Source organism: Candidatus Alcyoniella australis, assembly GCA_030765605.1.
In the GTDB taxonomy this organism is placed as follows: domain Bacteria; phylum Lernaellota; class Lernaellaia; order JAVCCG01; family Alcyoniellaceae; genus Alcyoniella; species Alcyoniella australis.
Genome location: JAVCCG010000141.1, coordinates 1 through 49795, shown reverse-complemented (window position 1 = coordinate 49795; position 49795 = coordinate 1). Strand labels below are relative to the sequence as shown.

The following is a 49795-nucleotide window of genomic DNA, read 5'->3' as shown; positions in this document are numbered from 1 at the left end:
TCTTCAGGCGCACAATGGTCAACGTTATACAGCCTGGCTGGACGGATCGGTTTTATGCAAGCCTGGTCCTGGGCCATGAGGCTCGCCTGGCTGAAATTCCGTAGGGCTCGCAGAGCCGATCCGCTGTTCGATTTCTAACCCCGGAGGATTCGTCCCGCGTGCTTTACCATGTCTCGAAGCAGCTTCCCCATTAAGCGCATCACTTAGGATACGAGTTGGGCATTCCCTCAACAAAACCATTCATGAAATTACGCCACAAGGGCAGTTGGTCGTCGAGACAGTTCATCTCCGCAGTGTTCCGCGCGCTGTCAAGGACCTGCTCTAAATTCCCCTGGTTGTAGATAATATAACCAGCCCAATGCGCCAGACCCTCGGCATCCTCCAGATCTACAATCCACCCGTTAACACAGTGCTCCACCAGCTCAACAGCTTGACCGACTCGAGTGCTGACAAGCGGTACGCCGCTGGCCATGGCTTCCAATACTGCCTTGGGCCCTCCTTCCTCCCGGGAGGCAACGATATAGATATCCAACGCGTGATAGATATCCGCCATCTCCTCGTATCGTTCCACAAATATATGCTTGTACTCTATTCCCAATCTTTTCAGCCCGTTCATGACAAAACCTCGCGAGGGACCGGTCAGCAACACACAAATATGTGGATTATTTTCTCGTAAAAGTTCGATCGCCTTCAAAAACACATCCGGTCCCTTAACCATCTTGGGCTCGTTGCCTTCACCCCAACCACAGCCATCTTTCTGAAACGATCCAATGACAATCGAACCATCGGGAATGCCCAGTCGGGCACGAATCGATTGTCTCTGCTCAGCGTTCGGCCGCCTAAACAGTCCGCTATCCACACCTATCGGGATCAGAAACACCTTGGCAGGATCAATGCCGGAACTAAGTATCAGCTCCTTCATCCTGTTATTTGTGACTTGAATCCGGTCCAGGCGTTGATGCATCCGGCACAGCCCATCAAAGGATTTGTCAAAGGCGGGCTCGCCGCAGCCTGGCATTCCATGGTAGTAAACTGTCGCCAAACGGTGGGAACTTCTTTCCCAATAATCACTGAAAAACAGTTCATAACGGTTGAAATGGAAGACCGCTTGTTTTTTTGCGTAGGGTAAATATCGTGTATCAGCGACCTGGCAGCCCAGTTTATTGCAGATACTGTTCAACGCCCTGGCCTCTTCGGATAAAACCCATAAGGCCCTGTCCTTCAACAAGAACAATCGGGAATACTGTGGCCAACGCCTGACGCTCGGCAGAGAAAATATCGCCTGCAATCTTCTCATTTAATCGCTCGCATTACATACCGTATCATTTTGGGTATATTGTATCCTATCCACCATCGATATCTAGCAAATCTTGAAGTAGAAGAAATGGTTGAATCGCCATCATTCACCATACGGATAAAGATCTTTTCGTATCTTTGTGCCGCATCTTCTGCACTATACTTATACTCAAGCACACGATCGCTTAACATCTTGTATGTATCTCTCGCTTCGATCAACCGCTTTTCAAAATCAACTAAATCGAACCCGATCCCATAATCTACGCAATATTCAGGCAGCGATCCGCTTTTCAAATACAATACGGGCAAGCCACAGGCCATGGCTTCAATGTAATGGTTGCCACCTGCTTCATGTCGCGCCGCCGATAAATAGAGATGCCGACTTTTCAGCTCCTCGGCCAACTCAGGCCCGTGCATCGGGGCCAGTCTCTTGGAGTTTTTAAATTCGAGGCCTAACGGCACGTTGCCGATCACGGTAAATTCAAATAGATTGCTGTACGGTTCAGTACCGAGCAACTGGTCTAAACGTTCGTAAATATCGAAGCCTTTTAAATAATTCGATGACCAGTGATGTGTGACGACCTTCATTTTCTGTCCAGGTTCCCAGGTGGCTTTTTCGGTGGTATTAAAGATCGATTGGTCGGCCGCGTTATGAATCACGCTATTTGGCTTGTCCTGCGACCAGCCGTGCCCGACAAATACCTGCTTTAAGAATTCGCTAACGAACACCGTATGATCGGTCAAGCGGTTGATTTTCATAATCGTGCTGTTGTTTCCCAAGTCAGATCCGCGCTGTTCGTCGCAGGTATTCACCCTATGCACCACAATTGTATTGGGAAATACCAACAGATAACGTTCTATTTCCTGAGATCTAAAAGCATTTATTCTAGCATTGTCGTTGGCGATTGCTATTAAGACTACATCCAGTCCGGGTATAAGCTTGCGGAAAAGTTCATGCCCCTGTGCGACCAGATATTTTTCCAGGGCCTTCAGGAATTGATTTCCACCGCCGTATGGCCCATCGATCCGCTTGGCGTTTATTGCGATGCGAAGCTTCACTCTTTAGCTCCAGTTTCTGATATTAGTTTCTCTGCCAATTGCTTCTCCGCATTTATTCCGAATCCAGTTGTGAACTTGGTGTAAAATGGATGCTCGGCAAGTCCGTGCCGTGCGTCGCGTCTCAGAGCCATGTGCTTTGTTCGGGCTACAATTCCCTTGATCCGTTGTTGAAGAAAAGTGGTCCGCGGACGCCCCTCTTTAATTCTCTGATGTAAGTAGGCGCGAATGAAATCCAAAAGAACGCTCCAAAAGTACCACTGTTTTTCAATTAAAATATCCGACCACCCCGACTGTTCCAGGGCTTTGAGCCAAAAAGTATCCGTATATCGGCCATAATCGTCCGGGTCGCCATGAATCGGCACTAGAAACGGCACACAGATAAGCATAAGTCCTCCAGGCTTGAGCAACCTCCAAGCCTCCCTTAGTACCGACATCGGCTCCGGCACATGCTCCAGCAGCTCCGAGCAGATCACCGCATCGAATGTATTATCCATAAACGGAACGTAGCTCGCATCCGTCTGTACATCGGGGAGCTTGTCAATGGACAGATTCGCATATACAACCCTCAAGCCGTATTTCTCAATATCGAACGCACCGCGCTTTCGTATTTTATTTCCTCCGAGGTCGAGCACCGACCCAGCAATTGGAATCAGCGATACATTACGCGACAAATATTCATCCACATAATAGCGTCGCAGGCTGTAGTCCAGTCGATTAAACATCTTTTTAGGGACAACATTCTTCGATGGCATTGTATTGTTCATTTAGGTTTTCCAGGCGATTTAGCCAAATAATCCTCGGCAAACTCGATCCACTGCTGTGGGTTCATGCCGTTCAATTTTTTGCCCTCTGATTTCACGATGCCTCTTCCCAGGTGCAGGAAAATAATGTTGTCGTCATCATCAAATGAACGATCCACGTTCAAAGATCGGAACGGCGAATCTCCGGGGATATTACTTGCCAGCTCCGGCTGCCATAACGTGTTGCGGCAGGCATAAACCTGATAGCCGGCTTCTCTAAGCGCAACAGTCACCCTGTCGCCGACATCCAATCGCGGAAGGTCCGGGAAAAAGCCGACCTTCAATTGTGTTAGCAACTGAAAATCGACAAGACATCCCAATACATGCAGTACGCCTTGCTCAACGCGGGCAGTATCCATTCTTACTCCCGCGGCCCGCACTGTATCGTTAATCTTGCCTTGTAAAAAGCCGAGCCAGCCGAAAGTCGCGGGCATTGTATCCATGTGCAACGTCATTATGTACCTGGATTCATTGTCGATCAATTTCGCGGCGATTTCCAGGGCCGCTGCATTGGCATAACTGCCGCTATGCTGCTTTGAACTCAGCTCGCGCCACGGCATCAATCGCCGATGCAACTTCAATTGACTTCTCGGCTCGGTCCGATTCAAGACCACATTTATATTGGGCCAATCGAGCAGCCACTGCGCGTTCTGAAACGGTGAGTTGTTGTCCACAACCCAAAGCTCATAAGGCACAATGGTAAAACGCTGTATACTTTCGATGCAGATCTTTAGTATCTTCCGCGACAACTCGTTGGGCTGATAACCTACCACAACGAGCCTTGGCGCTTCGGCAACGGCATGAGATTTGCGGCAAAGCTGTATAGCGTATAAACGGCGATCAATCTCCAGTTTGATAATCTCACATTTTTTTATCTTCTCAATACTCATCTTCGTTCTACTTTTTCAATCGTTCTTCCGTCCGACGATCATCAAGCTGTCGCACCAATCAATTCGATAATTTTTTGACACTATTTTAACAATGAAGCGCTCAATAGGATTGCGCGTCAGATGCCTCTTAGTATATCGATAAGGTTGCGGTTTTGAGAAGCCAACCATACTTAGCAGGCCATACAAATCGCCCAACGGCCATGCGGTAACATGCGTAGCATCCCCCCACTGCCTTACGGGGTGTTGTGCATTTGGTACCGTCCCGATAAAGTGTCCCCCTATTTTCAATTTTTTATAGACAGCTTGCATCATCGGTATCGCTTCGCTTATCGTTAAGTGCTCCAGAAGCTGATTGGCAACGATGATATCGAAAAACAGAGTTTCCGGGATGTCGCTAAAATTATCAAAATTGAATTCTCCCACCGGATCATCATCCATTGAGAAATATTGATGGTTAGTCAAACCCAACGAGGTTTTAAGCACCTTTTGATGACCCGCGCCCACGTCCAACAGAACACTGTCCGGCCCTAAATATTCACGTAATTTATCTCCAGGAGAAACTATCGGTAGGTTGAATACTCCATGAAATCTCTTAAAACACTCCGTGCGCCATTGCGTCAACTCACTGTATGAGTATTCTTTTATCGTCATCATGCACAGCTCTCCTTACTCATTTACCTTTTGAATTATTGGAACCACCGCAATCTGAAATTGCATCCCAATTTTCAACCGGAACTATATCTGACCATTCATTTTCCATTCTAATAATCCCGACTCCATCGTAAACTTTTTCCTCCTTCCCGACAGGGGCGATCGTAAAAGGAAACCCTTCAACTGCAAATACATATTTATCATGAGAATTTTTAGCGTTAATATCGATATAATAAGACCCGGGCAAAAGTGGGCCGTGCGTACGAACGGATATCAAATAAGTTTTGTTCGAATCGACGCGTATCGGCTGTTTGCCGTTGTGTGTGCTAACAAGGGTTGCGATGCGCGTTCCATCCTGTGCACGGAAAACCAAACCTATACGATAACTCCTCGAATCATTCTGAATCCTGAAAAATATTCTGATCTCTATTTCCTCGTCCATCAATACCAGATTTGTAATCACGCCTTGGCTGTTCCGTATCTCAACTCTATCGATATCGAACTCCTGTGTCATACGGGTCTTTCGATACTGAGAAATATCCATAGCATCTTGATCCGGTCCGACAACCTGTTCGAGGTATGAGTGTATTACCAAGTCGACCTCGCCCGTCTTGGATATACTTCCATTTTCTATAATCATCCCTCGTTGGCAAAGTCGCCTGACCGTTTGTAGATTGTGGCTGACAAATACAACCGTGCTACCTGTTGCAGCAATATTCCCCATCTTTCCCAGACATTTTCTCTGAAACGCCTCATCGCCCACGGCCAGCACTTCGTCGACCAGCAGGATCTCGGGCTGCAAATGCGCGGCCACGGCGAACCCGAGGCGGATCTTCATCCCGCTGGAGTAGCGTTTGACCGGCGTGTCGATAAAGCGGTCGATCTCGGAGAACTCGACGATCTCGTCGTATTTGGCCGCGATCTCGTCGCGGGACATGCCCAGGATCGAGCCGTTGAGATAGATGTTCTCGCGTCCGGTGAGCTCCATGTGAAAGCCCGTGCCGACCTCGAGCAGCGAGCCCACGCGGCCGTGGATCTCGGCCCGGCCCTCGGTGGGAGTGGTGATCCGCGAGAGAATTTTTAAAAGCGTGCTCTTGCCCGCGCCGTTGCGGCCGATAATCCCCAGCACCTCGCCGCGTTTGACCTCGAACGAGATGTCCTTAAGCGCCCAGAGAATCTGGTCGTCGGGCGGTTTTTCCTGCGCCTGCCGATGCAGCACTCGGCTGCGCACAAAATCGCCGATGTTCTCGCTGAGCAGATCGTAGGCTTTGCGCATCGTGCCCAAACGGTAGCGCTTGCCCAGCCCCTCGACCCTGATTGCGATGTCGTCATTCATTGTCACACCACGTCCGCGAAGCTGCTTTCCATGCGACGGAAATAGTACGATCCGCTCACCAGCAGGAACGCGACGATCAGCAGCGACGCAGCGGCCCCTCCCAGCGGCGGGAACGGATAGTCGGTAACCGCCCAGCGGAATCCGTCGATGATAAAGGTCATCGGGTTGAGCCAAAACAGGAAGCGCCACTTCTCGCCCAGCACGCTCAGCGGATAGACGATCGGCGTGAGAAAGAACCAGATCTGGATCACGAACGGCACGATTTGGCCGATGTCGCGGTAGCGCACGTTGATCGCCGAAAGCCATAGCCCGCAGCCGACCGCGGTCAGCATCGCCAGCAGGCAGAACGGCAGCATCCAGAGGAATCCCCAGTTCGGGTAATAGCCGTAGAGCGCCAGCAGTCCAAGCATAAAGATCACGCTGACCACCAGGTCGACCAGCGCGGCCAGCGAACCGCTGATCGGCAATATCGCCCGCGGCGTGTAGATCTTGGTCAGCAGCGGTGAGTTGGCCACCAGGCTCAGGGTCGAGGTGCCCAATGCCCGCGAGAAATAGGTCCAGATCACCAGTCCGATGAAGGCGAAGATCGAGTACGGGATCTGCTCGCCCTCCATCTTGATCATCCTGCCGAAAATCAACGTGAACACGACCATCGTCACGAACGGCTGGAGAATCGCCCAGGCGATACCGAGAAACGACTGCTTGTAGCGCACCTTGATGTCGCGCCAGGCCAGGAAGTACAGCAGCTCGCGGTATTGCCACAGCTCGCGCAGATCGATCGCTTCCCAACCTTTGGGTGGCTCGATTACGGTTATCGAACGATTGCTCATTGCTCTCAATTCTCGCTCCCGTCGAAGACCCTGCGGCACATCAGCTCGAACGAAATCGCCATCCCCAATCGGTAGACCCTGATTCGCTGTTGTTGATAGGGCTGGTTTTGCATCACCTCGGGCAAGCCATCGAGCATTTCGATCAGATAGTCGGCGTTGAGGATTCCTCGATGCCGTAGCCGCTCGCTGCCGAAAATCCGCCTCATCCAGTCCGTGCAGTCGGCAAAAGCCCACTGCGGGTAGTTGCGTCCCGGCTCGGTCGGCAATCGCAGGGCCGGGATCGTGTCGCCAAGCAGGCGATCGGCGGAAAGTCGGAGGCGATTGCGCAGTCGGTCCCAGGCGTTGCCCTCGCCCAGCGATGATCCGCTCCCCTGCCAGGGCACCTTGGCCAGGTTTGGGAATTTTTGTGAAATCATGCCGATCTGCAAACGCCTACCAGCCCTGATCTCGAACGGCAACGAGCATACATAGTCGATCAGATTGTAATCCATAAATGGACAACGCAGCTCGTAGAAATCTCTCTCAGCCGCCATCAGGTAGCTGAAGAACTTGCGGAAGCGGCTGTTGAGCGTAAGGCCGTCCACCATCAGCTCACTGGGCAATGCAATGAAGCGATCGAGCTCGCGCCCGAATGATCGTCCGTAGAGACCGTCAAGTTGAGCGTACGCCTCGGGCGTGAAAAGGCGTTGATAGTCGGCCTGCGAAAATCCTTTGCACAGCCGCAGGCGGAACAGCGCATCGAGCTTCTCGCGCTTTTGTTGTGGATCGTTTTCCGCGTAAAGCCCCTGATCGCTGGTGTCCAATCCGAGGAACGCGCCGCCGCCATGACCGCTGAGGTGGACGTCGATCAATTCTGATGCCGCTGGGTATACGCTAATTCCGTGCGAATGGAACGGCTGGACGATTCCCTCTGTCGCAGCGATGAATCCTTGGGCATGCTCGACGATCCAGCGTCCGTTCTCCAACGGAAACCGGTGGTGCCTGCCGCCGGTCAGCGCAGCCAGTTCCGCGCCCCATACCATGTCGCGGCAGCCGGGAATGCCGTAGGTGAATGAGTCGAACTCTCGCCCGCTACGCTGCAGGCAACCGGCGATCAGTCGGCTGTCCAGACCGCTGGTGATGTACAGGCCGTGTCGTAGTCCATCGGAGCAACATCCGTCCACCGCCGTTTGCAACAGCTCGTCGGCTCTGTCCACCGCCGCATCGAAGCTCTCATCCCTGCGGATCTCGATCTGCTCGATGCTCCAGTATCGACCGACCTGTATCGCATTGTCCGATACCCTCACCGTTGAACCGGCCGGCACCAGCTGCACGCCACGAAGAAAGCTGCGGTCGGCAAGCAGCATCTCGTAGGCGAAATAATCGGCTACCGACTGCCAATCCAACTCTTTTCCAAACTGCGGATCGATGGCGACCAGCGCGGCCATGGTCGAGGCAAAACAGACCGATTGATCGTTGCTCGCGTAATACAGCGGCCTGATACCGAATCGATCGGACTGCAACAGCAGCGCTGATCGGTCCGGGTCGTAGATCGCCGTCGAGAATTCGCCCTGAACGAGCTTGACCCAATCTTCGCCGTGCTCGCGGTAGAGTGTAGCGACCAACGTCGCCGGATTTTTATCAGGATGTATCGCCGCGCATCTCCTGAGTTCGCCGTCCACCGCGACCAGCAGCCCCTCATCGCCATGCAGCAGGCTTGCGCCGGGAACTGCTCTGTTGCGGAATATTGCTGCAACGCCAAAAGAGTCGACTGCCTGGGAATCGATGCTCTGATCGTCCGTGCGTCGTATCCTGCGCGAGCCCGAGTTCAGCCGCTGCTCAATCTGGGCCGCGTTCAGCGAGCTGTCGAACAGTCCGGCTATGCCCGGCATAGGGCTTCCCAACGCGGCAATGCCCGATCAAGTATGCGCGCTGCCCTTTGCTGCCAGCCGTATTGCGTACTCGATCGGCAGCCGCAATCGGCCAGGCGCTGAGCCAACCCAGAGTCGTTGCGCAGCAGTTCGATCGCGTCGACCAGGGAGTCTACGGAGTCCGATTCCACAAGCAGCGCGTTTTGCCGATCATGCAGTACCTTGGTCAATACCGGTAGGTCGGTGGCGATTATCGGCCTGCCCGCGGCGAGGTACTCGAACAGTTTGATCGGCGAACAACGCTCGGCATGATGCGTGCCCGCGCTGTATTGCATCAGCAGGGCATCTGCGGCGAACTGGTAGATCGGTATTCGGCCGTTGTCGACGAAACCACTAAAACGAACATTCGTCACGCCTTGCCGCTGTGATAAATTTCGATAGTGACGCACGTCTTCGTCCCAGCCCCCGACGATCAGGAACCGGACATGCGCAAGACGTTTTGCCACCTCGATGATCAGTTCGATACCGCGGTCCCTGTAGAGGTGACCGGTGTAGACGCAGAGGAAGTCATCGGCATCCAGGCCGAGCTCGGATCGTGCCTCGGACTTCGAGAGCGGCTTTCGATACAGCTCGAGGTCCGCAGCGTCGGGCTCGACGATCAGACGGTCTTCGGCAATGCCCGCCTCGATGAATCCCTGTTTGAGCACATCGACCACTACAACAATCGCCAACAGCTGCGGCTGACAAAACAGCTCACGGTATTTGTGCAGGTGGGCGATCTGCTCCCAATGGATGTGGGTCTCCAAAATCGTGGGCAGGCCGAGACGAACGGCGACGATTGCGGTCTCGGGCTTGCGTGTAAACACCAGGTCCGCGCCGGCGGATCGGGCATAACGCGCCGCCAGATTGTAAAACCATTTCGGCGGCCGATATTCACGGTTAAATGTATAGGTTCGCTGGAAGGGCAACAACGGCAGATAGCGCACGTCAAGCGGACCGGAAAGGCCGTACATCTGCTGCAGGTCAGGCGGCTCTTGAAATATTCTCGCCGGCATCCCGCACAGAGCTACGCAGCTGAGGTTTGGCAGCAGCTTTGAGTACGCGGCTGACATCTTGGCGACCTGGATCGTGTTGGCGGCGATCGACGGGAAGTTGCCCGCGGTGAGATACATCGGACGTTGCGGCAAACGGCTCATGGCAACATCCCGCTTGCGGACAGGGCCTCCAGCGTGGCCTCGGCGGTCGCGCGATGGCCTTCTGCGTTGAAGTGGCCATCGTACAAATCAGAACCGTTTTCGATCAGCCGACGGAATATCGGTGTCAGGTCGAGGTAATCGATCTGGTGTTGCTCAAGGATCCGGATGAAGCGCGCGTTGGGTAATTCGCGATCAAAGAGCGCCTGGTCGAGGTGAAACGATTCGACCGCCTCGCGCCATGCGTCGTGGTTCACCTGTAGTTCTTGGGGTACGAGGATAAAAAACAAGCCGCAGTCCATTGCTTGCGCAGTCCGTTGGATCTGTCCGATGAGCGAGTCGGTTCGCTCCCAGGCCAGCTCGATCGGCTGCGGGACATCGCGGTTCATCAGTTGCAAAATGTGGGGCGAAACGTTGATCGAGTCCAAGGCCGTGGGTTTGGGTTGATGTCCGCGGCCGGGATGTTTGACCTCGATCGGTATGCCGTTAATCTTCCACCAGATAATCTTCAGCCGCCTGCCGTAGAATCGCGTAGCGTAGGAATGCACGTACAGGAAGTCGGCCAGACGCTTTGTCGCAGGTTCGACCCGTTCCTGGTTCGGCTGTTCCGACTGTCCTTGATAGCTGTTGTGCCACTTGCCCTCTGAGTCAACCCGGCGAATGATCAGCTCTCCGTTCTCGCCCACATCATTGCCAAGGTAGGCCTGGATAATCACCAGATCAGGCGAATACTCACTACCGAAACGCTCGATCAGCGCCTGTTGCTGCCGTTGGCAATATCCGCTTACTCCAAAGTGAAAAACCTCTAGCTCGCCAGGTTGACAGCGCTGTTCCAGGCGTTGTTCGATTAGATGATAGAAGCTGTTTTCACGACCGATGCCGCCGTGAGCCTTTGTAAACGAATCGCCCATTGCAAAGACGCGAATTGCGTTCTCCGACTTTTGCAAAACCAGCGGTCTGGTGCTTTCGTGCCAAAAATACTGTTCCTGCACCGGCCGCCAACCCAGCACTTCGTCATCGACGTAGTTCCCCTTTGATCCGAAAAGGGAGATCTTGAATCCCTGCGGGTCTTGGGCGCGCAAGACGATCTCGGATATTAAACCGACCAGCGCCAATACAGCGACGATGCTCAGCAATGAGAAAAGATAATCCTTGGCTCGCTTGCTGATCATCTTCCACCACGCTCATGCGCCGTCATGATAAGCCCATTGTCCATTGATCAGCATGATCCGCGACTTATCGGCGCCCAATGATTGCAGCCTGTCGATCAACTTTTCGTCGGGATTAAGCTGCGCGAGCAGCACAGCTTGGTAGCGCCCCTCGTCAAGCCGCTCCAGGGGTTTGACCTGCTTGCGCGCTACCCGCTTAATCTGGGTGCCTTGCGAGTAGATCCCATCAAGCCTTAGTTTGGTGTCGAGCATGCACAGCAGGGCTATTTCGAGTATCTCGCCCTCTCCCACCAGCGCTACGCTCTGAACGCCGCTGCGTTCGATCTCGAGCAATGCGCGGGATATTTTGAACTTCAGGTCGGAGTAGAAATCGACTGAATCGCGCATATAGAGCATGGTCAGCCGCGCTTTTTCAGAGATCCCCTTTGGCGTGAGGTTGTACAGAATCCGGTTGCGCGGCATGGTCAATACCATCACGTGGCCCTTGTTGACCAGACGCTTGAGATAGGCATTTGTCATGCCCAGCGCCATGCCGACCTTGTGTGAAATATTGCGCTGGGACTGCGAGCCGTCGAGCTCGATCTGCTCCATGATCGCCAGCGTATTGCGATAATCCTTTTCCACCGCTCCTCCAGCTTTGGATGCTAGCACCGCATTCCATTGAGGGTCAAGCCTTATCGTTCACATTTTGAACGCATGACTACGTCCCTCATCTTCTGTTAGCATTGATCGCGAACTCTAATATATCGGATTTGTGAAGTTGCGATTGCTTCCTCTGCTTCTGCTGCTGATCACACTGCTCGCATTGCCGTGCTGCGTTGATCAAGCCGATGATCCTGTTGATGACGATCAGCACGATCCGCCAGAGGGTGAAGACGACGCTGGGCAAAGCGACGACGAGCCATTTGAAATCGTCTTTGTTGATAACGGCGTACCACTTGCCGTCCGAATCAATGGAGAGCCCTGGCTAAAGGGTTCGGGTTATCTAGAGGGCAGCGGACGCTACAATTTTCTTCACGGCGATCATGGATTGAATCAGGGTGATTTTACGATCAGCGTCACCCTCAGCGGAACGAATCTCCAACGCTCCTCTGCGTCGATTGTAATCAACGGCAACAGTCGCTTTATTCTCTCGGACTTGCTGGACAGGGCCGTGCTGCAAGGTCCGATGTTTAATGCCGACCGGGTTGAGCTTCCGCCCCTTAATCTTGATTGGAACCAGGCGATAACCGTAGAGCTGGTTCGTTCAGATATTGAACTACTCATCCGCGTTCAACAGCAGACGGTTTATTTAATGAACTTTCCCGGCGAACTGGGCACGATCGGTCTCTGTCCTTCAAAAGCCACACTAAGAGTTCACGATTTCCGAGCTTACGGATACCTCTACCCGCTTAGTGCTGAGCCTTACCAGACCGACATCTTTATCGCCGGGGACGACGGATACGGTACGTTCCGCATTCCCGCCATCACGCGCACGCTTGATGGAACGCTGCTGGCATTTTGCGAAGGACGTGTGGACAATCTCGGGGACAGCGGAAATATCGATCTGGTGCTCAAACGCAGCGTAGATCAGGGTATTTCCTGGAGTGCGTTGATCGTGGTCTGCGATTTCGGCGCCGACACCTGCGGCAATCCCGCACCGATCGTCGATCGCGACACCGGCCGGATCTGGTTGCCGTTCACCACCAACGACGGCCAGATCAACGAGGGGCAAATCAACCGCGGCATCGGCAGCCGCGAGGTCTGGATCACACACAGTGACGACGACGGTCTAAGTTGGGCCGCTCCATCGTTGATCAGCGCTCAGGTCAAGCTGCCCGACTGGCGCTGGTACGCCACGGGACCATGCCATGGCGTTCAGCTTGAGAACGGTACATTGGTCGTGCCTTGCGATCATACGACCGGGACCGGAGCGGACCGGACCTTCTCTCACGTAATCCTCAGCGATGATCATGGAGCCTCATGGCGCATCGGCGGCACTGTACCCGGCGGGCGCACCAACGAGTCGACCGTGGTGCAGCTCGATGACGGATCACTACTGCTGAACATGCGCAGTCGGCGCGGCCTCAATCGCCGAGCCGCAGCGATCAGCACGGATAACGGATTGAGCTGGGGCGAGCCGTATGATAATTACTGGTTGGTCGAGCCGATTTGCCAGGGATCGATCCTCGACCTTGATCGTCCCGCAACGGGCCGGCTGCTGTTGTTTTCCAATCCAGCATCAACGGAACGCGAGGCAATGACCGTTCGATTGAGTCTTGACCAGGGAGCTGCCTGGCCGATCGCCAAATGGCTGCACCTGGGTCCGTCCGCTTACTCGGATCTTGTCGGCCTGAACAACGGTGATTTCGGACTGCTCTACGAACGCGGAGAAGATCTACCGTACGATAAAATCAGCTTCGCCGGCCTGAGTCTTGATTGGCTCACAGACTCGCGCTTCGACTTTTGACCATCCTTTCACCGTCGTGCTAGCTTGAAACTTGATCCAGGTAAAAGACGAAACCGGAGGTGGGAATGCAGCGCAGCAGCCTGACCGTAGCGGCACTGGTTGCGGCGATCCTATCGCTGCTCGTGATTCTCTCCTGCGGCGCGGGGGACGGCTGTTCGGCAGAAGACGGGAATCTCAAGGTACGGGTCACGCTGCCCCTGCTGCCGATCGATTTGCCGATCTTCCCCACCGACGTAACCCTGGAGGGGCTCGAGGACTGGGTCGGCGACGAACTGGACGACCTGGGGTGGGTTGGCTGTTCGGCATCGACGAGGTCGAGGATTTTTTCGACGATGTAGAGCAAAGGCTGCGGGCCGCCTCGCTTGAGATCCTGCAACCCGGTGTGCTTTCCGTGGCGGTCGACAACCGCGTCACCGACGTGCTGCGCGACTACATTGAGGTCACTCGCGTGGGCGTGAACTTCGCCTTCACCAATCAAACCGACGTTTGGGTCTCGGTGCCCGTGGAGTTCAAGCTCTACCTGGGCGACGGCGAGTTGGCCGAGGCCTGGGACGAATCAGTGAGCATTCCATTTGCCGACGAACGCGTTGATGACGGTCAGTTCATCGTGGCCCCCGGCGAAAGCATCGAGCTCTCCATTGACAACGTGCCGCACCTGGTCGACGCACTCAATAATTCGTCGACCATCGGCATCGGCTACAAGGGCCTGTACCGGATGGCCGACTTCTCCAACGGCGCCAATCTTAAAGAAATCGTCAATGAGTTCGGACTGTGCCTGGTGCAGGGCCTGATCGCCAACGACACCAGCAACTGCCCTGGCATTGAAGAGATGATCAACTGGCACCTGAGGCTCGAACGCTTCGACCTGGTAATCGAGGCGCAGTCTGATTTCGATGTTCCCGATCTGCCCGGATGCGACGAGTTCGCCGACGAATACGGCCTGGATCTGCTCGGCGACGCCTGCCCCTGACGCTGTTTATTTTTTGTAGGATCATCATCATATGAATCAGCACAAAATAATTGCAGCTATCCGCGCGTTATGGGGAATTGTTGTATATCCGCTACGCGCCGTTTTGCCACTGTTCGTGCTTTACTTGTTTTTGCTGAGCAGCTTTCAATCAAGGATCAACATGGAGGCCGACCCGCTCGCATCGCTTTCTCTTATATGCGAACTTGACCTATTGCGAGTTCTATTCTACGCGCTGTTGCCTGTGGGGTTGTTGTTCATGCTGGCGGGCGCCCGGCGCAACAATGGTCCGCTCTGGTCAGGCAAGGCAGCGTTGCTTTCGCTGGCCGGAGGTCTGCTGACACTGTATCTGCCCCAACGCGGACTGGATTTCACAAGACCGGGCTTAGATTTACCACCCGGCTATCAGGCCGCATCGATCATTCTGGGATTGAACGCGGCCCTATTCCTATATTTCCACGTCGCCGGCTGTTGGGACGAACGGGTGCGACGCGCGATACGCCGCATGGTAGTAGTCGCCGACCTGTTCGCGCCGCTGCTGGTCTGGGCTGCCTATCGGGCCCAGCGTGGCCGCTGGGTAGGCCCGCTTCGTCTATTGCCAAGCCTGTTCGTGTGCGGACTTTTAGTCGCGCCCTGGCTGGTCGACCCTGCGCCGCTGAAGCACAATCCACGGCTCGACCCACAACTGATCAAACTCGCCGCGCTCTCCCCCTACCAGGTTATGGTCGCACCGCAGAGGGATAAGCTGATTATATGTGCGGACGATCAGCGGTTATACCTGGTCGATGCTTACGGTCGCGGGCTGCTTGCAGAACGTAAAGCCCCCACACCTTTTATCCAAGCCGTGGCTTATGAAAAATCGACTGACGAGCTGGTGTTTGCCGATCCCTACGAGGGTCATCTGTTGCGCCTGGATTGGCGTACGCTTAAGACCACATTAGATACTTCCATTGCCGACCACCCGCTGAATATGGAGGGAAACTTCCCTTGGCGCACCTTGTTACTTGGGGAAAACCGTGTGTTCAGCTATTGCGCGGAGTGGATGGGACTGATGGACCAGGGTGGACGGCAGTTCCGTTTCGCGGCCATACTGACCCAAGCCGACGCGCTGTTTGACGAAACGGCAGCCGAAATTTACTTGACGGGCTGGTACCCCGGACGGCTTGTCAGTCTGAGCTCGGATGATCTCTCCGAGAAATTCAGCCTTCCTTTGCCCGGTATGCCTGAACGCCTGGCACTGGATAGAGTTGGTCGCCGACTTTTCGTAACCATGCCGCTAAACGGTCAGGTGGCGGTTATCGACCCGGATCACCGCGTTGAACTCGAGCGCATTACCGCCTTCCCCGGTGTGCGAGTCGCGGCGATCGATCAGCCCCGCAATTTATTGCTGCTGGCTGGATTCTCCCCGGTGCTGGAGATACGCGACCTGCAGGACTTCAGCTTGATCGCACGCATGACCGCACCGTCGTGGATGCGTTGGATCGAACTGGACGAGGAACGTGGCCGCGCCTATCTGAGCTCGTGCCTCGCCGGCGTTTATGCCCTTGATCTGGATTCAGCGGCCAACCCAGGTTGGCGCGATCAACTAAAACGTTATGATCCGTTCTACGCATTGGCTTCGTTAACAGCGCGTTTGCTGCTAAACCGGCTGGGGTTGCTCTGACTAAATCTTTCAGCGCATTTTGGTTCCGCCTAAGTAATCCGTGGCCGAATATTCCGCGTGACAACCGATGCACATTGGGATCTTGCCCGACATCGGCATGCCGTCTTTTTTCATCAGATCGCCGGCGGGAGTGCGCATCTCGTACATCCAGTCGCCGTTCTGCGGATCATAGCCCGCAGGTTTTTTGATCATCACGGCGATACCGTCCACTCCGGACTTGCCGTCGTTGTCAAAGGGTTTGATCGACACACTTCCCTCGGGTGCGGTAAACGAAGCCATGCCAAGCATATTTTTAAGATTGGTCGAATAGTAGATCTGGACCGATCCGTGTGGGCTCTTGCCCATCTGCATTGAGTCCATCATCGTGAAGAAGTTGCTGTTTTCAGCATAATCTGCGACGAACATGCCCGGTCCGTTCATCATCGCTCCGGCGATAGCCGCCATCACGCCGACCAGCAGCAGCACCATTGGATACACAAGCCACGCGCTACGTTTCATCATGTTCTCCCATTTAAATGTGATTGCGTCATCAATATTCGATCACCCAGTGCAAAAATGTAATGCGGCCAACACAACGCCATTAGATTTAATTTTGATCCCCGATGCGATATCTTGCAGATAGGTTTTGATTATTGATTCGTTGCCGGGGCAGCGTCGGATTCGATGCAATCCGTGTATTACAGGGGGAGACCATGACCAAATCCAAGATGGTTGCAACCAGTGCGACCCTGCTGGTCCTATTCATCGCGCTCGTTTTCATTGTCCAGGAGGCGTTGCCGCAGGACCAAAGCCTGGTCAACAAGCTCAGCCAAACCTATGGGAACGGCCAGGCCTATTTTCGCGGTATTAAAACCTACCGCGCCCAGATCCTGCTCACCGAGTACAACGATGGAAAATGCAAAGGCACCGAGCGCGTGCTGTGCATCTACAATCAACAGCCGCTACGCCTGTACTTCAAATGGATGCACGGCGGGCCCTACGAGGGACTTCAGGCGAGCTACGATATCAACCGCGACGGACCGGAGCATTTCCTCGCACTGGAAACCGGCATACGCGGACTGATCGGAGTTCAAAGCTGGCACCTGGACAGCCGCATCATCTATGGGCTGTACCCGCACAACTTCCGCATCAACGAATATTGCCTGGGGTTTTTACTGAACCACGTGATCTCGATCCACAACAATGCGATCGCTAAAAACACGATCCAAGTCCAGGACAAGGGCTACTCCACCAGCCTGATTCCCGGTCTCAAACTCAGGGTCTACGACATCAAGCTCTCGGACGATCCGTCGGGCGGAGTGCTTTACTCGCGATCGGTGGTCGGCATTGACGAACGGACCGACATGCCGCGTTTCGTCGAATCGTACGACTTCAACGGCAAGCTGCAACTGAGCTACAAGATCATCGCCTTCGAGCCCAACGCCACGCTCGACCCTTCGATCTTTGAGCTTAAAAAAGAATAGAATCAGGTCAAGCGCATTAAGGCCAGCAGCTCATCCACCGCTGCTGTGGCCGGGCAATCGGGCATCTGCAAAAACGAGCGCGCCTCGGCGTCGTACTCGCGCACGGTTCCGTCCTCGGGAATCCCCAGCGCAAACTTGAGATTGGTCGATGCGACTGATTGCGAATATTCATCTGTCTCGCGCACACGGTTGATTAGCAGCAACGATTCAATGTCAGCTGCGTACTTGCGGGCCACCTCATCGATGGTCATGGTTACGCGCAACGATTTCTGCGACGTGTCGCCCACCAGCAGCAATTTATCGACTCCGCGCAGCACCTCGCGGTTGACCTGCTCCACTCCGGCCTCAGCGTCGATCAGCACCAGATCGAACTGCCCGGCCAGCAGTTCGATCGCCTCACGTAAAAGTGAGTTTACCGAACAGTAGCAACCGCGCTGTTCCGGTCGTCCGATAGAGAGCAGCGCCAGGTTGCCGCGTTCGACCAATGCATCGAGCAGCAAGTAGTCCAGCGATTGCGCAAGATCGCGCTTGTCGGTCCGGCCCTGCCTGACCTCGCCGATGGTGTTGTTACGCAGATACTCCACCGTGCGCTCCGGCTCCATTCCCAAGGCAATGGCAAGGCCGCTGGACGGATCAGCGTCGACCAGCAACGTACGCGGTTTGCCGGAAAGAAACAGGCTGCGGGAGATCATCGCGGAGACTGTGGTTTTACCCACTCCGCCCTTGCCGCAGACCGCAATAATCATCTTGCTCATCGATCCGCTCCCGTCCTCAGCTCTCGTCTGATCCGCTTGAGCTCCGCGACCCCTTCGCAGATCTCGCGATAGTCGCAGCTATCGCATTGAAGCAGCGGCTCCTCGTGCATTTTAATCAACGCACCGACGATGTTTCCCAGCATGTCGGCCAATGGCCTGAGTTTCTCGATTGTCTCCTTGCCCGCGGTTATCAACAGCGTTTCCGCGGCATCGACAAATTCCAACTCGCTTAACGAGCGCAACAGTTCAGCGCCGATAATCGGCAGCGTCATTCCGCGCTTCAAAGCGTCGTGACTGATCCTGCACCACGCGGTCTGTCGGCTGGCCACGCTGCGCACCATCAACCCATCCAGCCGCGTATTGTAGACAGCGTCACGCAGATCGCGATAACGCTCGTACGGCTCGTCAAATCGTCCGGCCACTATCAATACCTGACAAAATGCACTCGAGCGTTCCAACTGATCGACGTCCGGACCGATCAGGGTCACGCGACCGTTGTCCACGGCCGCAGGGTCTTCAGACCACAGCAGCAGCATCAGCGATCCAAGGCTGGGATTACCCAGCTCCAGTGCTGTGTCTTCCTCGAGCACCAGACTCGAGCCGCGGGGCCACGTCGGACACTGCTCTTGATTAAAAGTTTGAATCTGGGATGCCGCTTCGATATCGCGGACCAGGCTGCGTAGCGTTGTCAGCTGTTCATCGAACAGACCCATCGGTTCACGATCCTGCAAGCACGGCCGCCCCGATCGCCGCGGCCAGGCGCGGATCGTAGGGCAGTTCGTGATATTCGCCGCCGAGCTTATCGCAGATCATCTTCACAATCGGCGTTATGCGGGCCACGCCGCCGGTAAGTGTGAAATGTTCGGCAGCGGCGAACCGGCGTCCTTGTGAAACCACAATGTTGGCAACCGCAGCGCAGATCCCGGCGAAAATATCGGGCACCCGTTCTCCGTCGTTGACGTGGCTGATCACCTCGCTCTCCGCGAACACCCCGCATTGATTGCTGATCAAAACCTGTTTTTCCGACTGCGCCACCAAATCTTCAATATCGGTCAGCGAGACATTGAGTTTGGACGCCATGTTTTCTATAAATCGTCCGGAGCCCGAGGCGCATTTATCGTTGCGCATGAAGCTTTTAACCTCGCCGTTTTCGTCCATGCTCAGCGCTGTAATGCTCTGGCCGCCGATGTGAATCGCCATTTCAATTTGTGCAATGGAAAAGTAGGCTGCGGCAGCCACACAGGCGACCTCGTCCTCGCTAAAATCCGCGCCCTTGACCAGATCGGCGCCGTTGCCGGTTGCGGCCAGCCGTTTAATTTGCGAACGCTCGAGCTTTGCTTTAGACAAAAGATCTTCGATCCAGACCGGAAGCTCGTCGACGATGTTTCCCGTGGTGTCGTTAATCGAACTCGCGACCAAATCGTCGCCATCGAGCACGACCATCTTGGTCAGCAGACTGCCCACATCCACACCCACTGTGATCACTGTGCATCTCCGATGCGCGATGCAAGCACAGCCGCACCGTAGGCGCCGATCAGCTGCGGGTCGATTTGCGGACGAACCATCTTGACCTGCAACATGCGCTCTAGTTCCGCACGCACAGCAACGTTCTTGGCCACACCGCCGGTGAGCATCACCTCGCGCTTGGGCTTCACGCGCCGCACCAGAGCAACGACGCGTTCGGCCATTGAACGGTTGATCCCAGCGGCCAAATCGACCTTTGACGCACCGCGTTGCAAGTAATGGATCACCTCGGTCTCAACGTAAATGCTGCAACGATTGCTCATCTCGATCGGCGTCCTGGAACCCAACGACAGCGGCCCGAGCTGCTCCAGCGTGACGCCCAATGCCCGGCTCATGATCTCGAGGAAATGCCCGGTGCCCGCGGCGCACTTGTCGTTCATCACAAAGTCGGCCAACTCGCCCGCCTCGTCGAGTTTGATTACCTTGGCATCCTGGCCGCCGATATCGATCACCGTGCGCACCCGCGGCAACTGCGCGTAGGCTCCCATGCCGTGACACGAGATCTCGCTGACGTTGCTCTGGGCCATGCCCTCGAGCTGCACCTGCTCACGGCCGTAGCCCGTGCTGATCGTGTATTCGATCTGCTTTAGTGCAATGCCCTGCTGCCGCAGCAGTCTGCCCAGCACTTCGCGCGCCGAGTCCACCGGATTGGGCAGCACCGACATGCTCTGTCCGGCCACGATTCCTGTTGAGTTGACCACCACCGCTTCTGCGGTGAGCGATCCGACGTCGATTCCGGCGAACAGCATCGGGCTCCCTCAGTTTATCGATTTGTGTTTTCGCGACCGACGCTTGCCCTGTTCCTTGCGCGCCACGACGTTTTGTACGAACTCGTCGATCTCGTGTTGGATCACGCTGATCGGAGTCATGCGCCTGATCCACGAGTCGCCCTGCAGTACCAACATCGGCAGTCCCGTGCGCCGCTCGATCTCGCTACGCAATATCGAGAGCACCGACCAGGTCTGCTTGCATGAGTGATGTCCGCAGTAGATCACACAGTCTGCATCGAGCTGTTGCGCCGCGGTAATGCAGTCTTCGGTCCATTGGCCGGACATCGACTGGCCGCCCACCTGGCGCGTCATCGGCATGTTGCGCGCAGCCTCGGCAAAGCCTTCGATCATGCTGTCCATGCTCGATGTGTCCACCGGCTGCGGAAAATACAGGTCCAGTCCGTCGCCGAGGTGCGTGTAACCGCTCTCCTCCATCCAGTTGAACAGGTTGGCAAAGTCGAAATAGTAGCTGGTGTAGCACCACAGGGTGCGGGCTTTTTCTTGCGGCGCCGGGTAGGCCCCTTGCTTGAGCCGCTGTTTAGCGAGATCGACCATCGCCTCAAGCATCTCGATCCCGTCCTGGGTGCCCCACATCGAGAAGCGCACGCCGTAGAGGTAGAGCGAGAACAGGTTGGGGACCGGGCATGGCCGCGCGCGTTGCAGATCCCACAGCTCGTAGTGCAGCTCAGTGCAGCGGTTGGCGCGCTCCATCACTTTGCGCAGCTTGTCCTCGGTCAGCTCCTCGCCCACAAACTGCTCCAGACTCTTGATCAGCTTTCGCGCCTCCACGCTGTATTGAGCGTGGCCACGCTGGGAGTCGTCCGGGATCTTGGCCAGGAAAAACTGCGGGATGTCCAGATAGTTCGAGACGAACTCGTGGATCTTGGCGTTGACGTCGCACCCGCCGGGTGCGGCCGAGACGATGGCCTGCGGCCGAAAGTCGCTCGAGCCGAGCATCGATCCCAGCTCGATGGTGCTCGACGAGCAAGAGTGGTCGGGCAATCCAAGCCCCATCGCCATGTCCCAATAGCGCTCGCCCTGCCCCTCCAGGGCCACCACGCCCAGCGTCGAGAGGATCTCACTGGTGATCGGGCAGGCATTGTCAAAGGCGTGAATCAGCTCCGGCGGGAAATTGAACGGCACGATAATTACCTTCTTGCCCTCCAACGGAGCCTTGCGCGCGGTGTGCACCCATTTGGCCACCAGCTTGAGAAACTTGACGCTGACGTCGCGAAAGCGTGGCACGAGCATCGCGCGGATCGAATTCTGCGAATCCGTGGGCAGAAACTTGAGCAGCCCCTCCACTTCCTCGTCGCTCATCGTGTCGGGCATGCGCTTGCACAGATCGAGGATCGAGGCCACCCGATCGAACAATCCCACCTGCTCGGAGTACATCAGCGTGCTCCGATCCGCTCGAGGAAAGCCTGCACGCGTGTGCGCATTCGACCCAGATCAGCCGCTGCGCCGTACTCCTTTTCGAGGGTCAAAACCGGAACCCCCTCTTTCTCCAACGCCAGTCTTAGCTGGACATTGTCGATGCCGTGCACGTCGCAGAATTTATTGTGGACCAGGATCACCCCGTCCGCTGCCGATCGACTCACCGCGTCGAGCAGCAGTTTTCGGCGATAGGAAAACTCGTCGAACATCCGCGGGCACGAGAGGTTTTGCAGATATAATTTTGCCAAGGTGTCGTAGGGGTCTGACCCGCGATCGAGGTTGCGATCCCAGAAGCTGCGTGAGCCGTAGCACAGCAAATCGCTGACGATCAGGCCGCCGAGTTTTTCGATCATCTGCAACAGCTCGATCTCGTCGGTTGCCGAGCCTCCGAACATCAGCCGCGCTCGATACTCCTTGATCCCGTTTTCCTTGCGCTCGTCGATCGCCGAACGCAGCAATTCGATGGTCTTCTCCGTTGGCGTGGAGCTCGCCACCAGGCAAAGCGACAAAGATTCGCTGCCGCTGAACAACGGCTGCGATCCCTCACGCATGGTATAGATCTCTCGCTGCAACCCGCGCAGACGATCCTCGTTCTCGATCGCCTGCCATAGTTTCTCGTCGGTAATATCGGCCCCGAAGTGATCCCCCAACGCCTTGCCAAATAGCCGCAGCTCTTCGCTGAAGTATTCCAGGCTGTCCTGGTTAACCAGATGCGGGACTTTAACGTAGTGGAAAAACTCGCTGGGCTTGGCGTATTGCCAGTTCTCGAACATCCCGCGGATGTGGTCGCATCCGTTGGTCTCGATCAGCCCGTCGAGAAAGTCGAGACTGCCCTCGAGCCCGAGTTGCAGGCACGAGCGGCAGAAGCTGCAATTGAAACGCGAGAGGTGCGCATCGGCCAACTCGGTGCGGTTGTTGCCCAAGGCGCGAATGCGATAGGGCAGCAATCCGGCGGCCTCGATTATCTCGGTCGGCGTGGCCACGCAAGCGTAGCCCACGACCTTACCGCCGTCCTCCTGCCAGGCCGCGAGGTAATCGTTGCGCAGCATGCCCGCCTGTTCCATCAACTGTTGCATCATCATCTCCAGACCCTCCGCACCAGACGCCTCAGCGGCATGGTGACGATTCTCCAACCGGCGGCCAGCAGCGGACGGATCAGGGCAGCGGCGCGTTTCGGACTCGAGAGCAGCGCGTCGGTCGCGCCGCGCAGCACCTTGTTCAACGCCTGCTCGAGCTGTTGCGAATCGAGCTGATCAAATACCTGCCTAAAATATCCCGGCGGGCGATCATCCCCCTGCTTTGCCCGGCTGTTGAAACTCGTCAGTCGTGCGTTGAGCCATTTTCCGACCTGCTCGGGATTCAAGGCGTTTTGCAACGCCTGATTTTGCGTCAGGTTGCACGCGGCCAACTCGAGTTGTTGTCGATCGATGCGCTCGACCAGCCCCGCGGTTACGTTGTCGTCTTTATTCAGCGCGGCAAATCTATTGACCAGCGCCAAGGCAGCGTTGAGCGCCTCGGCCATGCTTTCGACCTGCTGTTCATTGCCGATCCCGGCCAAGAAGCTGGTCAACTCGTCTTCCGGCATGCCCTCGATGGCCCGCAACATGCCGGCCATCCCCGAAAGCGTCGCGCTGCCAAAGGCCAGTGCCGCATTACCGCTGATTTGCAATAATTTGGGGTCCGAGGCGAGCAGCGCGTTGGATACCTTCAGCGCAACTTCCAGGTCCTCGGCCAGTGCCAGCGATGCGGCCGCGAGCTGTTCATGATCGAATTTGTTCATCAGCGACTCGCCGAACTCGGTCAAAACCTTACGCAGCCGGGGTTCATCGCGGCCCAAAATCATGCTGCCGCGATGGATCTCGTTAAGGCGCACGGCCAAAGCATTGAGCGCTCGGGCGATCTGCTCGGTATCAAGATCCCCGAGCATGTTGAATACCGAACTGGCGAGAATCTCGTCGGGCAGGTCGATTTGTTCGAGTAAGTGCGCCAACAGCCGCAGTTCATTGTTTACCAGCGGCACGATCATGCTGAACAGGTTGGCGAACGAGACCGGGTCGGCCAAGGCGTGATCAATGAACTCCTCGCCGAGCAAGGTGGCCGAGTCCGAGAGCCCGATTACGCTGATGCGCAGCTTGCCAAAATCGAGCGCCGCAACCGTCTCGCCAACCGCCGGCCTCAACTCGTCGCAAGCCTTTGCCTGACTTTTAATCAGCGCCGGAAGCTCGTCGGTCATCTTGCGGGTAACTTGTTCTTCCATTATCTCCCCCAAAAGCCGTGTCGTGCGCCGCGCACTATCTGCCTCGTCCACCAAGCGCTCGTGATACAAGTTCGCGCACCAGCGACCAGCCAAGGCGCCATGCCAGCCGCAGCAGCTGCCCGACGTCCAGATCGGCGAACAGCTCGCGGGAACGTCGGCGATCATCGAGCATCTGATTCGCCGCGCGCACCAGGCCGTTTACCGCCTTGATCGCATTGCTTGTCAGTTGTTTCCCAAGCTGCGGATCGTTCTGCAGCGTGCGCTGGATCAACGTGCGCAGCTCGCCTGCCAGGTCGGTCAAGCGTTCGGTTCGAACCTGTTGCGCCAACCCTGCGCCGAACTCATTCATCATCTGCGGCGGAAAACTGTTCAACTGTACGGCCAGCTCCACCAACGCCTCTATCAGACAATTGACCGCCTGGGGCGCGGCAGCCGCCATGCTCAGCGAGAAAGCCGGATCAGTCCACAGTGCGGTGCGCACCAGCTCTCGCGCCTCTTCGGGCTGCATCTCACGCACGTTGAGCAGCACGATCTCGCGAAACGCTGGAGTGGCCAGCAGCTCGCGGAGCACGCGGGCCGACGTCGATTGCAGCTCAGCCATTGTCCGAGCCCTCCGTTCCCACGGCGTCGCTCATTGCCAGTGCCAGCGGACGTAGCACCCGCTCGATGAAATCCGGGTTGTCAGCGGCAACGCGTCTGATACCGCTGGTAAGCGTCTCAACTGTTTTTACCGTGGTCGAATCCTCGCGCTTCACATCCGCGGCCAGCGTGCGGGCAGCCCGATCCGCGGCATTGATCAGCGTGTCGGCAAGTTGCGGCAACAGCACGTCCAGCTTTGCTTCGCGCTGAACAAGCACCTCGCTCAGGCCTTCAGCGAACCCATCGGTCCGCACGCCTTGTTCATCTTTATTGTTAATTTCGCGCGGTGCAGCGATTCGCGCTGCCAGAATTAAATACAGTCCGGTCAGCCGCCCCAATCCCCGCAGGTCAATTTGATCGACTAATTGGTTGAAAAACTCCCGCAGCAAATCGGGTTGAAAATCGGCCATGCGCCCCAGCAGCTCGGCTCCGCCGTCGATCATTGCGTTGCAAAGCTTGGGAGCGGACGCGGCGGCTGAAAGAGCCAGCTCCGGGTCGACCTCGAACAGTACCGCCACCAGTCGATGAGCGTTTTGCGGGTCGAGCTCGTTCAGCAGGATGCGGATCGTCTGCCGCCATCTAGGCGAAGCCAGCAGCTCGCGCAACACGCGGGCGCTGCCGTCGAACACACCGCGCCGTTCAATCCGTTGCTCGCTCATAATGTCTTGCATCCGTAAAACCAGCGCGCTGTCTCGACCTGGCAAAGTTGTTTGCCGCCCATCCAGAGCTGAACGATCTTCAAATCGCGCCAATGTTTCTCCAGATCCAGCTCGCGATCTGCGCCGTGCTGGCCCATCAGCTCGATGGCGCGGCCGATCTCGGACATGGCGCGGTCGCAGGCAAAATATTTGAGCGCCCTGCCCTTGGCCACGATCTTATCGCTGCCGCGCTCGCCATAGAGGTCCGGCCTGTCGATCATTCGCGCGTACTGGTATGCGCAAATGCGTATTACCTCGATTGAGCTCGCCAGGTCTGCCAGCGATCCGGCGACATCGTCGTTTTCCAGCAGCGGCTTGTTGCGGAACCTACGCTTGGAACAAAAATCAGAGACAATCTCGAAGGTGTTGAGCAGCACGCCGCTGACAAAGGACAGGCTTCCCAGGTTGCCGAAACTGACGACCTCTTTGAAGCGACGGAAATCATCACCCGGCCCGCAGGCGCGAAAATAGTCGGGCACGCGCACATTGTCGAACCAGATGTCGCTGTTCTTGTCCGCGGCCATACCCGCCTTTTGGTAGGGCTTGCTTTGGGTCACGCCCGGAGTGTTTGCGGGCACGAAAATAAAGGCGAAGTCCTCGGGACGCTGGGAGCCCGGATCGGTAGTGCAAACCACGCCGAACAGATCGGCGATTCCGCCGGAGTTGGTCGGCCACAGCTTGTGCCCGTTAATCACCCACTGGTCGCCATCGAGCTTGGCGGTAGTGCGAATTGTGCTGCCCTTGAGCAAATCCATGTTCTCGATGTCAGCTCCGCCCTGGGGCTCGGTCATCGCGTTGGCTGCAAAGCGCGCCTTGTGCGGATCGAGAAACAGCGGTGCGAACTCCTCGCACAACCGTCGATTGACGTGCGGCTCGCAACAGATCATCAGCAGCGGCCAAAACACAACGCCGAAGGCCACGGCCATGCCCGAGTCGGCTCGCGCCACCTCCTCGAAAATCCGACAGGCGCCGGTGCCCAAATAGCTCGAGCTGCCCATTCCGAAACCGCCGAGGTCCTGGGGCAGCAGCATCCGCTGTAGTCCCAGCCCGGCCATCAGCTTGTCAAAGGCCGGCTCGATCAACTCGTGGCGTTCCCAATCCTCGTCATAGCGGCGACGGTTCGGGATCACCTCGGTATCGGCCCAGTGGCGCACGATCTTGCCCAGTGGATCGTCGAGCAGTGCCAAATATTCAAGCGGTCGCGTGAAATCGTCGATGCTGCGCATGCTAAACCCCCGCGGAGCCGAAGAAGCCCCGAGCCATGCTCGCCTCGCGCTGGGGCAGCGGGCCGAGGCGTGATTGAAGCGTCTTAATGTCGCGCCAATAGCGCTCGAGCTGCCATTCGCTGGCGTACCCGGCCGAGGCCATCAGTTCCATGGTGTGATCCAACGCCTCGATCGTCGAGCTACAGATTGATGAGGCTACGGCAGTGGCGTTGGCCAACAAGTGCTCGGCGGCGTTGAGTCCGAACGACATCGGATCGGCGATCAGCTTGGCCAATGAGTAGGCCTGCAGACGCGCTGTGCAGATTTTGCCGCCGATGCGTCCCATCAGCGCCGCGGTCAACGGGTTGTCCTTGAACACGCAGCCGCGCCCCTTGATCACCCGCGTCTCGCCCCATTCCTTGAGGATCTCGTAGCAGGCCAGTCCAGCCCCGGCGCTTGTCGCGGCAGATCCCAGCATTTGCCGGGCAAGCAACAAAACCAATTGCTCCTCGTCGGCGAATACCAGATTGCCCTTGGGCACGCGTACGTTGTCAAAGCACAGCTCGCAATCGCGGCTGGCGGCAAGACCGGTGGTGAGCAACTGATCGCCACGGGTCAAACCATCTGAATCAGCGGGTACCAGCAGCATGCCGGGTTTGCCGTCCAGCAGACAGACAACGCCGAACAATGCGGCGTCAAAGCCGGAGCACAGCGCTCGGACCTCTTCGCCATCGAGGATCCACTCGTCATTTTCGCAACGCGTTCGCAGCTGATAGGGCAGCCCGTGAAAATCGCCTGAGGCACGATCGTCAATGCTGTAATCGGGCAAGATCAGCGCGGCGATGCTCGCCTGGTCATTGCAGAAAAACGGGCTAAAGCGTTTAAACAATTCGGCGTCGTGTTGCTCTGCGATGCCGCAGCTCGATTGCACGGCGAGCGTGCTGGACAACAGTAGTCCGATTCCCACGTCGGCCCGTCCGATTTGCTCAAGCACTGCACAGACCGCGAGCGCGGACTGTGCGCCGTCCAGTCCGGCTCCGCCCTGATCCTCGGGCCAGATCAGTTTTTGCAATCCGATCTCGACGAACAGCTTTTCAAGGGCCGGTCGCAGCAGCAGCTGATAATCCTCTCCCAGCTCATGACGTTTGGGGATTAATTCCTGCTGTGCCCAACGCTCAACCGTATCGGCCAAAGAGCAATCCAGCTCGCCAAGCCACGGAAGAGGAAGAGCGAACACATCCTGATAGATCACCGTCTACTCCTGTTCAGTGTTTGCGGCATCCGCGCGCAGCCCCCGATAGATGATCCAAGTCGCCTTGGCGCTGAGTTCCTCGCGCGTGCGTTGGGTGAAGATCGTCTGGCTTCCGCCCATCGAGAGCAACACTACCCCGGTCACCGCACCCCAAAAAATCGCGGCAATCTCCCAGGGGTCAACGTCGAACACCACGCCGAGCCTGACCGCTTTTTCCACGACCTTAACCACGATACCCAGGCAAGCCCGCTCATGCTGCTCAATACGCTTGCGTAGGTCCTGGGAGACATTGGCGATCATGCCCTGGGTCGGCTCGTGAAAGATGATCTTAAAATAATCCGCGTGCTCGCGCGCGAACCATAGGTAGCATTGCGTAATCTGCTCGATGCACGGCTCGATCTGCAACGCCTCGACATCGATCTGCTCCAGCCGATTGCGCAGGATTAATAAACCTTCTTCGGCAACAGCGATGAACAGCTCGTCCTTGTTGCGAAAATAGAGGTAGACCGTGCGTTTGGAAAAGCCGGCGCCCGTTGCGACCTGTTCCATGGTCGTGCCGTGATATCCGCGTTCGAAAAACAGACGCCTGGCAACGGGCAACAGTGCCGGCGCGCGATCACCGCGCCTTGACTTGCGATCTGCTGTCATAAATGCTTCCGACAATAAAAATAACCGTCAGTTACTTTTGACCAGATTTACGTTCCCGTGTCAAATCATGATCGGACTTTTCTAGTTGTTTTGAACATCGCTTACCTGCCCCCTCTTTACAGATCGCCATCGTCTCTTTACTACTGTCACAACTGAAAGGCGTTTTTATCGATGGGTGATCTACCGGCAATCGAGATCAATGATCTTAGCCTGAGCTTCGACGGTCGGACCCTGATCGATCGGCTGTGCATGAGCGTGGCCGGCTCGGAGAAGGTGGCGCTCGTCGGCAGTTCCGGGACCGGTAAAAGCACTTTGCTGCGTTGCATCATGGGATTCATCAAGCCTGACTCGGGTTCGATTCGCATCAGCGGCGAGCTCGTGGACGAACACAGCGTTTGGCAACTTCGCAGACTTGTGGCCTTCGTAGCCCAGGAGCCCGATCTTGGTCAGGGCACTGTGCGGCAGTTCTTCGAACGGATGTTCGCCTTTCGCTCCAACCGCAGTCTCAAATCCAACATCGAGCGCGTACCGGAGCTGTTCGATCGCTTCGGCCTCGAGCGCTTGCTTCTCGATAAAGCGCTGCCCCTGCTTTCGGGCGGAGAGAAGCAGCGCGTGGCGCTGATCAGCGCAATCGTGCTCGACCGGCGAATCCTGCTGCTGGACGAGGCATCCTCAGCCCTGGACGAGCAAAGCAAACAAAAGATCATCGATTTTTTGTCCGGCCAGAAACATATGAGCGTGCTCTCTGTTTCACACGACAAACAGTGGCTCTCTTTCACCAGCCGCAGCGTCGAGCTGCCCGATACGCGCAGGATGCAGTGATGGACGGCGTGATAGACATCAAAATTTCGAGCCTGATCGCCGGTTATTCGCTGCTGCTGATTCCGCTGGGCGTTATTCTGTTTATGCGCGTGCCGATTTTCGGACGGACGCTGATCGCCCTGGTGCGGATGACGGTCCAACTGCTGTTCGTCGGCCTGTATTTGCAGGTGATCTTCCGGCTGAACAATCCTTGGCTCAACTCGCTGTGGGTATTGGTGATGATCGTGGTCGCTGATATCTCCATCGCCCGCGGCTCGGGCCTGAGACTGCGGCGCTTCGCATTGCCGCTGTTCATCTCTCTGCTGGTGGGCACTGCCGTGCCATTGCTGTTCTTTCTCGGTCCGATCCTGCGGCGGCCGAACCTGCTTGATGCGCAATACGCGATCCCGATCGCCGGGATGATCCTGGGCAACTGCCTGCGGGCCGATATCGTCGGCATCAAGAGCTTTTACGACGCGGTGCGCCGCGGCGATAAGGCCTACCTCAACACTCTGGCACAGGGCGCGAGCCTCAAGGAGGCTCTGGGTCCGTACATGCGTGACGCGATCGAGGCCTCACTGGCGCCGACTGTGGCCACCATCGCCACCATCGGCCTGGTCGCCCTGCCCGGAATGATGACCGGCGTGATCCTCGGCGGCGCCGACCCGATGGTCGCAATCAAGTATCAGATCGCGATCATGATCGCGATCTTCAGCGGCACGTCGCTCACGGTCCTGCTGGCGCTGCTGCTCACCGGCCGCAGCAGCTTCAACGGTTTCGGCGTTCTGGATCGCGCATTGTTCAAAGACTGATCCGCCTTGGTCTGCGGTCCCAGGGGGCCGATTTTGCAATATCAATGGAGCGTGTCATGCGTCTGAAGATGATCGTAGCAGCGGCGCTGTACGTAGCAGCGTCGCTTTGCGGCTGCAACGCCGATCAGCGTCCGGCGACCCTCACATCCCTTGACCAGCCGCCGCGCGCACACCATACGCAGCTTTTCGACGAGCGCGTGGAGCAGGTCTGCGACGGCGTGTATGTGGCGATCGGCTACGGCCTAGCCAACAGCATCATGGTCGTTGTCGACCAGGGCAAGGTCATCATCGACACCACCGAGAGCGTGGAGTCGGCACAACGGATCAAGGAGGAATTCGACAGGATCGAACCCGGACCGGTCAAGGCGATTATCTACACCCATACGCACCCGGACCACGTTCTTGGTTGCAGCGTGTTCCACGAGCCCGGAGTGCCGATCTGGGCTCATTTACGTGCGCCGGAAATGCTCAACGACCAGTTCGCCAGCCTCGGCGCCACCCTGCGTTACCGCGGATCCAAACAGTTCGGCGAAGCGCTTTCCCCGGAGCTGGTCGAGAACAACGGTATCGGACCGAGAATCAAACTCGACTCGGGCCCGGTACCGCCGATTATTTATCCGACCGATACGTTCACCGGGATTAAACAGCTCGAGATCGGCGGCGTGCGCTTTGAGCTGCACGAGGCGCCGGGCGAGACCGTTGACCAGCTTTTCGTCTGGCTGCCGCAGCAGCGCGTCCTGATCCCCGGCGACAACATCTATATGGCGTTTCCAAATCTGTATTCGACCCGCGGCGTCAGCCCGCGACCGGTGCGCGGCTGGATCGATTCGCTGGACAGGATGCGTGCACTCCAGCCGGACTATCTGGTGCCGTGTCACACCTCGCCGCTGGCCGGACGCGAGCGGATTGCGCGGACGCTCACCGTGTACCGCGACGCCATCAGCTTTGTCCACGACTCGGTGATCCGTATGGCGAACCTCGGCAGATCCCCCGATGACATGGCGCGCGACATCGCGCTGCCGCCGCATTTGGCAAACGACCCGTACTTGGCGCAGATCTACGGCAAAGTCTCCTGGTCGGTGCGCGGGATTTACGACGGGTACTTGGGTTGGTTCGACGGCAATCCGACCAACCTGGGACGTCTGCATCCGAGCCAAAGCGCGGAAAGATTGTTGCCGCTGCTCGGCGGATCCGCGGCGTTGATCGAGCAAATCGAACTTTCGCTTGACGCCGGCGACTTTCAGTGGACCGCGCAGCTTGCCGACATCTTACTAGCTGCGGAACCTGACAACAGCGCAGCCCGCAAGGCCAAGGCCGAGGCGCTGTGGCAGCTTGGCTTGCAGGAGCACAACACCAATGCCCGCTGCTATCTGCTCAGCTCGGCTCTCGAGCTGCGCGGCGATTTCAAAGCCCCTGGTTCTCCGAAAATCGACGCCCAAACCGTGCGCGATCTGCCGGCCGAGGTGATCCTGCGCACCTTCCCCGAACGTCTGCGGCCGGAGAAAACCGCCCAAGTATATAAAACGATCTGCTTTGAGTTCTTGGACACGGGCGAACAGTACACGTTTATAATTCGCCGCGGCGTGGGAGAGCTTCGTCGTGGGCTATCGGACGAATTCGACCTGAAGTTCATTGCCACCGAGCCCAACTTCAAAGCGTTCGTCATCGGCGACCTCTCGCCGGCAACGGCCCTGGCCACGGGCCGGGTCAAGGTCGAGGGCGGGCTGTCCGAACTTGTCGCCTTCAGCTCATATCTCAGTAGCTGACGAATCGTATTGGCGGGGCAGAACTTGATCGGGGTCGATCTCCCACACGCCGGTAATGTCTGCGATCAACCACTTACCCTGCGATGTAACGCTTACCCCTCGCAATTTTCGCAGTAGCAGTTGATCGAGAGGAAGTAGAAGCTCGAACCTGTCTTGAGCCACTCCACGCTTACCCACGGCGCCGTGCAGCACCAACTCCAGCCGGTCGATGTCGATCAGCGACAGCGTGCCGCTGAAATAATTGCCCACGAGCAACAGCCGACGTTGCTGATCAATCTCCATGTCGCGCGGGCCGGACCCCACGCGGATCAGTTTGAGCAGCCGCAGTTCCGAATCGAACACAGCCACCTCGCCCTGAATGCCGCGGGCTACAAAAATCCTCCCCGTAGTCTCGTCGACCTTGACGTCCCAGTTGACAAGTCCGGCGTATCGGCGTTGCGCGTCGCGCTGTCCATCGAGTTGGAGCATTGTTAAAAATACGGTCATCACCTCGGCACTGACATAGGCGCGACGGCGGACGCTGTCCACTGCCACCGAGTCGGGCAGGCAGCCCACGTTCCAGTGATGGCGTTGGACTCCCTGCTGGGGGTCCAGCAGGTGCACGCTGCAACTGTGCTCGCAAACGACGACCAATTCCCGCGTCTTGCGGTCGAACTGTGCAGATACCGGCATATCGCAGCCCTCGATCGGAATCTGGCGAGTCTGGCCGTTTCCAATGGCTGTAATGCACATGCCCGGTCGTTTACAGTAGTTCACAGCAAAGACCGTTTCCCCGTCAGGATCGACCACCATTCGCTGAGTAAGCCAGGTGTTTTCTACCGCTCGCTCGACTTCGCCCTCCAGGATCACGACCTCGCGACGCTGTGCCGAGGCGATAAAATAATTTCCCTGCAGATACTCGGCATCGTAGGACGACTCGCTGAATATCGGGCTCTGCTCGATCTGTTGGGCGCTGTAGTACAGCGTTGGATTCAACCCGATAAAGAACAGCAGCCCAAGAGTCGAGCTGATCAACAACATCCGGCGGGCTACGAATTCTGCCCGACGCCTGAGCAGCCCGAATATGGTCAGCGCCGCCAGCGACGCTGCCGCGCCGTAGAAGTTGTGGCGACACACTAGAAAAGTCCAACAGCCCACGGCCACTGCGATCCACAGTGCCAGGACGATCCGGACTGCGATCGTCCAGATCAAACGCAGCAATTCGGCTGGCCCTCTGCGGCCCGCGTACACGCTTCTAGCAACGACCAACAGCGCAACCAGCGCGACAATACCCAGGAACAAGATCCGCGCTTGATCATCGCAAAGCAACGCGACCAACAGCGGACCGGCAACGACAACCGCCTCGAGCAACGTGCCATCAACGAACCCGATCTGTGGGCCGCTTCGGAGTATATGCTCGAGCTCGGCGATCAGATGCAGCGCCACCAGACTTAAGAAAATAAGCTCGGAGAATCTAAGCGGATAACTTCGGGTGTTTTGCCGCGACCCGCTCATTTACCGCAAGCCGCGATCCTGCTGCGGGGCACGTCAATCCCCTCGGGCTCGATCAATGCTGTGCAACGCCTCTTCGGCTTCAATCTCCCACACGCCGGTGGCATCGGCGATCAGCCATTTTCCTTCGGTCGAGACAGACACTCCGCGCAGCCTGCGGAACAGCGCCTTGATAACATCGATGCGGAACTCGACCAGTCGCATGCTCCAGCGTCTGTCGCCCACCGACAGATTGCCGATAGCCCTCAGCCGATCCAGATCGATCAGCGAGAGCGTGCCGCTGAAGTAATTGCCCACCAACAGCAGGCGGCGTGCTTCGTCAATTGCCATATCGCGCGGACCTCCTCCGACTCTGATCCTTTTTAGCAGGTTCAGATTCTCGTCGAAGACCACAACTTCTCCCTGGAACGCGCGCGAGATGAAGACGTTGCCCGTCTGCTCGTCCACGATAACGTCCCAAGAGATCAGGCCGATAAACCGCTCGCTCTGCTTGTATTCGCCGGTCAGTTCAAGCACGCTCAATGTCGGTGAGATGATCTCGCTTGTGACGTAGCCCCGAGCCCGTTGGCGGTCGACGGCGGTGGCGTCCGGCAGGCATGGCAGCTCCCATTCCTGAATAACAGCAGAGCGCTCGATCGAATACAGATGCGCGCTGCAACTGTGTTCGCAGACCACCAACACTTGCTCGCGTGGATCATCTACCGCCGCGTAGACCGCGAACCTACAGTTACTAATTTGTATCGTCTTGTCCTCGTACCCATTAATCGCGCTAAGGGACCTGTGCGGCATGGCGCAGAAGTTGGCCGCGTAAACCGTCCCTGATGCCTGGTGGATGTCCAACCGTTGCGGACGAATAGTGCTGTCCACCAAATGGACATCGCCCTGGGAGACAATCACAAGCTGCTTTTCCTCGTGGGATGTTATGTAGTACCTGCCGTCGAGCTCCTCCACGTCGTAGGCGGCCTCAGTATAGATAGCGCGTTGACTCACCTGCGGGGCCAGGTAGAACCACGCTGTGTTGATTAAAAGGAACAACGTCAGCCCCAGACTCGAACAGATCAGCAGCATTTTTTTACGAAGTCGACTGTTGAGGATTCGCATGGCAATGTACACGCCGAGCAACACAATCCCGGCAATTGCGCTTAACCCGGTATACCAGCAGCTCAGATAGGCCCAGCACGAGAGTGCCATCAGAATCCAGATCACCAATGCCGTACGGAACAGAAAACGAAATACCGCTCGCAAGGCGACATCGAGCGACCTTGTCTTGAAATAATTACGCAGGCCGATAACCAGGGACACCAGCGCCATTAGAGAAAAGAACGCCGTCAACAGCCACGGATCCATCAGGACTGCAGTGGAAATCGGCCCGCTAATGGCGACCAGCTCCAGCAGGTAGTCGTCGATCCAACTCAGCGATCCGCCGCGACGTAACGCGTTTTCGATCCAGGCCAGAATCGGCAGTACGGCGAGTAACAGAAAAATCGCCTCTGAAAATGAATAGCGCATCCGCCACTGTTTGATAAGTCTTATTATTAGATTGCTCATCGCGACCACCAGCTCGATACGGTATTCAGCTTCCAACAGCGATATCGCAGTTTAATGTAAAACCATGATTGATTTACAGCTTATCAGCGATTATATCCGCCGCTGGACAGCACTTCGCCCACATCGCTGGATCGCTGCCGGGTGCGGCAGGTACGGCACGTCCGGGGCATGGATCGTATCTTGTTGTGGAATGCCGGCCAGGTGGGTCGTACAGCAGTGCTGTGCATATCAGAACACTTTAACCCACGACTTTCTCCGGAGTTGAGATCGTGCCCGGGCAAAGCTTGTCCGTGGTCAAGGCCATGGACTCCGATCGAGCCTCGTGTAAAACTGCACGCAATTAGGAACTCCAAGGAGAGCGTAATGGCCAAGGTCCTGCTGTTGCAGGCTGCAACTCATCGCTGGCGCATCGAACGCACTCAGCCGCTGGGGCTGATGTACCTGGCATCGACCCTGCGTGCACGCGGCCACCAACCGCGGATCTTCGATTTGCGCACCTTTGACGATTGCGAACCCGAACGTGCTCGACCAGTACTGCGCGATTTCAAACCGGACGTACTGGGCATCTCCTCGCACAGCCCCGAATCGCCGGTGATGTATCGCCTTGCGGCCATGGCGCGCGAGGAGCGGCCCGACCTGCCGATCTTCGTCGGCGGCAGCCATGCCACCAACTATCCGGACGAAACTCTCGCGCAAGGTCCGCAAATCGACGCGGCCGTGATCGGCGAAGGCGAGCGCACGCTGCTTGAGTTGATCGACGCCTGGGGATCGGACTCCCCGCTGTCCGCGATTGCAGGCTGCGTCGTCCGCGGTCCCAACGGCCCGGAACGCACCGCCCCGCGCGAACCGATCGAGGATCTGGACTCCCTGCCCTTCCCGGCCTGGGACCTGATCGACATGCAGGCCTACTACCGCTATCCCAGGCTGGGGGTGATCGCCGCGCGGCGCGAGTACATGCTGATGCTCACCTCGCGCGGCTGCCCCTACGACTGCGCCTACTGTCATCACAACATGGGACGCCGCTATCGCCCGCGCAGCGCCGGCAACGTCGTGGACGAGATCGAACGGCTCTATTGCGATTACGGCGTGCGCGAGATCGTGATCGCCGACGATTCGTTCAATCTGATCCGCGAGCGGGTACATAAAATCTGCGAGATGATTTTGGAGCGCGGGCTGAAGATCGCCATCACCTTCCCCACCGGCATTCGCGGCGATGTGCTCGACGATGAGACGCTCGTGCTTTTACGACGCGCCGGCACCTACCGCATCATGTTCGCCATTGAGACCGCCACGCCTCGGCTGCAAAAGCTGATCAACAAAAACGTCGATTTTCCCAAGCTCGAACGCGCGATGCACACGGCCCACAAACTTGGCATGCTGTTGCACGGCGCTGTGATGCTCGGCCTTCCGACCGAGACCGAGCAGGAGATGCGCGACACGGTCCGCTACATCCGCCGCTCGCCGCTGCACACCATCGGGCTGTACCGCGCCACGCCTTACAAGGGTTGCGAGCTGTTCGAGATCGCCAAGCGGATGGGGATCGAGCTACCCGATTCGAGCAGCACCATGTCGCTGTGGGAAAGCAACGTCAATCTCAGCGCGGAGCCGCTCGAGACGGTCAACCGCATTTCGCGCAACGCCTACTTTCAGTTTTACGGCAATCCATTACGGATGCTCTCGCTGATCAGCCGCCTACCCAACAAGCTGCTGATGCTGCCGCTGCTCGTCAAACTATTCATAAAAAATATCCGCGGATACGGCTGAAAGTAGCGTCCTTATAATCCCAGGCGCTGCCGATCCGCGGACGTCAACTGGGTCGGCGAGTAGAATCTGCGCTCAGCCCCAGGCCCGAGATCGATCTGGCCTCCGTCGGTATAGGGATTGGGTAGGTTGTGCAGCAACAGCGGAAGGTTCTCGGCGATGAACTGTGCAACCTCGCGATTGCGAGTCCTCGGCGCGCCCATTCGCATTTCGATGATTCCGTCCTCGAAATAGGTGACGCCCATTCGCGGGTGCGAGACCGTGAGGAACAACAGCTTGTCGATTAGCCGTTGGCGGCTGATGGCGAACTCGAAAGCGTAGAGATCGACGAGCACAACGTTAAATTCGTGATACTCAGCCGGCAGCCATTCAGCGATGTAATCACGAACCGGGTATCCGTCGGGACGTTCGCAGAACGTGCTGGAGAGCAGCGGCTGGAGGTCTTTGGGGAAACTTTCGAAAGCTGCCAACGCTGTACGCTGATGATCCGACATCCTGTAGTAGTCCAGGTTGAACTTGTCTGTCAGCGGAACCGGGCCAAAAATCGACGGCGTTAAAAACCAGTGCGTGGCCAGGGCCATGACGAGCCACAGACCGGCCAACGCATGTATGCGGCGCACGCCATAGCGCTGTCTTAGGCTCGCTATTGCCTCGATTGAAGCCAGGTGCAGGTACCCGACTAAAAACACCGCCGGATAGATGAACAGATATCCCTTATCGAGCATCAGCTCGTGCAGAATATTGAGTCCGGGCATCTGCTCCAGTCCCAGCGAGAACAGCAACACGTATCCGAACTCCACGAGCACCGGCAGCAGCGCAGCTGGAGCGGCCAGCGGCAGAAACAGCAGCGGCAGCAGATACTCGGGCAGCCACAGCCAGGCGCCGGAACCAAAGAAATCGCCCAGTACCGGCCAGAGCATGGACGGATCGTCGGCCAACGGTCCGAGCAAATTTGCGCTGAGCATCGCCGGCGGGGTTTGGTCGAATATCAGGTTCGGCGCGTAGAGCTTGATCAGCGTGCTCGCACTCAGCGCGGCGACGAACCAGATCGCGCAGACCCAGACGCCGCGCCGCAAGTACGACAGTCCGCTGCGGCGATAGGCTATAGCGCAATAGATGCCGTTGATCAGCAGGATATTTAATTTGCAGGCGCAGCCGAGCACCAACACAGCCCAGAACAGCCGCCGATTGTTAAGCTGCCTGGCTAAAACCAGGGCGATCATCAGCGGCAAGGCCAAGGCGTCCCAACGGAAGCCGAACATCGTCTCGGTGTTGATGTAAGGATTGAGCGCAAAGGCCGCGGCCACTACCAACGCCTGCCACGGCGACCCCAACCGGCGTAGTGCGACGGCGTAAAGCAACGGGATGCAGGCCGCAATCGAAAGTGCCTGCAACACCGGCAGAACATAGGGCGTGCGCAGCAATTTGCAGAGCAGACCGACCAACAGACTTATCGGCTGGATCACGATCCCGGTCAGGAAATAGCTAAACTGCTCGAACGTCATTTCCCGCCACCACGGCGAGAGAATCAGGTCGAACCAATAGAGGTTGTTCGCAACATCGATGGTCGACCACTCACCGTTGCGCAGCTTCAGGCACTTGAGCACAGCGAAACAAATGGCATAGCTCAATGTCAGCGCGGCTACCGTCAAATGGGCTGCCAGCGCTCTGCGCCCTACTGTCGTAGCGGGCGTATCATTGTTTCGCTGAGTCTGCGACATCGGTCAAAGCCTTGTATACTGGCAAACATCAACCAAGGCAAATCCGCAACTTACACCCATGGAAAGTTGTGCACACGCTTTCAAGGTCCGCAGGCGCGTTGCTATAATCCCGGCCATGAAAGTCTTCTTAGCACAGGCGGCAGTCTATACGCCGGACGTTGAACGCAGCATGCCGTTGGGGATCATGTACCTTGCATCGTATTTGCGCGAACGCTACGGCTGCGAGGTCAAGCTGTTCGATATGCAGCTGCGGATCAAACGCGTCGAGCCGGTGATCCAGGCGGCTCGGGAGTTCGGCCCCGAACTGATCGGCATCAGCGGAATGAGTCCCGACGCCAGGGCAATCCAGTCCCTGACCCAAGCAATCAGGCGCGAATTCCCCGACGTGCCGCTGGTGATCGGCGGAGCCCACGCCACCAACTGCCCGGAACGCACGTTGGACGAGACCGACTGCGACTACCTGATTCCCAACGAGGGCGAACTGGCCCTCGGGGCGCTGGTCGAGCATCTACGCGGCGAACGCGAGCTGCAAGACGTGCCGAGCATCCTCTATCGCCGCGATGGCCAGACGGTGCAGCACGAGCCCGCGCCCTACATCGAAGACCTGGACAGCCTGCCCTTTCCGGCCTTCGACCTGATCGATATCGAGGGCTACTACAAGATCCAGCGTTGCGGCGTGATTTTCTCGCACAAGCGCTACGCGGCGATGGTCACATCGCGCGGCTGCCCCTACCGCTGCGCCTACTGTCACAACATCCTGGGCAAACATAACCGCGTGCGCAGCCCGGAGAACGTCGTCAATGAGATGCAATCGCTGGTACGCGAATACGGGGTCGGTGAGTTCGTGATCATGGACGACATGGTTAATCTCTACCCCAAGCGAATCAACCGCATCGCCGAGCTGATCATCGAACGCAAACTCGACATCAAACTGCATTTCCCGATCGGCATGCGCGGCGACATCATGACCGAGGAGTCGGTGCGGCTGCTTAAAAAGGCCGGCATGTTCCGTTGCATGTACGCCGTGGAGACCGCCTCTCCGCGTTTGCAAAAGATGATTCGTAAGAACAACGACCTGGACAAGATTTTACACATCATCGACTACACACAACGCCAGGGAGTGATGGTCCACGGGACGTTTATGCTCGGATTCCCCACCGAGACCGAGCAAGAGGCGTTGGCCACCCTCGAGCTGGCCCGACGCTCACGGCTGCACACCGCGGCGTTCTACCGCGTCATTCCCTACTGGGGCACCGACCTGTATCGCATGGCGCTGGACGCCGGAGTCGAGATGCCCCAGGAGATGGAGCACTACGAGTTCCACAAGTCCGACGCGATCAACATGTCGCAAATGCCCGACGAGACGCTCAGCCGTCTACGTCGTCAGGCCTATCGGAGCTTCTACCTACGGCCCTCGCGGCTGTGGAGAATCCTGCAGACCCTGCCCAATCCGTTGCGGTTGTTGCCGCTGCTGACCCTGACCTGGATCCGCAAGGCGCTGGTCTGGTGATCGGCCGCATGCCGCGCAGCCATCGCTGACTTGATGCCATGAGAATCCTGCTCGTCCACGCAGCATCCCGTTTTCCCCACGCGGAGAAATCCCATCCGCAGGGGATCATGTACCTCGCCTCGTACCTCAACGGGCGCAACGCTGCGCAGGTCGAACTGCTGGACATGCAGCTGGACACGGGCAACGTCGACAGCGTGATCGATCACGCCCGGCGGATTGCGCCCGATCTGGTCGGCTTCAGCGCCATGACCTTTGACGCGCCGGTGCTGCATCAGCTAGCCGGGCGGATCAAGGCCGAGCTGCCGCAGACGATCACCGTGGCCGGCGGCACCCATGCTACGTGTTACCCCGAGGACGTGATGGCCGACGAACACGTCGATTATCTGATCCGCGGCGAGGGAGAGCGCGCCTTTGAGCAGCTGATCGCGGCGCTGGACAGCGGCGGCAAGCTCGACGGAGTCGCCAGCCTGAGCTTCCGCAGCAACGGCGAGTTGATCCACACCGCGGAAGAGCCGTACATCGAGGACCTGGACAGCCTGCCCTTCCCGGCCTTCGACCTGCTACAGGTCGAGCGTTACTTCGACCTACCGCGAGTCGGAGTGATCTACGTCAATAAACGCTACGCCACACTGATCACCTCGCGCGGCTGCCCCTACCGCTGCGCCTACTGCCACCGCGTGTTGGGCAAGCGGCTGCGCAACCACAGCGTCGACTATGTGCTGGCCCTGATCGAGCGCCTGATGGCCGACTTTAACATCCGCGAGTTCGTGGTGATGGACGACATATTCAACCTCGACTTGGAGCGCACCAAGAATTTCGCGCGCGAAGTAATTCGCCGCAAACTGGGAATTACGCTGTCGTTTCCCTCGGGTTTGCGCGGCGATCGGATGGACGTTGAGGCCTTGCGATTGCTCAAACAGGCCGGCATGTACCGCTGCATGTTCGCCTTTGAGACCGGAAGCGCGCGGCTGCAAAAATACATTAAGAAAGATCTCGATATCGACAAGGTGCTCAAAATTGTGTCCGCGGCCTCGGACTTGGGGGTGCTGACCAACGGCGCGTTCATGATCGGATTTCCCACCGAGACCTATGAGGAGATGAAATCAACGGTGCGGCTGGCCGTGAAATCGAAACTGCACTCGGCCACGTTCCTGCGCGTGATCCCGTTTAAAAATACCGAGCTGTACGATTTGGCAGTGCGCGACCACGGACTGGTGCCTGAAGATTTCGACCAGTTCAACCTGCTCTCGACTTCTGTCAACCTCACCGACGTTCCCGAGCACAAGATCCGCCGGCTTAAGCGCTGGGCGTTCATCCGTTTTTACGCCTCGCCGGTCCGCCTGTGGCGCATCGCACGTCTGCTGCCGAACAAGCTGACACAAGTGCCCTACATCTTACGGTTCCTGTTCCGCAAGGCGTTCATCTGGTAACAGCTTTAATTAATCCTGAACCAGCGCCTCGGCCACCAAGTTCGACAGGTACTCGACCTTGACGTCCAGCTGATAATGCTCGTTGAGGTCTGAAAGCTGCGTGTGGCAGTTCTCGCAGGCAGTGGCCAGCACCTTGGCGCCGGTATCGCGCACTTGGTCGGCCTTGACCTTTGCCGATTTCATGCGGAAGTCCTTTTCGCCCATCGCCACCAGGCCTCCGCCCCCGCCGCAACACCAGTTGGCTGCGCGGTTGGGCTGCATCTCGACGAACTCGCCGGTGAGCTGTTCAATGATGTAGCGCGGATCCTCGTAGATTCCGCCGTTGCGCGCGATCTGACACGGGTCGTGGTAGGTCAGCCGTCCCTCGATCTTGCTGCGATCGACCTTGATCCGCCCCTCGCGCAAATAGCGCGCCATCAGCTCGACGAACGAGATCACCTCGAAGGGCAGCTCGCCCATCTGTTGTTTCATCACGCGGTAGGCAGTGCCGCACTCGCAGATCGCCACCTCTTTGACGCCCAGGCGCACGGCCTCGTCGATAATCCGCTGCGAGATCTCACGGGTCTTCTGAGGGTTGCCCACGAACGCGCCGAAGTTGACCGCCTCGAAGTAGGACAGCGACCACTTCTCCTGCGCCGCGTTCATAATCGCTGCCGCGGGAATCATCGAGTGTTTGCCGGCCAGCGCCACGTAGAGCACGTTGGCGCCCATCACGTCCAGCGGCACGGCCTCTTGCCCGCCTTCGCTGCGCCACATATCGAGCACCTCGGACTCGAGATTGTGCACGGCCTGGGCAAAGGTCTGCTTGGTCTGCTCGATGTTCTGGCCTTTGGCGATCGACATGTCCGAGAGCATGCTCAGCACCTTGGGCTCTTTGTCCGAGCCGATCAGCAGCATCTTGGCAATGCCCTGGATCGTCTGGGTATCGATACCGAACGGGCAATAGGTCATGCAGCGGCGGCAGCCGGTGCAGGTGTAGGCCGTCTCGTAGATCTTGTCCAGCCAACCGTCGTCCAGATCGATCGCCTCGTTCAGCGCCGGGGCCAGCTTGCCGCTGAGCTTGAAGTAGCGGTCGAACAGTCGGCGGATGTTCTGTGCGCGGCCAACCGCGCTGTAGCGGGTCTCGGGCGACGAGGCATAGGCGTGGCAGGCCTCGATGCACAGGCCACAACGCGTGCAGTTCTCCATGTACATCCGCACCGCGGAGGTCAGCCGCTCGCGGAACAGCTTCAGCAGTTCCTGTCTCTGGTCGTCTTCCATGGTCATCCCCTGCGAAGCTTGTTCATCGGCAGCGCGAAGAAGAAGTGCATCACCTTGCTAAAAGGCAGCAGCAGCAACAGCAGGTTGGCCAACAGCACGTGGAGTACCACCACCACGTAGTGCGAGCCGTAGAGCACGTCGCGCGGATTGTCGAACGTGAACTTGACCAGACCATCGAGGTAGGCCGCAAACTCGGGCTTGCCGATCACGAACCCGCCGCTGTTCCAGGAGTTGGCCCAACTAATCGTGTCGCCGGTGATAAAGATCAGGAACAGCAACAGCAGCAGCAGGTAGTCGGCGGGCACGCTGATCTCGCGTACCGGGCTGCGGAACCTGCGCCACATGAAGTACAGCACGGACACGGTCAGCACCACGCCCACGCCGCCGTATCCCAGCATGTGCTTGGACCCGGTAGGCATGATGTTGATCTGCGGCAGCAGGTCCAGGTGCGCAACGAGCAGCGCCAGCAGCGCCAGATGGAACAGTCCGAGAAAGACCCAGAACAGCGGCTGATGTTTGCGCACCGTGGGCATGGTAAAGACGTCGACGATCGCTCCGATCAGCGGCATGCGGCCAAGCAGCGTGCTGCGCTGCTCAAAGACCTTGAGCGTGAACGGGTGCCGCGGTCTGCGCCAGATCTGGACCGCGCGGATGATTATACCGACGATCGCCCAGGCCACCGCCAGGTAAACCATCGGGACGGTCACAAAATAGAAGAGCTTGTCGATCATCGTCGGCTCGCCCGCGGTCTATTTCAGGCGCTTGACAAAGATGCGGATCATCCCGGCCTCTTGCTTGGTCTCGACTATCTCGTGCCCGGTGGTCTGGGCCCAGGCCGGGAAATCGGAAAGCGATCCCGGATCGGTGGTCAGCACCTCGATCACCTCGCCGGTCTGGACCGAGCTGATATCCTGGCTGATCTTGACCACGGGCATCGGACAGGGCAGGCCCTTGTAATCTACCGTCTTGGTTACTGCATAATCTGGCATCTCTCGGCTCCTTGCGAATTAGATGAAAAGCTGGATTTTTGAATCTTTGGCCTCGGCGAGGAACGTGGCCACCCCGCAGTAGTCCAGATCGGGGTATTCGATGATCTCCTCGCGCTTGAAGCCCATCAGGTCCATCGACATTTCGCAGACCTTGATCTTGATGCCGAGCATCGCCGCCATCTCGAACAGCTGGTCGAGGCTCGGCGCGTTCTTCTTCTTCATCAGGTCCTTCATCATCGCGGTGCCCATGCCGGCCATGTTCATCTGCGAGAGTTTCGTTTTGTTGCGCCCCTTGGGGAGCAGCATGCCGAACATCTTGGACATCAGGTCCTTGCCGCGCACCTTGCCCTGGGGCTTGCGCAGGGCGGTCGTTCCCCAGAATGTGAAGAACTGCACGACCTGCATGCCCATGGCCGCCGCGCCCGTGGCGATGATCATCGCCGCCATCAGTTTATCCAGATCGCCGGAAAAGACGACCATCGACAGCTTGTTCTGCTGGCCGGTCCCGGTCTGAGCCACCGCAGCCTTGAGTTCGTCCAATTGTGTCTGTATTTCAGCGCTCATGATTTATGCTCCGGTTTGCCGCGTCGCTTTGATCGGCGTGGGCGAATAGTTTCAATCCATCGAGAATAAAGATAAAACGATACCCACACGGTAAACATGACATGCGTCATGTATTCGCTCGACATTCCGATTTTCTAATTTGATTTGTTCAGCAACAACGCGGAAAGATGCGCTCCTCCCGCAGCCGATCTAAAGAAAAGGGCTTGGTCTATTGATCGATTATTGATCCGCCTCAGCCTCGAGGATCATCGATGCCGCGGTCTGGCCCGAGCTGAGCACTGCGGACTGCCCGCCGCCGGGGAAAGTATAGGCGCCGGCAAGATAGAGGTTCTCGATCGGTGTCTGCTGCTGCAGCCTGCGCAACGTGCCCTGGTCCACGGTATTGGCCCAACCCAGGATCGTGCCCGCCGGGTTGAAACTGAACAGCTCGTTGGTCACCGGCGTGCCGATCTCCAAGACCTCGATGTGTTCAGACAGTCCGGGCAAATATTCCTCTGCGCGTGCGATCAACACCTGCGCCACGTTCTCGCGGTACTCCAGGTACTCCTCGTAGCCCTCGTCGAATCCCCAGCGTTGGTCGATGTCGTAGGGCAGATAGGTCGTGAGCGAGATCGAGCTCTTACCCTCGGGCGCGAAGCCCGGATCGACCTTGGAGTAGTTGGAGATAATGAAGAACGTGTTTTCCAGATCACCGCTGGAGGAATACTGGAAGTTAACGTCCATATCGTTGGACTCGTTGACCATCAGCTCGTGCGAGCCCTGGAACAGGTCGTTGTAATCGTAATCCACGCCCATGAAAACCTGCAGCGTGGCCACGCCCAGGGTCATGCCCTTGAGCTTCTGCACGTAATCGGCGGGGAGATATTCCTCGCCGACCATGCCCAGCAGTGTGGACCAAGCGTTGGCGTTGGAGACCACGTAGCGCGTGTTGTAGCAAGCGTCGTCCGCGGTCTGCACCTGCACCGCGCGGCCGTCCTGGATCACAATCTTGGTAGCGGTGGTGTTCAGCCGCAGGCTGCCGCCGTTCTCAAGGAACACCTGCGCCAGCCCCTCGGTGATGGTGGCCGACCCACCCTCGAAATAGTAGAAGCCCTCGAGGTGGTAGCCGCCCCACATCGTAACGAAGTACAGCGCCTGCAGCTCGGAGGGGCCCAGGCCGATGTAGGTTACTAATTGTTCGAACAGTCCGACCAGCTCAGGATCGTTAATGTACTGGCCGACCATCTCGGCCAGCGGCATGTCCATGTAGCGCAGCAGATTGATCGCGTAGGGCAGATCGTTGACCAGCTTAAAAATCTCTTCGATGGTTACGCCATCGCCCAAGGCCATCAGCTCTTGTAGCGCCCTGCTGCAACGGCGCATGTCCTCGAACAGCTCGACGATCCCGTCTTCCTCGTCGGGATAGCTCTCGATCAGCAGCTTGCGATACTCCCAGATGTCTCCGGGCACCAGCACGTCGACTCCGGGAAAGACCGCGCGGTAGGTCGGGTCGCACAAAATCGGATTTATGCGATGCATGATGTCCAGGTCCTCGAACATCGCGCGGGTCGAGCCGCCCTCGCCCAGGCCGCTCATGGCGTGCAGCGAAGCCTCGAAGGTGTAGCCGTCGCGCTGGAAGGTGGTCATGTAACCGCCGACCTTGTAGTGCTTCTCGATCAGCACCACGTCCATCCCGGCCAGCGCCAGGGCTGCCGCGGCAGCCACGCCGCCGCCGCCCGCGCCGATCACCACCACGTCGACGTCTTGCTCTGCCGGGCACTGGATCTGCGGGTCGAACTTGTGGCAGGCCGTGCAGTGGCGTTCGTCCACGAAATTGAGCGCCGCATGGCTCCCCGCGTGGCAGCTCGAGCATTGGTCAAGGGCGTGTCCGGCGGGCCGCAACGGCGCGCCGTTGGAACCGTGGCAGGTCACGCACTCGCCGTCGAGAAAACCATCGTAGTGCATCTGTCCATGGCACCCGGCGCAGTCGGCGTTGCCCCACCCCGAGTGCATGCCGCCCAGTTGGGCCGACACTACGTCCGGGCTGGCGCTGCTCACGGCATCGGGAGGCGCCTGGTCGTCGTCGTCATCGTCGCCTGATTCGCAGGCAATGCACAGCGTGAGCAACAGCGCCACGCACAGCAACGGCAGCAACTTGAACAGGCTGATACGGGACATCGGGCCTCCTTAACTTGATCTGATCGAGCGGGCGGTGTCTTCAGAATTCTATAGCACAGCGCCGGAAATATTTCCTCTTATCAAAATTCAACCGCAGCACTTTGCATCGCGGTCATCGTCGTCATCGCCAGCTTGGTCATCGTCTTCCTCGTCATCGTCGGACACATCATCATCGTCGTCATCAGGCACGTCGTCGTCGTCATCGTAGGGCCCCTCTCCGGGCAACACGCCGTAGTAGACATTGACCCAGTAGGCCAGCAGGTAATCAAATCCCGAACCCACCAGGTTGCGATCCTCGGGATGGCTGCATGCGGCCTGGAACACGCCCGAGCTCTGCCAGTACATATCGGTCCAGTGCCGGTCGTTGAGCTGACGAGCGTCGCGGGTCTGGGGCTCGATGCGAATCAGGCCTTCGAGAAACGGGAAAATCTCGGTCAACTGCGCAAGCAACACGGAGAGCGGATCGAGCTCCATCTCCGAGCAGGTGATGGCGCGCTTGTAGTCCGGCGGATCCCAATACTGGTTGAGTGTCAGCAGCGTGTCGTCCTCAATCTGTTGCAGTTCGGCCTCGTCGCAATGGCCTAGCCGCAGGCAGCCGGTGACGTGCACTGCGTCGAACCACGGATTGTAGGTCCCCTCGACCCACGGCCGGTTGTAGTTCTGCCACAGCTCCCAGAAGTGATACAGGCGCGAGTCCATCGGCCACAGGCGGAAGATCGCCTGGAAGTCCAGGTGCCGCAGGTTGTTGCCGTAGTACTCCTGGTAGCGGTTGAGAAACGCGCTGACGTCCACGGGCAAATAGGGCTTGTTGAGATCGAACTGCAGGTCGAGCAGCTCCCAGTAGTACGGCTCGTCGATCACGTAGGCTGCTTGCACCAGCCAGGCCAAACGTTTGAGCGGCCCTATCCATGCTGCGTTGTTGCCCGTGTATTCGCCGTTCTCATCGCGGATGTTCCACTGGTTCTCCTCGAGCATCTGCACCACAGATGCAAGGTCCTCGCGGATGATCTGCCGCACGTCGTGGTCCTCGTCGCCCAACGCCTGGTAGGCCCAGGTCATGCCGTACCAGTAGCCGCTGTATTGATCGCGGCTGGTCTGGTGGACCCAGAAGTAGTCCTCCCACTCGCCGCTGCCGTGCACCTTCCAGCCGTGATCGTCCGGGAAGTTGCAGTTCCAGGGCCACGAATCGTGCGCAGCGTAGCGCGGGATGTAGCCCGGCGTATCGGTGATCTGCATTGCGTCGTGCATGTACCCGACAATACGGATCACCTCCTCGCGGGCCGCAGGGTCCTGGGTGATGATGTAGCGCTGGGATTCGGCCGCGAGGTACATCCCGGTCCAGATCATGCTGTCGCCCTGGTTGTGCAGCCAGGTGACGTCGGTGTAGGTCTCGTCGCTGAACAAGGCCACGGTGGTCAGCCCGCCCAGATCGCCGGTGTGCCACCAGTTCTCGATCCACTGCTGATAGTCCTCGGCCTTGCCGTTGAGGTACGGGTCGAAGTCATCGGCAACAGCGGGCGCAGTCGCTACGATCAACAACAGGATCGTCAATATGCTCAATCTGCCCAAGACAACCTCCGTGGGTTCGAGGGAGCCGACATTGTTACCCGATCCACCGGACGTGTGCCAGAGGCTTGTCTCAACATTGACCCTGGGGTACAAGGTTCGCGGAGGTCGCCTTGGGACGATTATTTTTGCTGTTTACGCTGCTGCCGCTTGCCGAGCTGGTGGTGTTGATCCAGGTCGGCGGCCGTATCGGCGCGATGACCACGATCCTGATCGTGGTCTGCACCGCCTGGGTCGGCGCCGTACTGGCGCGACGCGAGGGTTTGCGGGTCTACGCCGACTTCCAGTCGCAGATCAAGTCCGGGCAACTGCCCGGTGACGCGATCCTCGAGGGCGTGCTGGTATTGGCCTCGGCCCTGACCCTGATCACCCCGGGATTCATCACCGACAGCGTGGGCCTGCTGCTGCTGTTACCGCAGGTGAGAAAGGCCGTTGTGCTCAAGCTGAAAAAGCATTACGCGGATAGGATCATGGTCAAGCAGGGGATCATCGACATCGACGATAACAACATCGACGTCTGAGAATACCGGCCGCCAATCACAGGGAGCGCACGCAGCGCGTGGCTCCATAATAATCGCAGGTGCTGACCTTGGGATTGGGCGAGATAAACGCCTCGTTGAAGTAGACGGTCCAGACGCGGACCTCGTAGTCCTCGACCTCCGAGCTGGTCCAATAGAAGAAACAATCGCCGACCAGCGCGGCCGGCCAGTAGCAGCCATCGGCCGGTCCGTTGCCATACAAGCAACCATCGCACCCCTCGTTTGCGCAATCGTACCCCAGGCAGTCGTCCTCAACGCGACATGCTCCACCCGATTCTGTATCCAGGCATCCGCGGATCAGACTGCGTAACTCGGAAATTGTGGGCAGGCGCCAGTTGCCGTAGCCCGCGTAGCTGAGGCTCGCGCAGTATTCCTCGGCCTGCTGCCAGTCAAGATAGTCGGCGGTCGGCTTGATTTGCCACATCAGACCCTGTTGCGGGTCGCTGACCACGTCTCCCTCCGGGTCTTCCCCCTGGTCGTCATCGTCGTCATGGTCGTCATGGCCGCACGCCGCGCACAGCACCAACAGCGAGCAGGCGATCGCCAGCAGCGCGGCCCTGTTCATCAGCACGTCAACCGCAGCACGACGAATCATCGTCATCATCTCCCTGGTCGTTGTCCGCATCATCGCAAGCGTCGGTCTGTTCGTTGCAGACTTCGTCCTGAGTCTCACACGGGTCGCCCGCATGCTCCTGGCAATCTCCTTCTAGGCAGGCATCTTCGCCGTTGCAAAACAGGCCGTCGTCGCAGGCCGAGCCGTCGTTGTACGACCACTGGTCCTGTGATTGGTCCGGTTCGCACAACAGGCAGACGTTGTCCGGGTTCGCCTCGCCCGGCCCGTAGTGCTCGCCGTCGATCTCGCAGCCGAAGAAGGTGCCGTGATAGACAAAAGCGCCGCCCTCATCATCCTGCTGCGGGCCCCTGCTGTAATCCGGCGCGCCCACGATCACGTCATCGTACCCGTCGCCGTTCACGTCGCCGGCCGTGGAGACGCTGCTGCCGAAGTGAGCGCCGTCCTGCCCCAGGCCGGCGTTCCAGTCCGGCTCAAAGGACAATCCCATTATCCGCGAGCCCAAATA

47 protein-coding genes are annotated in these 49795 nt (G+C 57.8%); 12 read left to right on the top strand and 35 right to left on the bottom strand.

The features are described from left to right. Positions 1–199: 199 nt before the first annotated feature. From P9M14_17245 to P9M14_17195, 11 genes are read right to left on the bottom strand one after another with little or no spacing between them, the layout of a single operon-like run. Positions 200–1297 carry a glycosyltransferase gene (locus tag P9M14_17245; protein ID MDP8257494.1) on the bottom strand — a complete coding sequence of 366 codons (1098 nt, stop codon included), beginning with the start codon at positions 1295–1297 and terminating at the stop codon, positions 200–202. Beyond that, positions 1294–2355 (bottom strand): glycosyltransferase, encoded by a 1062-nt coding sequence (locus tag P9M14_17240; GenBank protein MDP8257493.1) that lies wholly within the window; start codon positions 2353–2355, stop codon positions 1294–1296. Before P9M14_17240 ends, P9M14_17245 begins: the two co-directional genes overlap by 4 nt. Further along, a complete protein-coding gene (locus P9M14_17235) occupies positions 2352–3119 on the bottom strand; it encodes a class I SAM-dependent methyltransferase (GenBank protein ID MDP8257492.1) in 768 nt (255 codons plus the stop codon). The genes P9M14_17240 and P9M14_17235 overlap by 4 nt, the downstream gene beginning before the upstream one ends. Beyond that, positions 3116–4045: a hypothetical protein gene (locus tag P9M14_17230; GenBank protein MDP8257491.1), complete on the bottom strand. Its 930-nt coding sequence runs from the start codon at positions 4043–4045 to the stop codon at positions 3116–3118. Before P9M14_17230 ends, P9M14_17235 begins: the two co-directional genes overlap by 4 nt. A 15-nt stretch (positions 4046–4060) precedes the next feature. After that, complete coding sequence (locus P9M14_17225; GenBank protein MDP8257490.1) at positions 4061–4699, bottom strand: hypothetical protein; 639 nt, start codon at positions 4697–4699, stop codon at positions 4061–4063. A gap of 16 nt (positions 4700–4715) precedes the next feature. Then, positions 4716–6032, bottom strand: a complete 1317-nt coding sequence (locus P9M14_17220; protein ID MDP8257489.1) for an ABC transporter ATP-binding protein — start codon at positions 6030–6032, stop codon at positions 4716–4718. A gap of 2 nt (positions 6033–6034) precedes the next feature. Continuing rightward, complete coding sequence (locus P9M14_17215) at positions 6035–6862, bottom strand: ABC transporter permease (protein MDP8257488.1); 828 nt, start codon at positions 6860–6862, stop codon at positions 6035–6037. A gap of 5 nt (positions 6863–6867) precedes the next feature. After that, on the bottom strand, positions 6868–8733 hold the full coding sequence (locus tag P9M14_17210) for an asparagine synthase-related protein (GenBank protein ID MDP8257487.1): 1866 nt from the start codon (positions 8731–8733) through the stop codon (positions 6868–6870). Then, a complete protein-coding gene (locus P9M14_17205) occupies positions 8721–9908 on the bottom strand; it encodes a glycosyltransferase (protein MDP8257486.1) in 1188 nt (395 codons plus the stop codon). The genes P9M14_17210 and P9M14_17205 overlap by 13 nt, the downstream gene beginning before the upstream one ends. Next, positions 9905–11077, bottom strand: a complete 1173-nt coding sequence (locus P9M14_17200) for an SGNH/GDSL hydrolase family protein (protein MDP8257485.1) — start codon at positions 11075–11077, stop codon at positions 9905–9907. Before P9M14_17200 ends, P9M14_17205 begins: the two co-directional genes overlap by 4 nt. Before the next feature lie 12 nt (positions 11078–11089). Further along, on the bottom strand, positions 11090–11698 hold the full coding sequence (locus P9M14_17195; GenBank protein ID MDP8257484.1) for a winged helix-turn-helix transcriptional regulator: 609 nt from the start codon (positions 11696–11698) through the stop codon (positions 11090–11092). A 136-nt stretch (positions 11699–11834) separates the two neighbouring features. On the opposite strand from P9M14_17195, the gene P9M14_17190 reads away from it, so the two are divergent. The 4 genes from P9M14_17190 to P9M14_17175 all read left to right on the top strand — a co-directional run bounded on the left by P9M14_17190 (position 11835) and on the right by P9M14_17175 (position 16153). Then, positions 11835–13523 (top strand): sialidase family protein, encoded by a 1689-nt coding sequence (locus P9M14_17190; GenBank protein ID MDP8257483.1) that lies wholly within the window; start codon positions 11835–11837, stop codon positions 13521–13523. A gap of 65 nt (positions 13524–13588) precedes the next feature. After that, positions 13589–13861, top strand: a complete 273-nt coding sequence (locus P9M14_17185; GenBank protein MDP8257482.1) for a hypothetical protein — start codon at positions 13589–13591, stop codon at positions 13859–13861. Beyond that, entirely contained in the window at positions 13810–14493 is a 684-nt protein-coding gene (locus P9M14_17180; GenBank protein ID MDP8257481.1) for a hypothetical protein, read from the top strand. Before P9M14_17185 ends, P9M14_17180 begins: the two co-directional genes overlap by 52 nt. A 31-nt stretch (positions 14494–14524) precedes the next feature. Further along, positions 14525–16153, top strand: coding sequence for a hypothetical protein (locus P9M14_17175; protein ID MDP8257480.1), 1629 nt, complete (start codon positions 14525–14527; stop codon positions 16151–16153). 9 nt (positions 16154–16162) lie between these two features. Here the strand turns inward: P9M14_17175 and P9M14_17170 are convergent, their stop codons facing one another. Next, on the bottom strand, positions 16163–16651 hold the full coding sequence (locus P9M14_17170) for a hypothetical protein (GenBank protein ID MDP8257479.1): 489 nt from the start codon (positions 16649–16651) through the stop codon (positions 16163–16165). Positions 16652–16845: 194 nt separating this feature from the next. Here P9M14_17170 and P9M14_17165 point away from each other — a divergent pair, with 194 nt between their 5' ends. Continuing rightward, positions 16846–17616: a DUF1571 domain-containing protein gene (locus P9M14_17165; GenBank protein MDP8257478.1), complete on the top strand. Its 771-nt coding sequence runs from the start codon at positions 16846–16848 to the stop codon at positions 17614–17616. Between the two features lie 2 nt (positions 17617–17618). Here P9M14_17165 and P9M14_17160 read toward each other — a convergent pair whose 3' ends face one another. Genes P9M14_17160 through P9M14_17105 form a run of 12 tightly spaced genes read right to left on the bottom strand, consistent with a single transcriptional unit; the run spans position 17619 to position 28801 of the window. Beyond that, positions 17619–18371: an AAA family ATPase gene (locus tag P9M14_17160; GenBank protein MDP8257477.1), complete on the bottom strand. Its 753-nt coding sequence runs from the start codon at positions 18369–18371 to the stop codon at positions 17619–17621. Continuing rightward, positions 18368–19084 (bottom strand): hypothetical protein, encoded by a 717-nt coding sequence (locus tag P9M14_17155; protein ID MDP8257476.1) that lies wholly within the window; start codon positions 19082–19084, stop codon positions 18368–18370. The genes P9M14_17160 and P9M14_17155 overlap by 4 nt, the downstream gene beginning before the upstream one ends. Before the next feature lie 4 nt (positions 19085–19088). Then, the gene (locus P9M14_17150; GenBank protein ID MDP8257475.1) at positions 19089–19856 is read right to left on the bottom strand and encodes an acyl-CoA dehydratase activase; all 768 of its coding nucleotides are present in this window, start codon (positions 19854–19856) and stop codon (positions 19089–19091) included. Beyond that, the gene (locus P9M14_17145; protein ID MDP8257474.1) at positions 19853–20644 is read right to left on the bottom strand and encodes an acyl-CoA dehydratase activase; all 792 of its coding nucleotides are present in this window, start codon (positions 20642–20644) and stop codon (positions 19853–19855) included. The genes P9M14_17150 and P9M14_17145 overlap by 4 nt, the downstream gene beginning before the upstream one ends. Positions 20645–20653: 9 nt before the next feature. After that, a complete protein-coding gene (locus tag P9M14_17140; GenBank protein ID MDP8257473.1) occupies positions 20654–22060 on the bottom strand; it encodes a 2-hydroxyacyl-CoA dehydratase family protein in 1407 nt (468 codons plus the stop codon). After that, the gene (locus P9M14_17135; protein ID MDP8257472.1) at positions 22060–23178 is read right to left on the bottom strand and encodes a 2-hydroxyacyl-CoA dehydratase family protein; all 1119 of its coding nucleotides are present in this window, start codon (positions 23176–23178) and stop codon (positions 22060–22062) included. The genes P9M14_17140 and P9M14_17135 overlap by 1 nt, the downstream gene beginning before the upstream one ends. Before the next feature lie 2 nt (positions 23179–23180). Then, the gene (locus tag P9M14_17130; protein MDP8257471.1) at positions 23181–24359 is read right to left on the bottom strand and encodes a hypothetical protein; all 1179 of its coding nucleotides are present in this window, start codon (positions 24357–24359) and stop codon (positions 23181–23183) included. Between the two features lie 34 nt (positions 24360–24393). Beyond that, entirely contained in the window at positions 24394–24960 is a 567-nt protein-coding gene (locus P9M14_17125; GenBank protein MDP8257470.1) for a hypothetical protein, read from the bottom strand. Then, on the bottom strand, positions 24953–25750 hold the full coding sequence (locus P9M14_17120; protein MDP8257469.1) for a hypothetical protein: 798 nt from the start codon (positions 25748–25750) through the stop codon (positions 24953–24955). The genes P9M14_17125 and P9M14_17120 overlap by 8 nt, the downstream gene beginning before the upstream one ends. Further along, the gene (locus P9M14_17115; protein MDP8257468.1) at positions 25654–26922 is read right to left on the bottom strand and encodes an acyl-CoA dehydrogenase family protein; all 1269 of its coding nucleotides are present in this window, start codon (positions 26920–26922) and stop codon (positions 25654–25656) included. Before P9M14_17115 ends, P9M14_17120 begins: the two co-directional genes overlap by 97 nt. Position 26923: 1 nt before the next feature. Next, entirely contained in the window at positions 26924–28153 is a 1230-nt protein-coding gene (locus P9M14_17110; GenBank protein MDP8257467.1) for an acyl-CoA dehydrogenase family protein, read from the bottom strand. 3 nt (positions 28154–28156) lie between these two features. Further along, complete coding sequence (locus P9M14_17105) at positions 28157–28801, bottom strand: TetR/AcrR family transcriptional regulator (protein MDP8257466.1); 645 nt, start codon at positions 28799–28801, stop codon at positions 28157–28159. Between the two features lie 171 nt (positions 28802–28972). On the opposite strand from P9M14_17105, the gene P9M14_17100 reads away from it, so the two are divergent. Genes P9M14_17100 through P9M14_17090 form a run of 3 tightly spaced genes read left to right on the top strand, consistent with a single transcriptional unit; the run spans position 28973 to position 32180 of the window. Next, the gene (locus P9M14_17100) at positions 28973–29623 is read left to right on the top strand and encodes an ABC transporter ATP-binding protein (GenBank protein ID MDP8257465.1); all 651 of its coding nucleotides are present in this window, start codon (positions 28973–28975) and stop codon (positions 29621–29623) included. Next, entirely contained in the window at positions 29623–30414 is a 792-nt protein-coding gene (locus tag P9M14_17095) for an ABC transporter permease (GenBank protein MDP8257464.1), read from the top strand. The genes P9M14_17100 and P9M14_17095 overlap by 1 nt, the downstream gene beginning before the upstream one ends. 56 nt (positions 30415–30470) lie before the next feature. After that, positions 30471–32180, top strand: coding sequence for an alkyl sulfatase dimerization domain-containing protein (locus P9M14_17090; GenBank protein ID MDP8257463.1), 1710 nt, complete (start codon positions 30471–30473; stop codon positions 32178–32180). On the opposite strand, the gene P9M14_17085 is transcribed toward P9M14_17090, so the two are convergent. Next, the gene (locus P9M14_17085; protein MDP8257462.1) at positions 32163–33605 is read right to left on the bottom strand and encodes a hypothetical protein; all 1443 of its coding nucleotides are present in this window, start codon (positions 33603–33605) and stop codon (positions 32163–32165) included. The two genes, P9M14_17090 and P9M14_17085, sit on opposite strands and share 18 nt — an antisense overlap. Before the next feature lie 102 nt (positions 33606–33707). Next, positions 33708–35255: a hypothetical protein gene (locus P9M14_17080; protein ID MDP8257461.1), complete on the bottom strand. Its 1548-nt coding sequence runs from the start codon at positions 35253–35255 to the stop codon at positions 33708–33710. A gap of 327 nt (positions 35256–35582) precedes the next feature. Between P9M14_17080 and P9M14_17075 the strand changes: the two genes are divergently transcribed. Then, entirely contained in the window at positions 35583–36983 is a 1401-nt protein-coding gene (locus P9M14_17075) for a radical SAM protein (protein MDP8257460.1), read from the top strand. Between the two features lie 11 nt (positions 36984–36994). Here P9M14_17075 and P9M14_17070 read toward each other — a convergent pair whose 3' ends face one another. Continuing rightward, complete coding sequence (locus P9M14_17070; GenBank protein MDP8257459.1) at positions 36995–38611, bottom strand: DUF2079 domain-containing protein; 1617 nt, start codon at positions 38609–38611, stop codon at positions 36995–36997. A 205-nt stretch (positions 38612–38816) separates the two neighbouring features. Between P9M14_17070 and P9M14_17065 the strand changes: the two genes are divergently transcribed. Both P9M14_17065 and P9M14_17060 read left to right on the top strand, forming a co-directional pair. Next, entirely contained in the window at positions 38817–40211 is a 1395-nt protein-coding gene (locus P9M14_17065; GenBank protein ID MDP8257458.1) for a radical SAM protein, read from the top strand. A gap of 38 nt (positions 40212–40249) precedes the next feature. Beyond that, the gene (locus tag P9M14_17060) at positions 40250–41641 is read left to right on the top strand and encodes a radical SAM protein (GenBank protein ID MDP8257457.1); all 1392 of its coding nucleotides are present in this window, start codon (positions 40250–40252) and stop codon (positions 41639–41641) included. Positions 41642–41650: 9 nt separating this feature from the next. On the opposite strand, the gene P9M14_17055 is transcribed toward P9M14_17060, so the two are convergent. The 6 genes from P9M14_17055 to P9M14_17030 all read right to left on the bottom strand — a co-directional run bounded on the left by P9M14_17055 (position 41651) and on the right by P9M14_17030 (position 48180). Then, positions 41651–42901, bottom strand: coding sequence for a (Fe-S)-binding protein (locus tag P9M14_17055; GenBank protein MDP8257456.1), 1251 nt, complete (start codon positions 42899–42901; stop codon positions 41651–41653). Between the two features lie 2 nt (positions 42902–42903). Continuing rightward, complete coding sequence (locus tag P9M14_17050; protein MDP8257455.1) at positions 42904–43632, bottom strand: respiratory nitrate reductase subunit gamma; 729 nt, start codon at positions 43630–43632, stop codon at positions 42904–42906. Between the two features lie 18 nt (positions 43633–43650). Beyond that, positions 43651–43890 (bottom strand): sulfurtransferase TusA family protein, encoded by a 240-nt coding sequence (locus P9M14_17045; GenBank protein MDP8257454.1) that lies wholly within the window; start codon positions 43888–43890, stop codon positions 43651–43653. 18 nt (positions 43891–43908) lie between these two features. Beyond that, complete coding sequence (locus P9M14_17040; GenBank protein MDP8257453.1) at positions 43909–44454, bottom strand: DsrE/DsrF/DrsH-like family protein; 546 nt, start codon at positions 44452–44454, stop codon at positions 43909–43911. Between the two features lie 219 nt (positions 44455–44673). Next, entirely contained in the window at positions 44674–46611 is a 1938-nt protein-coding gene (locus tag P9M14_17035; protein ID MDP8257452.1) for an FAD-dependent oxidoreductase, read from the bottom strand. Between the two features lie 87 nt (positions 46612–46698). Continuing rightward, positions 46699–48180: a hypothetical protein gene (locus tag P9M14_17030; protein ID MDP8257451.1), complete on the bottom strand. Its 1482-nt coding sequence runs from the start codon at positions 48178–48180 to the stop codon at positions 46699–46701. 110 nt (positions 48181–48290) lie between these two features. Here P9M14_17030 and P9M14_17025 point away from each other — a divergent pair, with 110 nt between their 5' ends. Beyond that, positions 48291–48698 carry an FxsA family protein gene (locus P9M14_17025; protein ID MDP8257450.1) on the top strand — a complete coding sequence of 136 codons (408 nt, stop codon included), beginning with the start codon at positions 48291–48293 and terminating at the stop codon, positions 48696–48698. A gap of 16 nt (positions 48699–48714) precedes the next feature. Here the strand turns inward: P9M14_17025 and P9M14_17020 are convergent, their stop codons facing one another. Next, positions 48715–49311, bottom strand: a complete 597-nt coding sequence (locus tag P9M14_17020) for a DUF1566 domain-containing protein (protein MDP8257449.1) — start codon at positions 49309–49311, stop codon at positions 48715–48717. Further along, on the bottom strand, positions 49289–49795 hold a 507-nt coding region (locus tag P9M14_17015; protein ID MDP8257448.1), incomplete at its 5' end, for an integrin alpha. The genes P9M14_17020 and P9M14_17015, both read right to left, overlap by 23 nt.

Coding starts and splice junctions, on each gene's coding strand:
- P9M14_17125 (MDP8257470.1), bottom strand. CDS start 24,960: ATGGCTGAGCTGCAATCGACGTCGGCCCGCGTGCTCCGCGAGCTGCTG.
- P9M14_17210 (MDP8257487.1), bottom strand. CDS start 8,733: ATGCCGGGCATAGCCGGACTGTTCGACAGCTCGCTGAACGCGGCCCAG.
- P9M14_17055 (MDP8257456.1), bottom strand. CDS start 42,901: ATGGAAGACGACCAGAGACAGGAACTGCTGAAGCTGTTCCGCGAGCGG.
- P9M14_17235 (MDP8257492.1), bottom strand. CDS start 3,119: ATGAACAATACAATGCCATCGAAGAATGTTGTCCCTAAAAAGATGTTT.
- P9M14_17035 (MDP8257452.1), bottom strand. CDS start 46,611: ATGTCCCGTATCAGCCTGTTCAAGTTGCTGCCGTTGCTGTGCGTGGCG.
- P9M14_17200 (MDP8257485.1), bottom strand. CDS start 11,077: ATGATCAGCAAGCGAGCCAAGGATTATCTTTTCTCATTGCTGAGCATC.
- P9M14_17205 (MDP8257486.1), bottom strand. CDS start 9,908: ATGAGCCGTTTGCCGCAACGTCCGATGTATCTCACCGCGGGCAACTTC.
- P9M14_17215 (MDP8257488.1), bottom strand. CDS start 6,862: ATGAGCAATCGTTCGATAACCGTAATCGAGCCACCCAAAGGTTGGGAA.
- P9M14_17130 (MDP8257471.1), bottom strand. CDS start 24,359: ATGGAAGAACAAGTTACCCGCAAGATGACCGACGAGCTTCCGGCGCTG.
- P9M14_17220 (MDP8257489.1), bottom strand. CDS start 6,032: ATGAATGACGACATCGCAATCAGGGTCGAGGGGCTGGGCAAGCGCTAC.
- P9M14_17115 (MDP8257468.1), bottom strand. CDS start 26,922: ATGCGCAGCATCGACGATTTCACGCGACCGCTTGAATATTTGGCACTG.
- P9M14_17075 (MDP8257460.1), top strand. CDS start 35,583: ATGGCCAAGGTCCTGCTGTTGCAGGCTGCAACTCATCGCTGGCGCATC.
- P9M14_17040 (MDP8257453.1), bottom strand. CDS start 44,454: ATGAGCGCTGAAATACAGACACAATTGGACGAACTCAAGGCTGCGGTG.
- P9M14_17155 (MDP8257476.1), bottom strand. CDS start 19,084: ATGGGTCTGTTCGATGAACAGCTGACAACGCTACGCAGCCTGGTCCGC.
- P9M14_17060 (MDP8257457.1), top strand. CDS start 40,250: ATGAGAATCCTGCTCGTCCACGCAGCATCCCGTTTTCCCCACGCGGAG.
- P9M14_17045 (MDP8257454.1), bottom strand. CDS start 43,890: ATGCCAGATTATGCAGTAACCAAGACGGTAGATTACAAGGGCCTGCCC.
- P9M14_17145 (MDP8257474.1), bottom strand. CDS start 20,644: ATGCTGTTCGCCGGAATCGACGTCGGATCGCTCACCGCAGAAGCGGTG.
- P9M14_17170 (MDP8257479.1), bottom strand. CDS start 16,651: ATGAAACGTAGCGCGTGGCTTGTGTATCCAATGGTGCTGCTGCTGGTC.
- P9M14_17245 (MDP8257494.1), bottom strand. CDS start 1,297: ATGAGAAGATTGCAGGCGATATTTTCTCTGCCGAGCGTCAGGCGTTGG.
- P9M14_17020 (MDP8257449.1), bottom strand. CDS start 49,311: ATGATTCGTCGTGCTGCGGTTGACGTGCTGATGAACAGGGCCGCGCTG.
- P9M14_17185 (MDP8257482.1), top strand. CDS start 13,589: ATGCAGCGCAGCAGCCTGACCGTAGCGGCACTGGTTGCGGCGATCCTA.
- P9M14_17100 (MDP8257465.1), top strand. CDS start 28,973: ATGGGTGATCTACCGGCAATCGAGATCAATGATCTTAGCCTGAGCTTC.
- P9M14_17175 (MDP8257480.1), top strand. CDS start 14,525: ATGAATCAGCACAAAATAATTGCAGCTATCCGCGCGTTATGGGGAATT.
- P9M14_17160 (MDP8257477.1), bottom strand. CDS start 18,371: ATGAGCAAGATGATTATTGCGGTCTGCGGCAAGGGCGGAGTGGGTAAA.
- P9M14_17090 (MDP8257463.1), top strand. CDS start 30,471: ATGCGTCTGAAGATGATCGTAGCAGCGGCGCTGTACGTAGCAGCGTCG.
- P9M14_17065 (MDP8257458.1), top strand. CDS start 38,817: ATGAAAGTCTTCTTAGCACAGGCGGCAGTCTATACGCCGGACGTTGAA.
- P9M14_17165 (MDP8257478.1), top strand. CDS start 16,846: ATGACCAAATCCAAGATGGTTGCAACCAGTGCGACCCTGCTGGTCCTA.
- P9M14_17140 (MDP8257473.1), bottom strand. CDS start 22,060: ATGTACTCCGAGCAGGTGGGATTGTTCGATCGGGTGGCCTCGATCCTC.
- P9M14_17230 (MDP8257491.1), bottom strand. CDS start 4,045: ATGAGTATTGAGAAGATAAAAAAATGTGAGATTATCAAACTGGAGATT.
- P9M14_17105 (MDP8257466.1), bottom strand. CDS start 28,801: ATGACAGCAGATCGCAAGTCAAGGCGCGGTGATCGCGCGCCGGCACTG.
- P9M14_17095 (MDP8257464.1), top strand. CDS start 29,623: ATGGACGGCGTGATAGACATCAAAATTTCGAGCCTGATCGCCGGTTAT.
- P9M14_17135 (MDP8257472.1), bottom strand. CDS start 23,178: ATGCAACAGTTGATGGAACAGGCGGGCATGCTGCGCAACGATTACCTC.
- P9M14_17225 (MDP8257490.1), bottom strand. CDS start 4,699: ATGATGACGATAAAAGAATACTCATACAGTGAGTTGACGCAATGGCGC.
- P9M14_17050 (MDP8257455.1), bottom strand. CDS start 43,632: ATGATCGACAAGCTCTTCTATTTTGTGACCGTCCCGATGGTTTACCTG.